This is a genomic window from Flavobacterium sp. FG68, assembly GCF_057808895.1.
This window is the reverse complement of the sequence record NZ_JBMDIY010000009.1, coordinates 1-57,671: the sequence shown is the minus strand read 5'-3', so window position 1 is coordinate 57,671 and position 57,671 is coordinate 1. Positions and strand designations below refer to the sequence as shown.

General features: G+C 35.6%; 32 protein-coding genes and 1 pseudogene (1 of these 33 running past the window's edge). 6 read left to right on the top strand and 27 right to left on the bottom strand.

Features of this window, described 5'->3' with window-relative positions; all coding sequences use genetic code 11:
• The 8 genes and pseudogenes from ACODSB_RS07780 to ACODSB_RS07745 form a co-directional block, all read right to left on the bottom strand.
• Positions 1–2,001, bottom strand: partial view of an RICIN domain-containing protein gene (locus ACODSB_RS07780; protein WP_488936618.1) — the 5' portion only. 123 nt of this gene lie to the left of the window's left edge; 2,001 of the gene's 2,124 nt are visible here — the first part of the coding sequence; its start codon is at positions 1,999–2,001; its stop codon lies beyond the left edge, outside the window.
• A gap of 170 nt (positions 2,002–2,171) precedes the next feature.
• On the bottom strand, positions 2,172–3,335 hold the full coding sequence (locus ACODSB_RS07775; protein ID WP_488936617.1) for a SusE domain-containing protein: 1,164 nt from the start codon (positions 3,333–3,335) through the stop codon (positions 2,172–2,174).
• 16 nt (positions 3,336–3,351) lie between these two features.
• A complete protein-coding gene (locus ACODSB_RS07770) occupies positions 3,352–5,244 on the bottom strand; it encodes a RagB/SusD family nutrient uptake outer membrane protein (protein WP_488936616.1) in 1,893 nt (630 codons plus the stop codon).
• A gap of 17 nt (positions 5,245–5,261) precedes the next feature.
• Positions 5,262–8,405: a SusC/RagA family TonB-linked outer membrane protein gene (locus tag ACODSB_RS07765; RefSeq protein WP_488936615.1), complete on the bottom strand. Its 3,144-nt coding sequence runs from the start codon at positions 8,403–8,405 to the stop codon at positions 5,262–5,264.
• Positions 8,406–8,972: 567 nt separating this feature from the next.
• Complete coding sequence (locus ACODSB_RS07760; protein ID WP_488936614.1) at positions 8,973–9,956, bottom strand: glycoside hydrolase family 43 protein; 984 nt, start codon at positions 9,954–9,956, stop codon at positions 8,973–8,975.
• A 51-nt stretch (positions 9,957–10,007) separates the two neighbouring features.
• Positions 10,008–12,362: pseudogene (locus tag ACODSB_RS07755) on the bottom strand (GH92 family glycosyl hydrolase).
• A gap of 47 nt (positions 12,363–12,409) precedes the next feature.
• A complete protein-coding gene (locus tag ACODSB_RS07750) occupies positions 12,410–14,575 on the bottom strand; it encodes a TIM-barrel domain-containing protein (protein ID WP_488936613.1) in 2,166 nt (721 codons plus the stop codon).
• Positions 14,576–14,762: 187 nt separating this feature from the next.
• A complete protein-coding gene (locus ACODSB_RS07745) occupies positions 14,763–15,812 on the bottom strand; it encodes a glycoside hydrolase family 43 protein (RefSeq protein ID WP_488936612.1) in 1,050 nt (349 codons plus the stop codon).
• A gap of 409 nt (positions 15,813–16,221) precedes the next feature.
• On the opposite strand from ACODSB_RS07745, the gene ACODSB_RS07740 reads away from it, so the two are divergent.
• Positions 16,222–20,172: a hybrid sensor histidine kinase/response regulator transcription factor gene (locus ACODSB_RS07740; protein WP_488936611.1), complete on the top strand. Its 3,951-nt coding sequence runs from the start codon at positions 16,222–16,224 to the stop codon at positions 20,170–20,172.
• A gap of 77 nt (positions 20,173–20,249) precedes the next feature.
• Here ACODSB_RS07740 and ACODSB_RS07735 read toward each other — a convergent pair whose 3' ends face one another.
• Positions 20,250–21,566: a sugar porter family MFS transporter gene (locus tag ACODSB_RS07735; RefSeq protein ID WP_488936610.1), complete on the bottom strand. Its 1,317-nt coding sequence runs from the start codon at positions 21,564–21,566 to the stop codon at positions 20,250–20,252.
• Between the two features lie 211 nt (positions 21,567–21,777).
• Here ACODSB_RS07735 and ACODSB_RS07730 point away from each other — a divergent pair, with 211 nt between their 5' ends.
• Positions 21,778–24,264, top strand: a complete 2,487-nt coding sequence (locus ACODSB_RS07730) for a beta-glucosidase (protein ID WP_488936609.1) — start codon at positions 21,778–21,780, stop codon at positions 24,262–24,264.
• 41 nt (positions 24,265–24,305) lie between these two features.
• Positions 24,306–27,500 (top strand): glycoside hydrolase family 2 TIM barrel-domain containing protein, encoded by a 3,195-nt coding sequence (locus ACODSB_RS07725; RefSeq protein WP_488936608.1) that lies wholly within the window; start codon positions 24,306–24,308, stop codon positions 27,498–27,500.
• Positions 27,501–27,584: 84 nt separating this feature from the next.
• Here ACODSB_RS07725 and ACODSB_RS07720 read toward each other — a convergent pair whose 3' ends face one another.
• The 12 genes from ACODSB_RS07720 to ACODSB_RS07665 form a co-directional block, all read right to left on the bottom strand.
• A complete protein-coding gene (locus tag ACODSB_RS07720) occupies positions 27,585–30,287 on the bottom strand; it encodes an alpha-L-rhamnosidase (protein WP_488936607.1) in 2,703 nt (900 codons plus the stop codon).
• Positions 30,288–30,566: 279 nt separating this feature from the next.
• Entirely contained in the window at positions 30,567–32,525 is a 1,959-nt protein-coding gene (locus tag ACODSB_RS07715; RefSeq protein ID WP_488936606.1) for a glycoside hydrolase family 97 protein, read from the bottom strand.
• A 67-nt stretch (positions 32,526–32,592) separates the two neighbouring features.
• Positions 32,593–34,773, bottom strand: coding sequence for a GH92 family glycosyl hydrolase (locus ACODSB_RS07710; RefSeq protein ID WP_488936605.1), 2,181 nt, complete (start codon positions 34,771–34,773; stop codon positions 32,593–32,595).
• A gap of 32 nt (positions 34,774–34,805) precedes the next feature.
• On the bottom strand, positions 34,806–36,236 hold the full coding sequence (locus tag ACODSB_RS07705) for a glycoside hydrolase family 125 protein (RefSeq protein WP_488936604.1): 1,431 nt from the start codon (positions 36,234–36,236) through the stop codon (positions 34,806–34,808).
• 40 nt (positions 36,237–36,276) lie between these two features.
• Positions 36,277–38,577 carry a GH92 family glycosyl hydrolase gene (locus ACODSB_RS07700; protein WP_488936603.1) on the bottom strand — a complete coding sequence of 767 codons (2,301 nt, stop codon included), beginning with the start codon at positions 38,575–38,577 and terminating at the stop codon, positions 36,277–36,279.
• A 3-nt stretch (positions 38,578–38,580) separates the two neighbouring features.
• Entirely contained in the window at positions 38,581–40,389 is a 1,809-nt protein-coding gene (locus tag ACODSB_RS07695) for a glycoside hydrolase family 2 protein (protein WP_488936602.1), read from the bottom strand.
• 127 nt (positions 40,390–40,516) lie between these two features.
• Positions 40,517–41,701: a glycoside hydrolase family 76 protein gene (locus tag ACODSB_RS07690; protein ID WP_488936601.1), complete on the bottom strand. Its 1,185-nt coding sequence runs from the start codon at positions 41,699–41,701 to the stop codon at positions 40,517–40,519.
• A gap of 62 nt (positions 41,702–41,763) precedes the next feature.
• Positions 41,764–42,885 (bottom strand): SusE domain-containing protein, encoded by a 1,122-nt coding sequence (locus ACODSB_RS07685; protein WP_180857795.1) that lies wholly within the window; start codon positions 42,883–42,885, stop codon positions 41,764–41,766.
• Between the two features lie 30 nt (positions 42,886–42,915).
• Entirely contained in the window at positions 42,916–44,541 is a 1,626-nt protein-coding gene (locus ACODSB_RS07680; protein WP_488936600.1) for a RagB/SusD family nutrient uptake outer membrane protein, read from the bottom strand.
• Positions 44,542–44,552: 11 nt separating this feature from the next.
• Entirely contained in the window at positions 44,553–47,621 is a 3,069-nt protein-coding gene (locus ACODSB_RS07675; protein ID WP_488936599.1) for a SusC/RagA family TonB-linked outer membrane protein, read from the bottom strand.
• Between the two features lie 517 nt (positions 47,622–48,138).
• The gene (locus tag ACODSB_RS07670; protein WP_488936598.1) at positions 48,139–49,164 is read right to left on the bottom strand and encodes a LacI family DNA-binding transcriptional regulator; all 1,026 of its coding nucleotides are present in this window, start codon (positions 49,162–49,164) and stop codon (positions 48,139–48,141) included.
• A gap of 161 nt (positions 49,165–49,325) precedes the next feature.
• Entirely contained in the window at positions 49,326–50,270 is a 945-nt protein-coding gene (locus ACODSB_RS07665) for an ROK family protein (RefSeq protein WP_488936597.1), read from the bottom strand.
• Positions 50,271–50,924: 654 nt separating this feature from the next.
• Between ACODSB_RS07665 and ACODSB_RS07660 the strand changes: the two genes are divergently transcribed.
• A complete protein-coding gene (locus ACODSB_RS07660) occupies positions 50,925–51,341 on the top strand; it encodes a DoxX family protein (protein WP_488936596.1) in 417 nt (138 codons plus the stop codon).
• A gap of 78 nt (positions 51,342–51,419) precedes the next feature.
• Here the strand turns inward: ACODSB_RS07660 and ACODSB_RS07655 are convergent, their stop codons facing one another.
• Positions 51,420–51,863: a carboxymuconolactone decarboxylase family protein gene (locus ACODSB_RS07655; protein ID WP_180857800.1), complete on the bottom strand. Its 444-nt coding sequence runs from the start codon at positions 51,861–51,863 to the stop codon at positions 51,420–51,422.
• 144 nt (positions 51,864–52,007) lie between these two features.
• Here ACODSB_RS07655 and ACODSB_RS07650 point away from each other — a divergent pair, with 144 nt between their 5' ends.
• Entirely contained in the window at positions 52,008–52,589 is a 582-nt protein-coding gene (locus ACODSB_RS07650; RefSeq protein WP_488936595.1) for a Crp/Fnr family transcriptional regulator, read from the top strand.
• Here the strand turns inward: ACODSB_RS07650 and ACODSB_RS07645 are convergent.
• From ACODSB_RS07645 to ACODSB_RS07630, 4 genes are all read right to left on the bottom strand, one after another.
• Positions 52,584–53,225 carry an FMN-dependent NADH-azoreductase gene (locus tag ACODSB_RS07645; protein ID WP_488936594.1) on the bottom strand — a complete coding sequence of 214 codons (642 nt, stop codon included), beginning with the start codon at positions 53,223–53,225 and terminating at the stop codon, positions 52,584–52,586. The two genes, ACODSB_RS07650 and ACODSB_RS07645, sit on opposite strands and share 6 nt — an antisense overlap.
• A 92-nt stretch (positions 53,226–53,317) precedes the next feature.
• Positions 53,318–53,752: a GNAT family N-acetyltransferase gene (locus ACODSB_RS07640; RefSeq protein ID WP_488936593.1), complete on the bottom strand. Its 435-nt coding sequence runs from the start codon at positions 53,750–53,752 to the stop codon at positions 53,318–53,320.
• A 119-nt stretch (positions 53,753–53,871) separates the two neighbouring features.
• Positions 53,872–55,344 carry an aminotransferase-like domain-containing protein gene (locus tag ACODSB_RS07635; RefSeq protein WP_488936592.1) on the bottom strand — a complete coding sequence of 491 codons (1,473 nt, stop codon included), beginning with the start codon at positions 55,342–55,344 and terminating at the stop codon, positions 53,872–53,874.
• Positions 55,345–55,458: 114 nt separating this feature from the next.
• A complete protein-coding gene (locus ACODSB_RS07630; protein ID WP_488936591.1) occupies positions 55,459–55,869 on the bottom strand; it encodes a hypothetical protein in 411 nt (136 codons plus the stop codon).
• 483 nt (positions 55,870–56,352) lie between these two features.
• On the opposite strand from ACODSB_RS07630, the gene ACODSB_RS07625 reads away from it, so the two are divergent.
• Positions 56,353–56,739, top strand: coding sequence for a T9SS type A sorting domain-containing protein (locus ACODSB_RS07625; RefSeq protein WP_488936590.1), 387 nt, complete (start codon positions 56,353–56,355; stop codon positions 56,737–56,739).
• A gap of 70 nt (positions 56,740–56,809) precedes the next feature.
• Here the strand turns inward: ACODSB_RS07625 and ACODSB_RS07620 are convergent, their stop codons facing one another.
• On the bottom strand, positions 56,810–57,001 hold the full coding sequence (locus ACODSB_RS07620) for a hypothetical protein (RefSeq protein WP_053470442.1): 192 nt from the start codon (positions 56,999–57,001) through the stop codon (positions 56,810–56,812).
• Between the last annotated feature and the right edge of the window lie 670 nt (positions 57,002–57,671).

Genomic DNA, 57,671 nt, shown 5'->3' with positions numbered 1-57,671 from the left:
ACTTCCGGTTTCTGAAAAAACCTGAACTTTTATTCCTGCCATTTCACCCGTAAAAAAGAGCGTGTTTTTTACCGGATTTGGATATACATTTAAAGTTTCCTCAGCATTTGGTGTAGGCTTCGAAATTTTGGCAGTTCCTAAAGTTGGCGTGAATTTTAGTAATTGCAGTTTCCAGCGTTGTGCATCGTTGTTGTTATCGGTCCACTGATGTACGTTTGTTCCCGGTTCTGCAAGGTTATTTACCACGTCCAGACACAAATTCGTATTTTTATGGGTGAGTTTAAAATAACCGTCACTCATTAATTCTATTTTCCAACGCTGTGCATCGGTTCCCAAATCTGACCATTGCTGTACATTGGCTCCGGGCTGACTGCTGTTGTTATCTACATCTAAAACCTGATTTGTACCTCGATGCGTTAATTTATAAAAACCATCTGATTCTTTTGTAATTACCCAACGCTGTGCATCGGTTTCATTACTGGTGTATTGCTGCACATTTGCTCCTTGTTGTGTACTGCCATCACTTACATCGAGGCTTTGGTTCGTTCCTTTATGAATCAGCCTGTAAACTCCGCCGGAAACAATTGGCACTTCAATTAAATCTAATTTCCATCTTTGGGCATCATTATTCGCGTTCAGGTTATCTGTCCATTGCTGTACATTCGCACCGGACTGACTGCTGTTGTTATCGACATCCAGACATTGATTGGTTCCTTTGTGGGTTAACTTTGCATAACCATCAGACATTATTTCAATTTTCCAGCGCTGTGCATTATTGTTGCTGTCCAGCCATTGCTGTACGTTTGCGCCTTGTAAATTGCTGTTATTAGCAACATCCAGACACTGATTTGTTCCTTTGTGGGTTAATTTATAAAATCCGTCTGCTTCGAGTGTTATCACCCAGCGTTGTGCATCATTACCATTGTCTGTACTTTGCTGCACGTTTGCTCCCGACTGACTGCTGTTATTAACAACATCCAGACATTGATTAGTCCCTTTGTGGGTTAATTTATAAATTCCTCCCGAAACGATACTTTGTGTTGGACAGGATTGATCCGGTATTCTTGGTGCCACACCATAATTGGTCATGTTTACGGGTTCAATCAAATCATTAGAATTGAAATACATTCTGTCAATCGCAATTTTTCGATCTCCCGATGTGCCATTTTCGTAACGATGGTAAACCATGTAGTATTCATCACAGTTTCCTATTTTGATCACACCATGATGACCCGGACCTTTGTCTTCTACATTAGAACTTAATACTTTTCCTCTATAAGTCCAGGGTCCCATTGGTGTATTTGAAGTAGAATACTGCACATTGTAAGTATCATTAAACCAGGATCCATTGGAATACATCATATAATAAATTCCTTTTCGTTTTACCATATAAGGACCTTCGGTATAATTTTGAGGTGTTATATCGGTTGGTCCTGTGGCTAATGAAACCATATCTGGATTTAATTTACGAACAACCATTCGACTTTTGCCTGATCCTCCGTAATAAATATAAGCCTGCCCGTCATCATCAACAAAAACATTGGCATCGATAATATCATCGGTGTATGGATCTGTGGCAATAAGCGGTGCGCCAATATCTGTAAAAGGGCCTATCGGAGTATTTCCTACTGCAAGACCTATTTTGGTTTCGGCAGTATAATAGAAATAATATTTGTTATTGCGAAAAACTACTGCCGGAGCCCAGCCGTTGTATTGCGCCCACGGACTATCCGGAAAGAGATCGAAAATAAGTCCTTCGTCATGCCAGTTGGTCAAATCAGTTGAGGAATAGGCGTGAAATTGTGTGCCGTAAATGGCTGTGGTATAGATGTAATATTTATTGTTGAAGTAATGAATTTCGGGATCGGCTCCTGTAAACAAGGGATTGCCGCTTGTTTGTGCCTGAACGATATTGGCTAAACTTATAAACATTAAAAATAATGTAAAACGCAGTCTTACGGAATCCATAAGACAGAAACTATTTATTTTAAATTGTATCATAACTTGTTTTTTTATAAGAATTACTACTAACTTTTTCGTTTTCCGTTTAACGGAAATCTATAAAGCATGCCTTATTTAGTTCTTGAAAAAAGTTAAAAAAAGAATTCAAAACTCTCCAGTCCAACCGGGACTGAAAAGTTTTGTCTTCTTCCACTTAACTACTTAATTTATTACAGTTTTTTCAATAGAATAGTCATTTTTGCCGGATTTATAGTAAGCTCATATTGTCCTGCGCTTTCAATAATCCATTTATTATCCGGTGATCCGTTTGGCATTAACATTACAGTTGGATTATCCGATGCTTCTCCTTTTATCACCGTTCCATTTGCTGGAGGCATCAAAAATCTGCCGCCCCAGTTTCCTAAATCTAAAGCAAGTTTAAATTCTCCGGCATCAAATTGTCCTTTATACGTAAATACTTCAGGGTTTTTAGGATCCCAATTCATTGGTTTTGCTTTTCCAATATCCCAGCCTATACCGGTTATGGCGTTTCCAACCATATAAACATTTTCATAAGGTACATATCCAAAAGCATAAGTTCCCTGATCAATATCCAGATAGAAAGAATGACGACCTGCCTGAGTTACTTTAAAGACATTATCATTGTTTCTTGGTTCGGTTTCGTTATACACAATTTTGTTTCCGGCAATAGGATCATAAGATGGTAATTCGCTGCCCGGTTTTTCAATAACTTTGAATGAACCTACTGAGAAATCTCCGATGAAATTGTAAATAGTTCTTTCTGTTTTTTCCGGTAAAATTTTACCTGCACTGTAATCCCAGCCGCCGCTTATGGCATCTCCAACCGTAAACAATGGTAATGGCCCCGGGCTGTAACTGGTTACGGCAAAACTTGAAGTAGATACTTCCGGAAGCTGATATTGTGCTGAATTATCTACTCTTGCAATAATCTGCACTTCAAGATTGGTAACAACACCTCCGGGACGTTTAAAGTTTTTGAGCAATAAACCATTTAACTGCCCTACGGTATAAGACTTGGTAAAAACGCCTGCCGGAATTTCTTCGGTAATTGTTGTACTTGTTCCGGGTGCTGCGCCTTCTCCAAAATTATTGCCAGCGATATCCATTCTGAAAAAATATGTCAGGCTGGTTCCGGCTCCTCTGTCATTTCCTTGTGTCCAGGTAAATGTTATAGCATTTGCCGCTTCATTCTCTTTAGTTAATACAATTTCTTTGCTCGAAAGTGTCATAGTCAAAGGATTGGCAAAATTAGGCTGCTTAAGCCAATCCTGATTTTCAAGTCCGCTGTCTTCACAGGAGACAAAAACCAAACTCATTATTATAAATGAGATAATATTTTTTATATTTTTCATTTGTTTTGATTTTTAGTTATTTGTCCCAGAAAGGTGCCTGGATTAAATTAGGGTTCTTTTCGATTTCTGCTAAATATATTGGGAGCCAATAGAAAGATTTTCTGTATACTCTTGTTTGATACGCCGTTCTTTTATAGAATTCATCAGCATTTTTACCGTTAAAGTTCATTCCGTAGAATTGCCCGTTCAAAACTGTTTCTGCCAGTTTCCATCTTCTTAAATCATCATAGCGAATTCCTTCAGTACAAAGCTCAACTCTGCGTTCCATTCTGATGATTTTTCTAGTACTTTCCTGATCGCTGTTTACATGAATATTATCAACGTCAGTTCCGCCAGTTGTATAGGTTCTTACTCCGGCTCTTGTTCTAATTTTATTTAAGTAAAGCAGGATTTCCGGATTTCCGGGATCAGATTCGTTAAGTGCTTCAGCATAATTTAAATAAGCTTCTCCTAAGCGATATAAAATTCCGTGACGAGGGGCAAAATAACCAATAGTAGGATTTCTTGTTGGGTCTGTTCTTTTTCTTGCTAAATATCCATTTTGTGGGGCATCATGAGTATTGTTATTGTCTTTTTTACCGTTAAAAAATTCCAGTTTTCTTCCTTTATCTTTTCCGGCATTATCACCATCTGTATACCATGCACCATCAAAATTTACAGCCAGATAAAATCTTGGTTCACGATTGCAATACATATTGTAAGTCCCTGCAAGTGTTACAAGTCCCGGACTTTTCACTTCATTAAATTTGGTTATTCCATTTGGCCAGTATCCGTCCTGAGAAGAGAAACCATTTTCAACATATCCTGAATTAGAATCGGTTATAGGTAAACCATTTGCTGTAAAGAAAGCATCAACCAAAGACTGAGTTACGCCATAACCTCCGGCTCCACCTGCTCCGCCCGGTGCGGTATGTCTGTCATATTCTTTAGATTCTACATTTACACGGGCAAAAAGTACTTCTCCATTTCCTTTACTTGCTTCTACAAGGTGCAAGTTTTGACAAGATAAAAACGGATCAATTTTTCCTGCAGCGTTTGTTTCTGTATATAACTTATGTCCAGCAGCTTCTGCACTCAGAATTAAATCTTTACTGGCATCTGCGGCAATTTTCCATTTGTTGGCATCATAAGTAGAGTTGAATAATGCTTTTCCATCTTTAGTAACATGGTTTGCATATTCTGAATTTCCATTAACAAGCGGACTTGCAGCAAAAAGCAGCATTCTGGCTCTTACGGCTTTACACATAATTGATGTAGCACGTCCAAATTTTCTTCCGTCTGAATAATTTGCGGGCAAAATTGTTTCAACCTCTTTCAGTTCTTTATTAATCCACGCTACAATGTCATCATACGGAGTTTGTCCAACTTGTAAATCTGAAAGGTTATAATTTACAGGTGTAATTTCATCCGGGCTAAAAGGAATTGGACCGTAGGTATTGATCAATAAAGAGTAATAATAGGCTTTTAAAAAACGACATTCTGCAATCATTAAACGAACTTCATCTTCATTTAAATTTTGTTCCGGTAATGGTTTTATGTTTTGTATTAGGAGATTACATTCTCTTATTCGCTGCGGAAGATTGTTCCAATATCCAGGGCTCCATTGTGAACCTACTGACCAGTCTCCTAAAATAAACGGGATAACCTGCCAGTCGTACTGACGCCATCTTTCTGACGGTGTCATATCATCGCCTAAAATTTCCCATCCCAAACTGCGTGCATATCCCCAGGTAGGGTCCGGAATTCTGGAATAACAGCCTGCAAGCCAATTTTCTGTTTTTGTTTTACTCTCAAAAACACCATCCAAAGTAAGTTCGGTATCGCTTTCTTTGTCCAGATAATCAGAACAAGATGACGATAATAATAATCCTAGAAAAAGGAAAATCGATCTAATGTATATATTTTTCATTTTAATTTCTTTTTAAATTATAGTCCGATTGATAATCCAAAAAGGACTGATTTTGTTGATGGATATTTTAAACCATTTCCTGTATCCAATTCCGGATCCCATAGTTTAAAATTAGAAGCGTACCATAAATTATTTCCGCTGATGTAAATTCTTAATCCTTGCAGATAGAATCTTTCAATTAGTTTTTTATCTAATGTATATCCAACTTCCATCGTTTTTAGACGGCCAAAACTCATGTCTTTTTTCCACCATGTTGAGGCAACTGAATTGTTTACGTTAGGGCCATAACTTAATCTTGGCCAAAACACATCCTGACTTGGATTTTCTTCTGTCCAGCGATCGTTGTAATTAGAATAAATATTTCCTAAAGTCCCTGTTCCGCTTCCCGGAATAAAATTTGCTCCGCCAATGATGCGCTCCGATTTGGCTACACCCTGAAAGAAAAAGCTAAAATCGAATTGTTTGTATTTTAAATTGTTTCCAAAACCATACACAATTTGAGGATCTGTTGTTCCGCCAATAAAACCTTCGTCTAAACCGCTGATGATTCCGTCGCCGTTTCTGTCTTCATATTTAATATCTCCCGGACGCAATGCTGTACCAAATGTTGGTATTGGCAGTCCCGGCGCTAAAACTCCCGGTGATGTAAAATCTTCATTGGTATATAATCCGGTTGCAGTATAACCGTATAAAGTATTGTTTTGAATGCCTGTTCCAGAACGGTAAGTTCCTTTTACGGCTTCGGCTTCATCTCTTTCTGTTACTTTGTTTTCAACAAAAGTGAAGTTCGCGCGCCAGCTCATAAAGAAATCCGGAGTTACCTGTTTATTGATATTAAGTCCAACCTCAATTCCTTTATTTTCCATTTTTCCGAAATTGGCCCAAGGCGCATTGATAAATCCTGCCTGAGTGGGAACTGTATTTCTTTCTACAAAAATGTCTTTCCTTTTTTCCTGAAATATATCTACGGTTAAGTCCATCATATTCAGTATTCCTAACTCGATACCGATATCAGCTTTAGCTACTTTTTCCCAAGTCAAATCGTTTACTCCAATCTGACCTTCTTCAATTCCTTCAAATTTTACTCCTTGTCCTGTACCAAACCAATAATCAGAATTGTTATTATCGCTGATTGTGGTTAAGTAAGCGAACCTTCTGTTGGCTCCAATATTATCATTACCAACTAATCCGTAAGAACCACGAAGTTTGATTTTATTAAAAATATCTTTCACAGGTTCCATAAATTTTTCTTCAGATGCAATCCATCCCAAAGCTACAGAAGGGAAAAATCCGTATCGGTTTCCTTTTGCAAAATTTTCAGATCCATTGTATCCAAAGTTAAATTCCCCAATATATTTTCTATCAAAAGTATACGAAGTTCTTCCTGCTAATCCCTGATGTTTAAAAGCTTGTGGCGCTGTTCCATCATTATAACTATCCTGATTGTATAATAAAAGTCCGCTTAAATCATGTTTTCCAAAAGTGCGGTTGTATGTTGTATTCGCTTCCAGGTAAACACGTCTGTTACCAAACTCAGCCGATCTTTCATATCCAAGATATTCCTGTCCATAGGCTTGAACTGTTCCGTGAATTAAACTTCCGTCAAGATCTCTTTGAGTTGCTACATTATAATAATCCGGTGATTTACCGCGTGTAATTCTGTTTTCTGAATAAGAGTCAAACGAATAAGTAAATTTTGCTTTTAATCCCGGTGTAATAATATCTTTGAAATCCTGCTCTAACGATACTAAACTTTCGATCTTACTTCCGCCTTGTCTGTAATATCCTTGCTGCGTGCTCATCGCCCACGGATTTTCACGGGCAAAAACTCTCGGAATAGTTCCGTCTGAGTAAATAGCAGGATGAACAAACGGAGTTGTTTCAAAAGCAGTGTTAAATAAAGCATCTGTACTGCTGTTTCCTTTTTGAAGGTTTTGCAGAAATCCTCCAATATTTACTCTTAATAAAGTTGTTTTAGATACGTTAACGTCGACATTGGTACGTACGTTTGCTCTGTTTAAATTTGTTTCAGAATCGTAGGTTTGTTTTGGATCTGCGGCAAGGATTCCCTTTTCGCTGTAATAAGAGGCAGTTAAGGCATATCTTAAAATTTCTGATCCTCCGGCAACGTTTAAATTGGATCTTGATGTAAAAGCATAATCTTTAGTTATGGCATCAACCCAATTTACATCTGGATATAAATCCGGATCGTATTTACTTTCTGTTTTTGAAATACGGTCTTCAGAAAACAAAACCGGTTTACCCTGCTCTACTGCCAGTTCATTTAAAAGTCTCATATAAGGACCTGCTTTAATGAACTCCGGTAATTTTGTAGGTTCCTGAATCGAATATTCTGTTCTTACCTGAATTCTTGGCGCACCGACAAAACCTCTTTTAGTATTAATCAAAATAACTCCGTTTGCTCCTCTCACTCCGTATACAGCACTTGCGGCCGCATCTTTTAAAACAGACAAAGATTCTATTTCTGAAGGATCAAGATCGTTAAGGTTTCGTTCGATTCCATCTACCAATACAAGCGGATTAGTTCCTCCTTTAAATGTAGAAATTCCACGAATCTTAATATCGGATTGATCATAGCCCGGTTCACCAGAACGCTGTACGGCCATAATTCCCGTAATCTGACCTGCAAGGTTGTTTCCTAATGTACGTGCTGTTCCGACTTGTAATAACGAAGGCTTTATAGTTCCAATCGCTCCTACAACCGAGGCTTTTTTCTGTGTACCGTAACCTACAACTACCACGGCCTGAAGGTCGCTGGTTTCGTCTACCATGGTTACGGTTATTGTTTTGGCATTATTTAAAGGTCTTTCAACCTCTTTCATTCCAATAAATCTAAATACAAGTATCGCTTGCGGAGATGATACTGTAATGGTAAAAGTTCCGTCAAAATCTGCCGTGACTGCATTCTTAGTACCTTTTTCAATCACGGTAGCACTGGGTAATGCTAATCCTTTTGAATCAATTACTTTTCCGGTAATTTTTACGGGGTTTTGAGAATTACCATTTTGTGCATAACTGGTCTCTGCAAAGAGCGCCAGGAACAATAAAAAAATCAATCCGGCACTCCTAAACTTTATTTTACCCGGGGTAAATAAGCTTAAAAGATTGGATGACATTTTCCAAGTCGTTTTAATTTCCATTTGGTTAATTTTTTTGGTTGGTTAAAAGTTAGTTTTATCGAATTAAAAATTCATTCCAAAGATTTTTTTGAAGTACCCTTTAAAAAAATAAGATTAATCTTGTAAATACAAATAATAGATTATACCCTCTTATTTTTTAATAGATGATAAAATATCACATACTTTTTTATTGATACTTCAATTTATCTCTTAAAAATTTCATTTTAATTTTTGACCAAATTAGCGCATTGGTAACATTATTTTAATCCCATTTCGTGTCATAATTGTGTTCAAATGATTCACGAGGCCTTGAAAACAGTGAAATTTAGAAATGTGAGACGAAATGGATTGTTAATTATAAAATGTAAATTGTGAATTGGTAATTTTGGGTTTGTGAGTTATAAATTATAAGTAGGTAATTACAGCTAAAAACTATAATTTGTGAATGTGATATTTGAGACGCAGAATGATTTCAGAATAAGTATTATTAAGGAATAAAGACTAACACAAATCATAACTCAAAACTTTCAAAGCAAAAAAATAACGCATCACTGCGTTATTTTTACGTTCTACAGCTATCACTAAAAATTATTTAATCACATTAGCTTTTACGCCTTCGTTGGTGATAACAACGGGTTTAATAAAACCATTTTCATCAAAATGCATTTCTTCAATGCAGGTTTCTCTGGAGTTTCCATCGGTTTCTGTGAGTGGTCTTCGGTGGTAAACTATAAAATACTGGTCAGAATCTGGTTTTTTAATAATGGAATTATGACCGGCACCATTGGCAATTTTAAAATCTTGTTCCAAAATTTTTCCAATTCTTTTAAACGGTCCCATTGGCGAATCGGCGATGGCGTAGGCTACGCAGTAATCAGGTCCTGTCCAGCCACCTTCTGACCACATAAAGTAATATTTGTTATTTCTGATAAACATAAACGGCCCTTCAACATAATTCTCTGGCGTAATTTCTTTAAAAACCGTTTTATCTTCAAAAGGAATAAAACCGGTAAAATCAGGTTTTAGTTTGGCAATATTACAATGTCTCCATCCGCCATAAATTAAATAATGCTGTCCGTCTTTATCCCTAAATACAAACTGATCAATTGGTTGCGCACCATTATAAAATTTATCTACGAGCGGTTTTCCTAAATAATCTTTAAAAGGACCTTCTGGTTTTGAGGCAACGGCAACACCAATTCCGCCAATTTCTTTGTCGCTCTGAATATCATTTGCTCCAAAAAACAAAAAATATTTATTTTTATTTTTTATGATGGATGGCGCCCACATTGCTTTTTTTACCCATTTTACTGCCGAAGTATCTATAATTCTGGGATGTTTTTTCCAATTGGTTAAATCTTTTGATGAAAAAGCATCCATAAAAACCTGATCTTCATAACGGGCAGAAAATGTGGGATAAACCCAATAGGTTTTATCAAAAATAATTCCCTCCGGATCTGCATACCAGCCTTTAAATATAGGATTATTGTTTTTTTTCTGATTTGAAACTGTTTCTTGTGCGATTGTTTTTGTGCACGAAATAAGCAGCAGAAAATATAATACTTGTTTCATAACATTTGGTTTGGTTTAAGGTTAGTTACAGCAATTTACGAAGTTTAACAATTAATTAGACCACGTATCTGCCGGATTTGCATCTACTTTCATATTTAAAGTTCCTCCTTTTTTAATGGATTCTAAGTCAATTGAAAGCTGCTTTAAGTCAATATTATTTAGTTTTACTTCTTGTAAATAAATATTCGTTTTAGAATTATTTTTTACCTCAATAACAAAATTAGTATTGCGCGTTTTTCCTAATTTCTTAATGGTGATTTTATCAAACAAAGGACTTCCAATTTGAAATGACGGGTTAATATCAGTTAATCCTTTCACATCAAATAATCCAATCGATGACATAACGTACCACGCTCCCAATTGTCCCTGATCTTCATCCTGACCGTAACCGTAACCATGAATTCCTTCGGTTCCGTAAAATTCATCGCAGATGGCGTGAACCCATTTTTGTGTGAGATAAGGTTTTCCGGAGAAATTAAAAAGCCACGAGATATGCAGATTAGGCTGATTTCCATGGTTGTAAAAACCAGATAATCCAGCAAATGCATCGATAGTCGTTCCGCCGCCAAAAACATTTTTTTGAGATTTTGTAAAAATAGTATTCAAACGTTCGTTGAAAGTATCTTTTCCTAAAACAGAAACCAATTCCGGAACATTATGCGGAACATAAAAAGTATACTGCCACGCATTTCCTTCCTGAAAACCTCTCCACGGCTGCGACGGATCAAAATCTTTTATAAATTCTCCGTTTGCATATTTAGGCCTGATAAATGTTGTTTCCTTATCGTAAATTAGTTTCCAGCCGTCAGCTAATTTTATAAGTTTTTCATAGTCCTGCGTTTTGCCCAAAGCTTTAGCAAATTGCGCCACGGCATAAGCACTATAAGAATATTCTAAAGTATGCGAAGCCGAAAATCCTGAACCTTGCGTATTCGTTTAATAATCCATATTATCCAAATACGGCGAATAACCAAGTTCTACAAACTGTTTCACATCCATTTTTCCTGCGCCTTCAATTCTGCCTTTCCATTCTAATTCATTTTTTAGAGCGGCTTCATAACCTTTTTCAACATCAAAATTTCGAATGCCTGAATTATAAGCCGAGGCTATTGCAAGTCCTGTAAAGTTTGTGCCTACTCCAGATACATATTTACTATTCGCGATTCCGTCACCAAGCCAGCCCGCATCTTTGTATACCAGAATTTGCCCCTGAACCCAGTCTGCATAATATTCAGGATATGCAAGTGCCCATAATTGCGTTAAATTCCAGAATCCTCCCCAAATAGCATCGGTATTATAATAATTGTGCTGCGGTTTTCCTTTTGCATCCAAAGGAATCTGACCTATTTTGCCATTGTTCATTGGATACGCGCCGTTGACATCGCTGCCCAGTCCGCGTCCTAATAAAGCGTGGTATAATCCTGTGTAGAATTTAATTTTATCATTTTCATTTTTACCTTCTACGGCTATCCTTCCTAAATAATCATTCCAAGTTGCAAGACTTTGTTTTTTCGCTGCTGCGAAATTTAAACTCTTGGCTTCCGTTTCAAGATTAAGTCTGGCATTAGCTACAGATGTATACGACAAACCTATTTTTACGGTAATCATTTCATTTTCTTTGGTATCAAAAGTGAGGTAAACTCCTGCACCTTCTCCGGCAATTTCTTTTATATTGGACTGAATTCCCTGTTTATTGAATGTGCCAAAAGCAGTTGGTTTTTTATCTAAAACTGCCGAGAAATACATTGATACCTCGGCTCCAGCCTGATATTTTTTCACATATTCTGGTATGGTAATTACATACCCTTCAATTCTTCCGTTTTCAGTAATCGTAACTTTTGATTCTTTAACAGCACCGCTTTCGCCTTGTCTGTTTCCAATATCAAAAATTATATTCGATTGTGAAGATTTTGGAAAGGTATATCGCTGAAAACCTACACGTTTTGTTGCTGTCAATTCGGCTTTAATTTTATAATCTTTCAACAAAACTGAATAATATCCTGATGTTGCATATTCATCTTTTCGGTCAAATCTCGATCTGTAACCTTCATCAGGGTTTTCAAGGCTTCCCGGTATTGTCTGAAGTTTACCAACAGACGGTGCGAGCACAATACCGCCAACCTGAAATTCGTGCAGACAAGCAAAACCTTCGATAGAAGTATCTCTGTCATCATAACCTGTAGCTTCCCAACCTTGTACATTTCCAAGATGCCCATTTGTAGAAGGTCCCAGTTTTGCAAGTCCAAACGGCATTGCGCCCGGCGTATAAAAAAAACAACGGCTGTGTGCAGTTCCTATATTCGGATTTACATAATCTGACCACTTTTTTGCCGACTGCCCAAAAGTTGTATTACTGACGAAAGAAAGTACAGTTATAATGCAGAGCTTTACCAGAATGTTTTTCATAATCTAAAATCTTATTATTCAATTTTGCTTTTTTATTTTAATGAAATCTACTTTAAAGTAATCGTAATTCCATCTTTAAGAGTTCCTTTTCCTGTATACGTTTTACCGTCAAGTAGTACATTTACAATGATATCTTTTACATCCTTGCTGCTATTTCTTTTCCCAATTTGATCAGAAACCTTAACCACAACAGAATTGTCCTTTCTTTGAGCACTAAAAGTTAACAAAGCGTAATCTTGTTTTTCAAACCCAAAACCGTCTCCTTCATCCAGATACAAATCTCCATTTGCTTTTCCATCTTTATCAAGGCATACAAAAAGACTCAACGGATCGAATGAATTTTCTCCAGCGTTTTGAATAATTTTTCCAGCCGGAATAATGCTTCCGCCTTTTATACTCAATTTAGCCTGATATTTATCTTGTTGGTCTCCTTCAACTAAACTTAATTTTTCCCAAATTCCTGAAGGAAGTATCGGATCTTTGGCGAAAGCCGGAACAACCAAAAGATTTTCACCTAATAAAAAGGCCTGTTCTTCGGCTCTTAGGCGTGAATCTTTAGCATCTGCAAAAAATACCGGAGCCATAACAGGTAATCCTGTTTGTGAAGATTCATAAAAAAGTGTGTACAAATACGGCAATAAACGGTAACGTCTTTCTAAAGCGATACGTGATGTTTTTTCGATTTCTGCGCCATAAGCCCAAGGTTCTTTATCGTTTGTTCCTGCACAGGCATGCCCGCGTGCAAAAGGCATAAAAGCTCCAAAACCAAGCCAGTTCGCCCATAAATCTCCATCTGTATTTCCAAGGAAACCTCCAATATCCGGTCCGTTAAACGGCTGTCCTGATAATCCCAAAGTAAGGGACATTGGAACCGATAATTTTAAATGATCCCAGCCCGCATAGTTATCTCCAGTCCAGGTTGCAGCATAACGCTGTCCTCCCAATAAATTAGAACGTGTAAGCAAGAAAGGACGTTTTGATGGATTTGTTTTTAAAATTCCGTTATAAGATGCTTCTACCATTAAACGTCCGTAAGCGTTGTGATACAACAAGTGAGAACCCTGCGGTAAATTTCCGCCTCCTTTATGCGGTGTATCATAAGGCATTGTTCCCAAACGTTTGTCTTCGGGAAAATCATTATCATTTACGGCGGGTTCGTTCATATCATTCCAAACGCCGTCAATTCCTGTCGCTAAGAAATCTTTGTAAAGTCCGCCCCACCAATTTCTTGTTTTCGGACTTGTAAAATCAGGAAAAGCACAATCTCCCGGCCATACTTTACCGTGATATTCTTCTCCGTTGTTTTGCTTCACCCAAACATCACTTTGTGTTCCCGAATTATAAACAGCATAATCTTTATCTACTTTTACCCCAGGATCGATCATATAAACAGCACGGAAGCCTTTTTTATGCAAATTATCATTTAAAACTTTAGGATTTTTGAATCGAATACTGTCAAAAGTAAAAACCCTGTAACCCTGCATATAATCAATATCCATCCAGATTACGTCACACGGAATCTTCTTTTCCCTAAAAGTATCGGCAATTTCCATAACACGTTTTTCGCTGTCATATGAAAATCTGCATTGGTGATATCCTAATGCCCAGCGAGGAGGTAATTTGATTGTTCCCGTTAATTCTGAAAGTCCTTTAATAACTTCCTGAGGGGATTTTCTATCAATAATATAAACTCTGAATAAAGCACCTTCAGAATTATAAATAATCTGATTTGAGTTTGTAATTAATTCCGCTTTCCAGGTACTGTCAAAGATAATTCCGAAAGCAGAACCGTCTGCACGTACACCCATAACCCACGGATGCGTTTGATACAATCTTTTTCCGCCTTCAACGCTGTAAGCTCCGGTATCTGTATTCCATAATTTTATCGATTGTCCGTTGCGCAACAACGGGCCTGTAACTTCTCCTCCGCCATAAAGACTTACATCGCCTTTAAGATTAAGAACGGCACTTGCTTTTTCATTTTTGAAAGTAAATTCAGGAATCAGCGACCAGTCTGATGGCAGTTTTCCTTTTGCTTTTGGTTCAGAAGCAAGAATTAACGATGGCGTTTTGTTTTTATCAAATCCTTTAGGAATAAATTCTGCAATTCTGTTCCCGACTAATGAAGATTTTAATACTGAAATTTCCTGAGCAGTTGTTGTGGTTATTCCTGCTGCAATTAAAAAGGAAAAAAAGATAGGTTTTAAATTCATGTTAGAAAGTTAAATGTTATAAACGGCTATGAATCAACATATGCGAATATACTAAAACGTTTTAGTATATTTATAAAAATATTGACAAATTTTGTGTTTTTCAATTATAAGCTATGAACTGTCTTTTGTCCCGTCAATAAAATGACAAGCCAAAAGACAGTTTTATTTTGTTTAAAAAATAATACTCTTACATAGCCGGAATAGCCAATACGGCTTCTTCCGACATTGGATCTCCAATTACCGGATTTCCGCTTTTATCCCATTTGATCTGCTGCATTCTTGGCGATCTTTTTTCGCCGCAGCCTTCTCCCGGATTAGAATTAGCATGGTACAAAATCCAGTCTTCTTTACCGTTTGGCGATTTAAAAAACGAATTATGTCCCGGCGCATAAACTTTATTTTTATTGGATTGTACCAAAATAGGCTGATCTGATTTTACCCAAGCCGAAGCATCCAGTAAATTATCTTTTCCTGTAAAGGTTAAAAGTCCTAAACTATAATTGTCTGTCCAGCATCCGCTTGCAGAAAAAACTATAAAAACTTTATTTTTATGAGATAAAAATTGAGGGCCTTCATTTACATTGACCTGCGGCGGATTTACATCGTCATGCAATGCACCAAATAATTCCCAAGGATTTGACGGACTTGAAATTCGCACTCTGTCTCCATCAATTTGCGTTGGAGATTTCATTTTAGCGATGTAAATATTCTGCTGTCCGTTGGTGTCTCCTTCCCATCCTGACCAAATCATGTACAATTGTTTTTTGTAGGTGAACACATTTCCGTCAATTGCCCATTTATCAGTTTCGGCTGCAATTTTTCCTTTAAAAACCCATTCTCCTTCGATCGGATTTTTCGAATCATTTTCTAAAACATACATTCGGTGTGTATTATTAGAACCATTGTCCGCAGCAAAATACACGTACCATTTGTTGTTGATGAAATGAAATTCCGGCGCCCAGATTTCAGCAGAATAATCGGTGTTTTTAGGCGCAATCCAAATGGTTTTCTTTTCGGCATTTTTTAAATCCGCCAGATTTTTAGATTTTAAAAGCACCAAACGATCCTGCATGGTGTGCGTGTAGTAATAATAGCCATCATGATAAGTGCTGTACGGATCTGGTCCATAATCCAGAATAGGATTCGAAAAGGTTTGCTGCGCCGATGCAATATTGCCTGCGATACCAAACAGCATTAACAACAGTGTTTGTTTTAGTATGGATTTTTTTCTTTTCATAAATAACTTTTGGTGTTTTTTTGATCCATTGCTGGTCGTTTTTGGTTTTGGTTTTTAAGTTAGTTTATTCGATATGATTTTAAAAAATAACTTTTAAGAATTTCATTTGTATTATTAAAAATATAAGTAATATTGCAATCGCTCTATTGCTGTTTATTTTGAGTCCTTTCAAAATATTTTGCTTATTTTTCAACAATTCCATAATTTATATATTAAAAAAATATCAATTTAATTTTTGACCAAAGTAGCACACAGCTCACTTTATTTTTATCTCATTTTGTTTCACAATTGTGTTCAAATGGTTCAAATACCCTTTAAAAACAAGGCAAAAGCGAGATAAAAATCAAAATGAATGCTTGTGACACAAAAGGGGAAACTATTTTTATAAAAAATTAATAAAGACATATACATGCAGCGTTTTTTAAAACTTGGGACATTAACTTACTTTTTCTTTTTGTCTACTACCATTTTTAGTCAGGAATATTATTTTAAACACTATAAGGTCGAAAACGGAATGTCTAACAATACCGTTTTGGCTTCTATTCAGGACAAAGACGGATTTTTGTGGTTTGGTACCAAAGATGGTTTGAACCGTTTTGATGGTTATCATTTTAAAACCTTCCGAAGCGGCGCAGATCCTAAAACTTCCTTAGGCATAAACTACATTCAGTCACTGCATGAATTCAAAAATTATATTTGGGTAGGAACTGATAAAGGTTTGTATTCCTATGATAAAAAACTGGAAAAATTTACCTTTATAAACGAAGCGATCAACAATCGTATTAATGATATTGATAATGATTTAAAAAATAATTTGTGGTTTATTTCTATTGGAACATTAATCAAATATAATGTTGACACCAAAGAAACCAGAATGTTTGACGGCAGAAATTCCTTTTATGCCACTTCTATAACCTGCGATAAAAATGGTGTGATCTGGGTTTCATCTTACGATGATTTATACCGATATTCTGAAGCGACGCAGAGTTTTGATAAGATTAAGGTGCAAATGCCCAACAGTACTTTTTCAATCTCTGTTATTTATGCTTTAGATGCCAATTCTATTTTAATAGGAACCCGCGATCACGGAATTTACAAATATGATGTCGCAACCGGAAAAACAGCGCCTTTTATTAACGATGTCGAAAAACCGGTTTTTGTGCGTCAGTTTAAAAGAAATAAAAATGAATTGTGGATTGCCAGCGAATCTGGTGTTTATATTTATAATTTAAAAGATAAAACAACCCGAAATCTACGCAAAAGTCCGAGCGATCCTTACGCCATTTCAGACAATGCAGCGTATTGTATTACGATTGATAAAGAAAACGGTGTCTGGATCGGAACTTATTTTGGCGGTGTCAATTATCATCAAAAACAATACGATCAGTTTAAAAAATATTTCCCTCGAAAAAGTGAAAATGCCATTGTTGGAAGTGCCGTTCGGGAAATTCACAAAGACGATCAGGGGAATGTCTGGATTGGTACGGAAGATGCCGGAATCAACAAGTTTAATTTGCAGACTAAGAAATTTGTAAATTTTAAACCCGACGGAACAAAATCGGGACTTTCATTTTATAATATACACGGCGTTTTAACCCGAGGAAATAAAATCTGGATTGGAACTTTTGAGCACGGACTGGACGTTATGGACGCTGCAACCGGAAGGGTTATCAAACATTATGACCATACAACAAGCAGTTTTAAAAGTGATTTTATTGTTACGTTTTATGAAACTCCCGATAAGAAATTATACGTAGTAACGTCTGTTGGAATTTATTTGTATGATGAGAAAAATGACAGTTTTAAAATCTGTGATTATTTTTCAGAAAGCACACATTTTACCTGTATGTTTAACGACAAAGACGGGAATTTATGGGCGGGATCTTATCGCGACGGATTGTTTTATTACAATCCAAAAACGAAAGAAAAAGCAGTTTACAGACACGATTTTAAAGAGGATAAAAGTATCAGCAATGACTTTATTACTTCGATTTTTCAGGACAAGCAAAACAACCTTTGGATTGCAACCGAAAATGGTTTGAATTTATTTGATTTTAAAACGAAAGCATTCAAAAAATTCACGACTAAAGATGGTTTTTCGAGCAACGTAATCTATTCTATTTTACAAGATGAAAACCAGAATTTATGCATAACTACATCAAAAGGATTAGTCAAATTTAATTATAAAACAAAAGCGGTTAAAATCTTTACGACGGCAAACGGTTTATTGAGCGATCAGTTTAATTACAGCTCTGCTTTTAGGGATTCTAATGGCGATATGTATTTTGGGAACCTGAACGGGATGATTAGTTTTAATCCTAAAAATTTCAGCACTTACAAATACAATCCTCCTATTTTCATCACGGGACTTCAAATTAATAATCAGGATGTAATTGTAAATGATAAAGATTCTCCGCTTGACGAATCTGTTTCGTATATCAAGAAAATTACTTTAAAAAGTGACCAGTCCAATTTTAATATCGATTTTGCCTCGCTGAGTTATACCGCGCCTGAACTTACGCAATACTGGTATAAACTGGACGGAATCAGCGATGACTGGGTTTATCTGAATAAAAACAATAAAGTGTTTTTTACTGAACTTCCGTCTGGCAGTTATAAATTCAGGGTAAAATCGTTAAGCGCTGGCGGAATCTGGAGTAAAGAAGCTGTGGTAGAAATTACTATTTTACCGCCATTTTGGGCAAGCGGTTATGCTTTTTTCTTTTATTTTTTAATTATTGCGGGATGTCTTTACTGGCTTTTGCGTCGTTATCATCACATGAATATCAAGGAAAATAACCAGAAAATTGCAAACCTCAATAACGAGAAAGAGAAAGAAATTTATCATGCAAAGATTGAATTTTTTACTAATGTCGCACATGAAATACGAACGCCTTTAACACTGATTAAAAGTCCGTTAGAAAGCTTACTAAAAAGAACATACGAATCTCCGGAAATTATCCCGAATTTATCCATAATGGAGAAAAATACTTCTCGTTTATTGAATTTGGTGAATGAACTTCTGGACTTTAGAAAGACCGAAATGGAAGGTTTGGGATTGACTTTTGTGGAAACAAATATTTCATTATTAGTCAAACAATTACATTCGCAGTTTTCGCCTCTAATTGAAGAAAGAAATATTCATCTGGAATTAGAACTGGGAGAAAAAAACATCTACGCTTTTGTTGATGAAGAAGCGATTCGAAAAATCCTGACCAATTTAATCAGCAATGCCATTAAATATGCTAAAAAAGAAGTGATTATTACTTTGTTCAGAGATGAAGATTCACTGGAATTTATCGTTAAAAATGATGGTAATTTAATTCCGAAAAGTCTTAAAAGTAAAATTTTCGAACCTTTCTTTAGAATTTTAGGTTCTGAAACACAAACCGGAACCGGAATTGGATTATCTCTCGCCCACTCTTTGACAGAACTGCATAACGGAACTTTAAAACTGCAGTTTGTAGACGATTCGATGAATACGTTTGTTTTGCGACTGCCGCTGCGTCAGCAAAGCGAATTTCATTTGTATAAAGATTCAGCTGATACGGTAAAAGATAATGATGAAGAATTTGAAAATGAGATCACGGCTAAAAATGTAAAAACCCAAATCCTGATTGTGGAAGATAATCTGGAACTGCTCAATTTTATGAGTAAAGAATTGGGCAAAGAATATAAAATCTATAAAGCTGCAAACGGTGAAGAAGCCTTAAAGATTATTCACAATCAATCGATTCATATTGTGATCAGTGATATTACAATGCCAATAATGGACGGAATTGAATTGTGCAGCCGTATTAAATCTAATATTGAAACCAGTCATATTCCGGTGATTTTACTGACTGCTTTAAGTGCTATCCAAACTCGTATTAAAGGCCTCGAATCTGGAGCTGATGCTTATATTCCGAAACCATTTTCAATGGATTTTATATTGGCGCAAATCGATAATTTATTGTCAAACAGACGTCACGTTATGGAGTATTATGCGAGTTCTCCGTTATCACATTTAAAATCTATTGCCCATAATACCATCGACGAAGAATTTATTAAAAAACTGGATGATATTATCGATCAAAATATGGCCGACACGAACTTAAGTGTTGAATCTCTTGCCGATATTCTGCACATGAGCCGTTCGACTTTATACCGAAAAATTAAAGATATTTCCAACCTAAGTCCGAACGAACTGATTAATAACGCCCGCTTGAAAAAAGCCGCAGAATTATTGCTTTCCGGCAAATACAAAGTCTATGAAATCGCCGAAATAGTGGGCTATAATTCGCAGTCAAGCTTCAGCAGAAATTTCCAAAAAAGCTTCTCGATGTCGCCATCGGAGTTTATTAATGCAAACGAAAATTAATTGTTAATGGTTAATTATTAATGGTTAGTTGTTTTTTCATAATTAACAATTAACAATTAACCATTAACAATTAATAATTACTTCAAAATTGTTTCCTGAAGTTCTTCCAGCGTTTTTCCTTTGGTTTCCGGCATCATGAAAATGACAAAAAACAACTGGAAAACCATCATAATGGCGAAAATCAAAAACACGGCGGCTGCTCCAATCGTTGAGAATAAAAACGGAATCATCGATGGAATAATAGCAGCCAAAACCCAATGCGTGGAGGAACCAAATGCCTGACCGCTGGCTCTTAAATGGTTTGGAAATATTTCTGAAATAAAAACCCAAATCACCGCGCCCTGTCCTATTGCGTGTGAAGCTATAAATAAAAACAGAAAAATTGGAACCTGCAGACCTTCCCACTTAAAGAAAAATGCCGCTGCAACCAATCCTAAGGAAATTATATAGCCTATTGATCCTATGTACATCAAAATTTTTCTTCCTAAAACATCAATTAAAAAAACACCGAAAAGTGTAAATATTAAATTGGTTATTCCGATGCCTACGCTGCTCATTAAAGCGGCACTTTCGCCCAAACCTGCTTCTGCAAAAATTCTTGGAGCGTAATATAAAAAAGCATTTATACCCGAAAATTGATTGAATAAAGCGATCAAAAATGCTAATAGCAGCGGAAATCGGTATTTCTTTAGAAATATGGTTTCGCCTTTTTTATCGTCACTGTCGTTTCCCAAATGCATTTCGTGCAGTAAATCTTCAATTTTGGCTGTAGGATCTATTTTTTCTAAAACTGCTTTTGCTTCAGTAATTTTTGATTTTGATAACAGCCATCTTGGACTTTCAGGAATTGTAAATACCACAATCGTATAAAAAAATGCCGGAAAAGCCATTATTCCAATCATCCATCTCCAGGCATTTTCGCCTGCATCACGCAATAAATAATTAGATAAAAACGCCATTAAAATCCCAAAAACAATATTAAACTGATACAGCGAAACCAAACGTCCTCTGTCTTTTGCCGGAGCAATTTTAGAAACATAAGCCGGAGCCGCAATAGTTGATGCACCAATTCCCAATCCACCTAAAAATCTAAAGAAAGCAAAAGTCCACGGATCATTTGCCAATAAAGAACCTATCGCCGAAACGAGGAATAAAATACCAATCCAGATCAGCGTTTTTTTACGTCCTAATTTGTTCGTGGGAATTCCGCCAAAAACAGCACCCACAACCGTTCCCCAAAGTGCCATTGCCATGACAACAGAACCATGAAAAACATCAGATGTATGCCATAATTCCTGCAGTTTAGTATCTGCTCCAGAAATCACAACGGTATCAAAACCAAATAAAAAACCGGCCAATGCGGCGGTAACAGACCATAATAGTATTTTATTCATAATAAGTATTTGTTAGTATCATCCATATAAAAACTCACAAAAAACTATAGTAACTAAAAAAAATCACATAATTTTTTATCAAATGTATAAAAAATATTTTCAAATACTAAAACGTTTTAGTATTTTTATTGAATTATTAAATGTTTAATTTTTCAAAACCAAAAAATTGCTATTCAACAAAACTTAAAACTACTACCGCAAAATAAACCACATGAAAAAAACAATTATCATAGGCTTGTTAACCACAACATTTGCCTTGAATGCACAAGTCTACAAAGACCCCAAAGCGCCCGTTGAAGAACGGGTCAAAGATTTACTGGGACGCATGACGCTGGAGGAAAAAGTAAATTACATAAACGGTACCAACTGGATGTATACCAAAGAAATCAAACGGTTAGGAATTCCACAATTTAAAATGAGTGACGGGCCTGTAGGAACCAAATCGTACGGAAAAAGCACTGCCTACCCTGCCAGCGTAATGAATGCCGCTACATGGAATACCAGTTTGGTTTACGATCTGGGCGTTGCATTAGGAAGAGATTCACGTTCCAGAGGTATCAATTTTCTTTTGGGTCCCGGCGTAAATATCGCACGCGCGCCTATGACGGGACGTAACTTTGAATATTTGGGAGAAGATCCGTTTCTCTCAGCAGCGTTAGCCGTTAATTATATAAAAGGAGTTCAAAGTCAGCGTGTGGTGGCAACTGTAAAACATTTTGCTGCCAACAATCAGGAATACGATCGAAATTTTGTTTCTTCGGATATTGATGAACGAACCCTTCACGAAATTTATCTGCCTGCTTTTAAAGCCGCGGTACAAAAAGCAAAAGTCGGCGCGGTTATGAACAGTTATAACTTGTTAAACGGCGAACATACTTCGCAAAATGCACATTTGAATTTAGATATTCTAAAAAAAGACTGGAAATTCGACGGCATTTTAATGTCTGACTGGGGCGGCGTTCATGACGGAATTGCAGCATTTAAAAACGGAACAGACCTCGAAATGCCGGGCGATGAACATATGCTTCCAACATTACTTCTGCCCGCTTTAAAAAGTGGTGAACTTCAGGAAACAACTTTAAATGATAAGGTTTCACGAATTTTAAGAGTTTGTTTCAGCTACGGTTTTTTTGACCGAAAACAAACTGATGAAAGTATTCCGAAAGATGATCCTAAAAGTGCCAAAGCTGCTTTAAAAATAGCTCAGGAAGGAATTATTCTTCTAAAAAATGAGAATAACATTCTTCTTATCAATTTGGCAAAAACTAAAAAGATTGCTTTTATCGGACCAAACGCCAATTCATTTAATGCAGGCGGCGGAAGTTCTCAAACAGAACCTTTTCATTTTAGCTCCTATTATAACGGATTTAAAACTGCTGCAAAAAACAGCACTGTAACGTATGCAATGGGGATTCCGAGTTTGAATGCCTTGTCTGAACAATCTGTATTTTATTTAGAACCGGGTTCTCAAACTGTTGGTTTGAAAGCAGAATATTTCAATAATAAAGATTTATCAGGAATTCCGTTGGAAGTTAGAAATGATAAAATTGTCGATTTCTCATGGGTTCAGACTCCAAATGTTATCGGAATGGGTCAGGATAATTTTTCCGTAAGATGGACAGGCGTTATCAAACCAACAAAAACTGCTGTTTATAAATTTGCTGTTCGAGGCGATGACGGCTACAGACTGTTTATCAACGACAAAATTGTGCTGGATTATTGGAGCGATCACGGCCCTATTGAAAAAAATGCTGAACTTACTTTAAATGCTGATACAGAATACAAAGTAAGACTTGAATATTATGAAAATAGCGGAGACGCTTCCATAACATTTGCCTGGTTTGAACCAAAAGAAGAAAATTTCAACGAGGCCATAAAACTAGCTTCCGAAGCCGATATTGCTATTCTTTGCGTAGGTTTTAACCAGCAGATTGAACATGAAGGAGACGAAAGACCTTTTGAACTTCCGGAAGCTCAGGAAGAACTGATAAAAGTAGTTACAAAAGCAAATCCTAATACTATTGTGGTTTTAAATGCCGGAGGAAATGTGTATATGCAAAACTGGCTTCCAAGCATTAAAGGTCTGGTTCATACTTTTTATGCCGGGCAGGAAGGCGGTACAGCATTGGCTGAAATTTTACTGGGAAAAGTAAATCCGAGTGGAAAACTTCCGGTAAGTTTCGAAAAAAGCTGGAAAGACAATGCCACTTACAACAATTATTATGATACCGATAATGATAAAAGAGTGCAATATAAAGAAGGTATATTTGTAGGTTACAGGCATTATGATAAAAATAATATTGAACCGCAGTTTGCTTTTGGTTTTGGATTATCTTACACGAGTTTTCAATACAGCGATCTTAAAGTTTCCATACAGCAAAACGAGGGTAAAATATCTGCTAATGTTACTTTTAAGGTAAAAAGCACAGGGAATGCAGATGGCGCAGAAGCGGCACAATTATATGTTCGCGATATCATTTCTCCAGTCGAAAGACCTGTGAAAGAATTAAAAGGATTTAGCAAAATGTTTTTGAAAAAAGGGCAAACCAAAGAGTTCAAAATAACGCTGGACGAAAGTGCTTTTTCGTATTACAAAACAGCTCTAAAAGATTTTGGTTATGATGCAGGAGAGTTTGAAATTTTAATTGGTGCTTCATCAAAAGACATTCGATTAAAAGAAACTATTTCTTTAAATTAATAAACAGCATAATGATAACTAATGACCGAAATTTTAAATTTATGATGCCACCATTATTAAAAAATCAAGCTTCCAAAATTTTATTATTTTTAATTGTGATCCTGAACCAAAATTCAATTTTTGCCTTTCAAAAATTAGAACAAAACCTTTCTGCTCAGGATACTGCCAAAGTTCCGAAAGAAATTGAAGATCCGGAAAACATTGGCATAAATAAAGAAGCTGCTCATACAACCTTAATGCCTTATGCTTCACTTAAAGAAGCACTTGCAGCTAACCGATATGCTTCTACTTATAGTAAAAGTTTAAACGGAATGTGGAAATTCAACTGGGTCGACTGGCCGCAAAAACGTCCGGTAAACTTTTATAAAACAGATTATGATGTATCGAAATGGAAGGAAATAAAAGTCCCTTCAAACTGGCAGATTGAAGGTTACGGAACGCCTTATTACAGCAATTACAATTATATTTTTCAGAAAGACTTTCCAAAAGTTATGAGTACGCCGCCCGAAAAATTTACGGCGTTTCACGAAAGAAATCCTGTGGGAAGTTACCGCCGTGATTTTACTGTTCCCGAAAACTGGAAAGGAAGACGCATTTTAATCACTTTTGATGGTGTTGATGCCGGTTTCTTTATTTGGGCAAATGGTAAAAAAGTAGGTTATGGCGTAAACAGCCGTAATGCTGCAGAATTTGACTTAACGAAATATCTTGTTGCCGGAAAAAATACTCTTGCTGTTGAAGTATACCGTTTTACAACCGGAAGTTATTTAGAAGATCAGGATATGTGGCGATTGAGCGGAATTTTTAGAAATGTAACGCTTTGGAGTACACCGCAGCAGCATATTAGAGATTATTTCATCAAAACAAATCTGGATAAAAATTATAAAGATGCCGAAGTTATTGTTACTTCTAAGATTAAAAACTACGGAAATACAGCAACAAAACCCCGCTTAATTGAAGCTGTTCTTTACGATGGAGAAAATCCTGTGAGTAAAGCTGTTGGGAAGAAAAATATCCCGACTTTAAAACCGGGTCAGGAAATTACGGTTGATGTCGCTTTTCATGTCAGCAATCCTAAAAAATGGACTGCAGAAACGCCTTCTCTTTACACAACCGTCATCAATTTAAAAGAAGGAAAAAATACAATCGAAACCTTATCATCAAAAACAGGTTTTAGAAAAATTGAAATTAAAGGCAGATTGTTTACTGTAAATGGCACAGCAATAAAATTAAAAGGCGTTAATCGCCATGAAAACTGGCCGGACGACGGACACGCCGTTACAGAAGAGCAAATGATAAAAGATATTCTTTTAATCAAACAAGCCAACTGTAACCATGTGAGAACGAGCCATTATTCTAATGATCCGCGATGGTATGAATTATGCGATCAATATGGTCTTTATCTTGTTGCCGAAGCTAATGTTGAATGTCATGGCGCCATGAATGAATTTAATGATGAACCGCGAATGAAAGCGGCAATTGTTGATCGAAATGTGGCGAATACGGAAAATTTTAAAAATCATCCTTCAGTATTGATCTGGTCTTTGGGGAATGAAAACGGAACGGGCGGAGTAAACTTTAGAACGGCTTTAAGAACGATTAAAGAAATAGATCCAACCAGACCTACGCATTATGAAGGCTTTGGTATTGCGTTGAATAATCCGGCAGATATTGACAGCCAAATGTATACGGATGTTTTTAATTTAGAAAAACATGCTAATGATGCTTCTTTATCTAAACCATTTTATTTATGCGAATATGCGCATGCGATGTTTAATTCGATGGGATCTGTAGATATCTACAATGATTTATTTGATAAATATCCGGCTTTACTTGGCGGTGCTATCTGGGAATGGCAGGATCAGGGAATTTACAACAATCGTGATCCTAAACATCCTATAACGGCTTTTGGTGGTGGTTTTGGCGAATACCCAAACGATCAGTATTTTATTCATAAAGGCGTTGTTTTTTCCGATAGATCAATAAAACCCCATTATCCGGAATTAAAACATGCATATCAATGGATTTCGATTGTAGATAAAGACAGTAAAAATGGACTTTTCACGATTAAAAACCGTTACGAAACCAAGAACTTAAACAGTCTTACTGCTACATGGGAATTAACGCAAGACGGCAATTTAAGAGCTTCAGGGGATTTAAAAACGGGTTCTATTAATCCTGGTGAAGAAAAAGAGATCAAAATCCCTTTAGATATTTTGTATAAACCGGGTTCAGAATATTTTTTACGCATTTCATTTGCTCTTGCAGAAGATGAATTATGGGCAAATAAAGGTTATGAAGTAGCTTCACAGCAATTCGAACTTCCGGTTTATGTTCCGTCAATTTTACAACATATTGCAGAAGCAGATTTATCTGTAAAAAACAGTAAAAACTTTATTCAGCTTATTGGAAGTAATTTTAAAATTGAGTTTGATAAAAACAAAGGAACGTTTTCTAAAATTGAAAAAAACGGTAAAAATCTTTTGCAGGAAAATGGAGGGCCACTTTTGCATTTATGGCGCGCACCACACAGAAAAGACGATATGTGGGCTTATGAAAATTGGGATAAATATGGTTTACAAAAAATCAAATGGACAGCAACCAACATAAAAACACAAAAAATATCGAGCGGCAGTTTTGAAATCAAAGCGACTTTAACCGGAACGGGCAAAGAAAACTTTAAAGTAATACACAACGTTTTTTATACGATTAGCGGAAACGGTTCTATTAAAGTCACGAATGATGTGAGTTTTAATGATCCCAATTTGATTTTAGGCCGAATTGGTGTTCGTTTATTTTTAGATAAAGATTTAAACCAATTTGATTATTTAGGACGCGGGCCAATGGAAAATTATCCTGACCGCAAAAGCGGTTTTGATATTGGTCATTATTCCAGTTCTGTAAACGAACAATTAACGCCTTATGAAAAACCTATGGAAGCCGGAAATCATGAAGATGTACGCTGGGCAAATGTAAAATCTCAAAATGGCTTAGGCTTAACAATCAAACAAGGTGATGATTTACTGCAGGTTGCTGCGCTGCCCTACAGCGATGAAGAAATGGAAAATGTAGAATACAAAATAGATTTACCAAAAAGTAAAGGAACTGTTTTGTGTATTTCACATAAAACCTTGGGCGTTGGTTCGTGGGGATGCGGACCAAAACCTTTAGAACAATATTTGGTGTATGCCAAAGCAACTTCGTTTAATTATGAAATTGATTTGAATTCGAAATAAGAATTTAAATTCGTTAACCAGAAATAAAAAAAAAGCATTAGTAATCGTTACTAATGCTTTTTGTTTTAATAGAATCTAAAGTTTTTATTCTTCGGTAATTTTAAAAGAATAAGAACCGGATTTAAGTTGAATCACTTTATATATTCCTTCATTTGTAACATTGATATCTTTTGAATTACAAGTAAAAGTGCTGTTCTTATCTAAATAAAAACTCGCATTGGAGTTTGGTGGAACAATGACTTTGTACAGGATATTTTTATTTTCCCGTTTCCAGTTCGATACAATTTTGCCGTAAGGAGATGTATGTTCTGATTCAAAATATTCAAGTCCGTTGACAAAATTTGGTTTTAGTATAATATGCTTAAAACCCGGTGCATTTTCATCTGGAAAAATTCCGCCCAATCCTTTGTACATCCACGCTCCTATTTCTCCAAACATAATATGATTTAAAGATGCGTCGTTTTTTTCAACATGCAGCGGCCAGTTTTCATACAAAGTTGTAGCCCCGTTTTTTATCCAATAACCCCAAGACGGAAAATCTTCCTGAGAAGCAATTTTATACGCCGCATCGGCATAACCGTTTTCGCTTAACGCATTCAGTAAAGACTTCGTTCCTAATAAACCAACATCCAGATGAAAATTAGTTTCCTGTACTTTTTTATAAAGATTATCGGCTACTTTTTGTTTGAATTCATCAGGAACTAATCCCCAATAAAGCGGACCGGATAATTCGGTTTGTGTTCCGCTCGCATATAAGTTTGTTGACGGATTAAAAAACTGCTGATTGAATGCCGTTTTAATTTTTGCTGCTAATCTAAAATAGTGTTCGGCATCACTTGCTTTCCCTAAGAGTTTAGCCGTTTTGGCTAAAATCAAAGCATCTGCATAATAATACATTGTCGAAGTCAGCGGTTTAGAACTTTGGCTTTTAACGGGAACCCAATCGCCTAATCCCCAATCTGTAATACCTGTTGGATATTTTTTATCAATTAAATCTACATATTTTTTGATGTTGGGATACATTTTAGTCAGCAAACTGGAATCTCCGTAAAACTCATATATTTTCCACGGAATAATCGCAATCGAACTCGTCCAGTCCGGACCCGTTGCAAATTCATATCCAAAAGCTCCAGGATTTGGAACAATATTAGAAATTCCGCCGTCTGGCTGCTGCTCGTCCTGATGATCGGCGAGCCATTTTTCGTAAATCGTAATGCCGTCAAAATTATATAATCCGGTTTCTACATTGGTTTGTGCATCTCCTGTCCATCCGTTTTTTTCGCGCTGCGGACAATCGGTTGGATAACCAAATAAATTAGCGAGATAACTGCTGTTTGTAGCTTCCCAAATTTTATTAAACACTTTATTTGAAGTTTTTATTTTTCCGACAGAAGGAACGTCACTGTGCATTTCCAGAGCCAAAAGAGAATCATCATTTAATTTAAAAGGTTTATTTGAGGTAACTTCTACAAATTGAAATCCTTTGTAATTGAATTTTGGAGAAAAACTTTCATTAGAATTTCCTTTTGCAATATAAATATCCGTTTGAAAAGGATCTGAATTGTCTGTAGGACGATAATGTAAATCGATATTAGAAAGATCAACCATTCCGTTTTGATACAAACGTTCTGCATGTTTTATTCTGAAAATAGTTCCCGAAGCTGCATTTTTTATCGAAAAACGAACGGTTCCTGCAATATTTCTCGGAAATGAAAATACGGTTAAAGTATCATTTACCCGATTAATTTTTGTTGGTTTCAACTCAGCAGTAACCCGGATAGGATGCAATTGCTGAGAAACCAAATTTGTTGACGGTGCTTTTACAACTATTGCTTTATTCCAATTGCTGTCGTCAAAATCAGGTTTGTTCCAATTGCTGATTTCTTTACGGGCATCATAATGTTCGCCTGTGTAAATGCTGTTGAAAATTACTGGGCTGTCTGTTGTTTTCCATGTTTCATCGGTAACAATAGTTTCCGTTGTATTATCAGAATAGGTAATTCTGATGTTTACCAGACAACGTGGACGATTTCTCCAAATTGTTTTGTCAAAATGCCAAACGGCGGTCGATTGATGGTTGTACCAGCCATTTCCTAACAAAATTCCAAAAGCATTTTTTCCTTTTTGTAAATGTGATGTAATGTCTAAAGTGGCATATAAATTTCGGCTGTCAAATTTTGTAAACATTGGGTCGAGCATTCGGTTTCCAACTTTTTTTCCGTTTACATAAAACTCATATAATCCGGCTGTGGCAACATACGCACGTGCTGATTTTATGGTTTTTGCTGTAGAAATTTCTTTTCTGAAATATGGAGCGGGCTTGTAATTTATATCATGAGAATCTGAAATCCAGCTTCCTTTCCAATCATTAGGCTGAAGCATCGCAGTTTCAAAACGCTGAATTTTTGAAATTTGCGTTTTGTTATTCTGATCCCAAATTTTTACTCTCCAGAAATAAGTGGTAAAAGATTTTAGGGATTCTCCTTTATAAGAGATTAAAATATCTGATGAAATTACTTTTCCTGTATTCCAAATGATTGCTTTTCCTTTGCTTAAAGCGATTGAATCTGTGGTTATTTCTATTTGATATGCAGTTTGATAAACATTATTCTTGTTACCGCTTAACTGCCAGGAAAATCTTGGTTCCTGAACATCAATTCCTAATGGATTTACCAAATGTTCGCATTTGAGATTTACAGGCGTTTGTGAATGGCCTGCGAAACTCATTAACAAAAAAAGGAAAAACAGATATAGCGTTTTATTGATTTTTTTATTCTGTATTATCATTAGGTTTTATTTTTTAATACGTTTTAAAGGTGTAGTCCCTAACGGAACAAAATAATTGCGGTAATTGATGTTTGCTACCGATATAAAATCCCTACGGGATAGAACACAATCGATTGAAATGTTTGCAAAAAATTATGCAACATTTTGTTGTTTTATCCCGTAGGGATTTTATATCGGTAGCAATAAGGGCAAACAGGTAGATTGTCCCGTTAGGGACTAAACAAATATCACAACGCAAATACAATTAAATTGGTTATATCCTTAAAAATTTACTTTGTTTTAAATCTCTTCCAAAACTGCAGCCCAGCCTCCATTTCTAACCATTTTGATTTTCAGGACATCATTTTTGCTGACTTCGGTACTTTTTTTCCTGTAATCCATTGCTTGATATCCGGCATTAATTCCGTCTTCAAATGAGGTTAATTTGTATTTTTTTGAAGTTAAAAAATCTAATTTTATTTCAAAAGAACGCTCTTTTTCAGTACTGTTTGTGATTCCGCCAATGAACCATTTTGTTCCTTTTCTTTTGGCTACAATGGCGTATTGTCCGGCGTTGGCTTCTAATGTTTTGGTTTCATCCCAGGTTGTTGGGACAGAAGTGATAAAATCGGTACATTCTTTTTCGCGATAATAAAGAGTTGGATTATCTGCCAGCATTTGCAAACCACTTTCAAACACTACAAATAAAGCCAGCTGATACGCTCTTGTTCCAATACTAGCAGAATTTGGTCTTTCAGATCGGTATACTTCCGGCTGCATGCTGATCATGGCGCCCGGCGTATAATCCATTGGGCCGACAGCATTTCGCATAAAAGGAAAATACAAACTGTTGTCTGGTTTACAACCGTCCATTTGCTCCATTCCTCTTACGCCCTCGTAAGAGATTAAATTTGGGTATTTATATTCTAAACCAGATGGTTTAAACGCGCCGTGAAAGTCTACAAAAATTTGATATTTAGCGGCTTCTTTTACTACTTTTTCATAATAATTCACCATTACTTGGTCGCTGCGATCCATAAAGTCAATTTTTACTCCGGCAATTCCCCATTCTTTAAAAGTTTTAAAAAGCTCCATGTTTTTTTCAACGGTAAGCCACGTAAGCCATAAAACTATACCTACTTTCTTTTCTTTTCCGTAGCGAATAAGTTCCTGAACATTTACGTTTGGATTTGGCGAATAGGGATCTTCTGTGCTATTTGCCCAGCCTTCATCCATAATGATATATTTTATACCAAATTTTGAGGCAAAATCAATGTAATACTTATACGTATCTAAATTATATCCTGAAACAAAATTAACATCCGGGCCATACGGAGTTGCGCCATTCCACCATTCCCAGCTGGCTTGTCCGGGTTTTATCCATGAAACGTCTTTTAGTTCGCTTTTTGGAGCGAGTTTCAAGGTCATTGTATTTTCTATCAGTTGTTTGTCATTTTTTGTAATTACAAAATAACGCCACGGCAAATTTCTTGTTCCTTGTGTTTTGGCTATGTAATTGGCTTCTTTTAAAACTTTAAGGCTTCGGTCGCCGTCTGGGCCAAATTCTAAAGGTGTTTTTGGGAAAGTCGATACAACGCCACTTCCTGTGCCTTTTAAAAACATTCCTGCATAATCAGAAAGATCAGATTCGCTTATTAGGATTTTGTATTGTTTTTTGGTATCAACTAAAATGGGAAGCGTTGACATTTTATCTGAAGGTTTCCAATCTTTAACTGTCGTTTGTGAATAGGCTTCTTCATAAGAAGTTTTAAAATTTCCTGTCTGCTGTAAATGCAGTACATAATCGTCTGGGAAATTAACTGCAAAATCCTCATTTACTACTTCAATTTCGCCTTTTTTCGCGGTTATAAACCGATAAGCAATTCCTTCATCAAAAGCCCTGAATTCTACGGAATAGTTTCCTTTAAAATTCAGCAATAAGTAATTATAATTATCAGAAACAGATGAAAATTTCAGCGGAACTACGGGTTTAATTTCTTCTTTTATTTTTCCTGTTTTGCTTCCGCTTAATTTTGGATTTGTACCTAAAGTTTCATCTTTGAGAATTAAAGCCAAATGATTTTTTGAGGTTAAAACTTCTTTTCCTGCTGCAATTGAATAATAAATTTTATCACTCAAATTAATCGAAACTTTTAGTTCGCCATTTGGCGACGCAACTTCAAAATTAGTTTGCTGCGAATGCACATTTGAAATTCCCAAAAGCAATAATAAGCATGTAAATAATTTTATATTTTTCATAAAAAACGTTTTTATATGAATAACGTCCCACAAAAATGGGACGTTATCTCTTATTTATAAAATGCTGTTATTTTGTTGTAAGTTGTATTTCACCACCATTTTTAAACAAATCGTGAGAGATAAAATAGCCGTCTATTTTATATCCGTTTACTTTTATCGTTTCCAGATTTCTTTTTCCATTCGGATTTTTAATGGTTACTTTTTTGCCTGCCGGCGTTGTCCACGAAACTTCTTTAAAAATAGGAACAGTTACAATATATTCAGGATCGGCAGGAGATAACGGGTAAAGTCCCAGTGCTCCAAACACATACCACGAAGACATTTCGCCCGCATCATCCATACCGCTCATGGCCAGTTTTTCAGGGCCAATTCCGTACATTGTTTCTAATATTTCGTCTATTCGTTGCTGTGATTTTTCTGGCTTGTTTACAAAATAATAGGAAAATGGAGCTTCGTGATCCGGCTGATTTCCGTGACAATACTGTCCGATAAAACCAGAAATGTTCCAGGCGATATAATTTGGGTTCCAGGGTTTTGTAAACAATTCGTCGAGTTTTGCTTCAAAAGGTTTTGCGCCTCCGTAAAGCTTTACTAATCCCGGCATATCATGTGGCGTAAAAAAGGAAACCTGCCATGCATTTGCTTCTCTGTACATGTATTCATAATATGGAAACTCCGGATTAAATGGTGTAACCCATGAACCATCTGCCAGTTTTCCTCTCATAAAAGTAGTCGATTTATCGAATACGTTTGCATAATTTTTAGAACGTTTTACCAGATCATTGTAATGTTCTGTATCGTTTAGTTCTTTGGCTAATAAGGAAAGCGCGTGATCGTCGTAAGCATATTCTAACGTTTTTGTAACGCCGGCATTTGCTACGGTTTCTATCTTTGGATCTTTAATATCTTGTTCCGGCACATATCCTTTGGCAATATATTCTGCAATATGAGGTCTTATTCCGCCTTCTTTATAAGCGTTATTCAGCAATAATTCGTATGCTTTTTTAACATCGTAATTTCTGATTCCTCTCATGTACGAACCTGCAATAAAAGATGCGGCGTGATCTCCGTGAAAAAATGTTGGAATAAATCCTTTAATTTCTCCTTCGTTGATAATTGAACTGATTACATCGCTGGTAACTTCCGGAGAAAAAATACTTAATAAAACGAGTTTATTTCTGTAATCGTCCCATAATGAAGGAAGTGTGTAATAATGGTAATTTTCTTTTCTTACTTTTCCTGCTTCGTCGATAAATTGTCCGTTTACGTCGCTTCTTAAGGCAGGCCATAAAAAGGATCTGTACAACATGCTGTAAAACATTACATTTTGCTGCTCTGTTCCGCCTTTTACCTGAATTTTAGAAAGCAGGTTTTCCCATTGTGTGCTTCCTTCTTCAAAAATTTTGGTCAGGGTTTTATCTCCAACTTCAGCTTTTAAATTTTCTTTTGCATTTTCTACGCTCACAAATGATAAAGCTATTTTTACTGTTACGGGTTTTGTGTCACCGTCTTTAATGTTTACCAATGCATAACCGTTGCTTTTAGCGATATCTTTGATATCTACTTTATCAATTGGGCTGCTTAAAGTGGCGTAGAAATATATTTTTTCGCCTCCGGTTCTTTGAAAACCGTTTACGGCATTTGATCCTTCTTGTTTAATCTGCCAGTCGTCTACGTGATTATTGGCTCTTCCTAAATCAAAAAGTACTTTTCGTCCTTTGTTGTTTTTAAAAGTATATTCGTGAATACCACAGCGCAATGTTGAAGTTAATTTTACCTGTACATTATAGTCTTTTAAATAGACTTCATAATACGCAGGACTTCCTTTTTCCTGATCGTGGCTAAACGATGATTTGTATGGAAATGACGCTCCTTCTGAAACAGGCAAAAGCGGAATATGGCATAAATTCCAATGTCCTTTATTGGTATGTGTAAATCCTAAAATTTCGGTGTCTTCGTATTCATATCCTGCACCCGATCTGTATTTTGTCATTGGACTTAACTGAACCATTGCATTGGGAACTGATGAACCCGGAAAAACCAATCCTGCCCATACGCGCATATCTGCAGGCGGAGTGTAGCCAATTATTTTGGTATCTAATAAAGGTGCAGTTCCTATAAACGGATTTACCAAAGCTGTATATTTTCCTTTTGCAAGTCCGCCGCCCGGTTTTTGTGCCGCCGCATTATAGCCAAAAAATGATATGGAAAGGGCTGCAAGAACGATATTCTTGTTGAATTTTATCATTTTATATAAAATTAAAACGTTTTACAAATAAGTTATAGCTCCAGTAATTTTGGATTTTTTTGATACGTATCCCATAATAATTCACCAAATAAGGTATTTGTCCAGGCAAACCATGATCTGGTGAAATTTTTAGCGTCGTCTTTATGAAAAGATTCGTGCATAAAACCAGTATCTCCGTGTGATGCTTTTAACTTTTTGATACATTCTTTGATTTCATTTTGGTCTGATGTTGTGTAAGCTCTCATAACCAATGACATTGGCCAGATCATATCCATACCTACGTGCGGACCTCCTATTCCTTCGGCTACTTTTCCTTTAAAGAAAAACGGATTGTCTTCTGAAAGGACAAATTTTCTTGTGTTTTGATAAATTGGATCGTTTACATCAATGGCGTCTAAATACGGAAGGCTTAATAAACTTGGCACATTGGAATCATCCATCAATAAATGACCGCCAAAACCGTCTACTTCAAATGCAAAAATATCGCCGTATTTTGGGTGTTTTACAACTCCGTATTCTTTAATTGCTTTGTCTACTTCCTGAGCTAATGCTCTTAATTCCTGTGCAGTTGCTGTATCTTTTTTAATGGATTCCAACATTTCTGCAGCTTGTTTCATACTGGCTACAATAAAAAAGTTTGAAGGAATCAGAAAAGAAAAAACGGTTGCATCGTCACTTGGTCTAAATGCCGAACACACTAAACCAACTGGTTTCACCGGATATCCGTAACCTTTTAATGGTCTCGTATCTGTTGCAAATTGTGTAGTTCTTTGAAACGTGTATGGATTTTTTCCGTCTTTTTGCTGTTGCTCTTTAAATACTTTTAGTGTTGTTTTAATGGCTTTTACCCAATTTTCATCAAATGGTGATGTGTCTCCGGTATTTTTCCAATAATTATAAGCCAATCTAATTGGGTAGCAAAGTGAATCTATTTCATACTTTCTTTCGTGAACTCCGGGTTTCATATCAGTGTGATCTGTTGTCCACTCCCCTTTTTTGTTGGGATCGTTATAAAATGCATTCGCATACGGATCTTTCAGGATATATTCAGTTTGTCTGTTTATGACACCTGCAATCAGGTTTTTCAGTTTTGTATCTTTTCCTGCAAAAGCCATATAAGGCCATACTTGCGCAGAACTATCTCTAAGCCACATAGCATCTATATCTCCGGTAATTACATAGGTATCTGGCCTTCCGTTTTTTTGAGAAAATGTTACTGTGGTGTCAAGTGTATTTGGGAAACAGTTATTAAATAACCAGCCTAGTTCTTTGTCTTTTACATTCTTTTGAAATTCTGCGATTGTTTTTTCTATAAAATCACTTTCAAAATTCCTTTTACCTTTTGCAACCCTCACAATAGGGAAATCTTTGACCATTTTAGTTCCTGCAATAATTTCCATTGGATCGATAAGGGCTAAACTGCCAAATAATGCCGCGTTTTGGATAAATTTTCTTCTTTGCATTTGTTGTATATTTTAAAATTATAAAGGTCAAAACCTTTTATTATTCGTTTGTTAATGAGTATGGAACGTCTTCTTTACTGGTTCCTCTGTTTAAATTTGGCGATGTGGACATGTCAAAATCTAGTGTTGCCCCATTCATTAATTCAGAATGGCTTAACCAGTTTTTTGTGTATGATTTTCCATTGAATTTCATGTCTTTAATGTATCTGTTTTGATCGCTGTTTTCCGGTGCATTGATTTCTATTTTCTTTCCGTTCTCCAATTCAATAGTTACTTTTTTGAACAATGGCGCTCCAACAACATATTGATCTGAAGCGGGAGTAACGGGATAAAAACCTAAAGAAGAAAATACATACCAGGCCGAAGTTTGTCCGTTATCTTCGTCTCCGCAATAGCCATCTGGCGCTGCGTGGTACATTCTGTTCATGGTTTCTCTTACCCAATATTGTGCTTTCCAAGGTTCTGATGCATAATTGTACAGATAAATCATGTGCTGAATAGGCTGATTTCCATGTGCATATTGTCCCATATTTACAATCTGCATTTCTCGCATTTCATGAATTACTCCGCCTGTAAAATTTGACGTTGCAAAAACAGGAGGCGCAGAAAATACTTTGTCTAATTGTGAAACAAATACCTGATTTCCGCCCATTAAATTAATTAAACCTTGTACGTCGTGAAAAACAGACCATGAATAATGCCAGCTGTTTCCTTCTGTAAATCCGTTAAACCATTGAAAAGGATCAAAAGGCTCCATGAATTTTCCGTCGCTGTTTTTTGGATGCATTAAATTGTATTTTGGATCAAAAAGGTTTTTATAATTTAAACTTCTCTTTTTATACAAATCAATTTCTGACTGCGGTTTGTTCAGGGCTTTCGCCAATTGATAAATCGCAAAATCATCGTATGCATATTCTAATGTTCTGGCGGCACTTTCGTTTACAACATCCTGCGGTACATAACCTAAAGTATTATAAGAATCTACTCCTGCACGTCCAACTGCTCGCAGCGGTCCGGCATTATTAGCGCCATGAATTACGGCTTTGTATAAATTTTCGATGTCGTATTTATTTCCTTTTCCGCTTTTTAAATAAGCTTCAGATACGATTGATGCGGAGTTGTTTCCCACCATAATGTCTCGTAATCCGGGACTTGACCATTCCGGCAGCCATCCGCTTTCGTTGTATGCGTTTGAAAGTCCTTCCTGCATTTGTCCATTTAATTCTGGATACATTAAATTTAAGAAAGGATATAAGGCTCTAAAAGTATCCCAGAAACCGGTATCGACAAACATATAACCGGGCAAAACTTTTCCGTTGTAAGGGCTGTAATGCACTGGTTTTTTGTTTTTATCAAATTCGAAAAATTTTCTTGGAAAATGAAGCGATCTGTACAAACAAGAATAAAAAGTTCCCATTTGGTCTTGTGTTCCGCCTTCTACTTTTATTCGGCTTAATTCTTTGTTCCAGGTTTGTTTTCCTTTTTCTTTAAGTTCGTCAAAATCGTCTTTTCCAATTTCTTTCAGGTTTCGTTCTGCTTGTTCGTAACTTATAAATGACGAGGCTACCTGCGCGTTTACTTTTTCTCCGGCTTTTGTTTTAAAACCAATTACAGCTCCGGCATGATCGGCCTGCATTTCGAGTGCATTTCCTAAAATATCACCGTTGAATGTAGAATTCAGTTCAAAATCTTTATCAAAAATGATAACAAAATAGTTCTTGAAATTTAACGGAACTCCGCCGCTATTTTTAGTGGTGAAACCGATAATTTTTCTTTCTGACGGAATTATTTTTACATACGATCCTTTATCAAAAGCATCAATAATAACATACGATTTATCTGTTTCGGGAAATGTAAACCTAAATCTGGCTGCTCTTTCGGTTGGCGTGATTTCAGTTGTAACATTATGATCTGCCAAATAAACGCTGTAATAATACGGCGTTACGATTTCTGCTTTATGCGAAAACCAGCTTTGTCTTTCTTCTTCTTTAAATTTCAGTGCTCCGGTTACGGGCATTATCGAAAACTGACCGTAATCATTCATCCACGGCGAAGGCTGATGGGTTTGTTTGAAACCTTTTATTCTGCTTGATTTATAGGTATACGCCCATCCATCGCCCATTCCGGCAGTTTGTGGTGTCCAGAAATTCATTCCCCACGGCATTGCAATGGCAGGATACGTATTTCCGTTTGAAACTCCGTAATCAGAATCTGTTCCTATTAATGGATTTACCCAATCTACAGGAGGTTTAGATTCGCATACTGTTACATTTTGCGCATTGATTTGAGTAAAAACAAGTAACGCAAATAAGCTAAAAAGTTTATATCTGTCTTTTATCAAAACTTAATTATTAATAGCGTTAATGACTTCTTTGTTTATTTTGCTTACTTCAGAAAAATTCATTTTATCGACTTTACGATCGTAGGTCATGAAACCGTTTACTTCGCCTTCAACATCTGTTGTCTGGGTGTAAACTGCTGCCGAAAAACCAACTTTTGCTAATATTTTTAATTGTTCTGCGTATTCTCTGTATTTGGCTGTTGTTTCGTCATTATTTTTAAACTGAGTATATCCCCAGTTTTTATCTGTCTGCCATAAATGTCCGGTAACGGGAAGACCAATTCCGCCATATTCTCCTAAAACTGTAATTCTGCGTGCGTCATACAATTTCAAATTTGGTTCAGGATAATGGTGAATGTCTAACATATCTCCGGTTTGGAAATGGTTTCCGCCGCTTGATGAGTTTACTAATCTGCTTGAATCATGATTTTTTGTCCATTCTGTAATTTCAACGGTTTTAAATTGTCCCCACGCTTCGTTAAACGGAACCCAGACTACAATACTTGGATAAGAATACAAATGATCCATTATTTCTCGCCATTCTTTTTTATATGTTTCTTCAGATTGTGCTGTTCTTTTTAGTTCTGTTCCTTCAAAATATTTATGCATTTGCCAGATTGGGCCGTCATCACCGTTTGGCATATCCTGCCATACTAAAAATCCCATTCTGTCGCAATGTGTGTACCATCTTGCCGGTTCTACTTTTACGTGTTTGCGGATCATGTTAAAACCTAATTCTTTTGTTCTGACAAGATCGTATTTTAAAGCTTCGTCTGTTGGTGCGGTATATAATCCGTCAGGCCACCATCCCTGATCCAGAGGGCCAAACTGAAAACAGTCTTTGTTGTTCAGCTGGATTCTCACGATACCTTTATCATCTCTTTTTGAAGAAATTTTACGCATTGCAAAATAGCTTTTCACTTCGTCGGTTACTTTGCTTCCGCTGAATAGTTTTACTTTTATATCATATAAAAATGGAGAATCCGGTGACCATAATTTTGGGTTGTTCACTACAATATCTAGCGGCTGACCTGCAACTGCTTTTTCTGTGGCAATTGTTTTTGTTCCGTCTAATACTGTAATTTCAACAACATCGCCTGCTGAAGTTCCTTCTACTTCCGCATTGATATTGATGGTATTGCGGTCAATATCTGGTGTTGTTCTTAAATTGGTAATGTGTTTTTTGCTAACGGGTTCCAACCAAACGGTCTGCCAAATTCCGGTTACAGGCGTGTACCAGATACTTTCGGGATTTTTAACTTGTTTTCCTCTTGGCTGTGTTCCGTCGCTTGTTGGGTCCCAAACTTTTACAACCAGTTTTTGAGATTTTCCATTTAGGAATGGTGTTATATTAAAACTAAAAGGAACATATCCGCCGGTATGCGTTCCAATTTTTACGTTGTTAATCCAAACTTCTGTTTTCCAGTCTACGGCTCCAAAATGCAGTAAAATGTCTTTACTTTTCCAGTTGCTGTCTATTGTAAAATTAGTTTCGTACCATAATTCGTTTTCTGATCCTACCTTTTTCATTACGCCCGAAAGGCTTGATTCAACAGCAAAAGGAACGAGTATTTTTCCTTCGTAGCCTTTTGGCGCTGTTTGTCCTGCGGGTTGTATGGTGTAGTTCCATAAACCATTAAGGTTTTTCCATTGGTTCCTTTCCATTATCGGACGGGGATATTCAGGAAGCGGATTGTTTGGGTCTACCTGCTCTGCCCATTTTGTTTTGATTTTATCTCCTTGTGGTTTCCATTGTGCAAAGGATGCAAGGTTTACCAAAAGAAAACATATAATTGTGATTTTATTCTTCATTATAATATTTTATTTTTTTGAAATTGCAGAACTGCTTTTCTGTTAAATGGCTAAATAGTATAAAACCTGAAGGCTGTTTATTTCCTTCAGGTGTTACAAAAATTACTAACAAATACTAACTTACTAATTAATCAAAAAAGCCATCTTTATCCAGCTTGGCAGCTGCTTCTATTAACATTACACCGCTCAGCTGAGTCGTTAAATCAACGCTTCCTCCTGCTGATGGTGCTACTTTCCAGTTGTTTCCGGAAAGCATTGTAGGTCTTAAAATTCCTTTTTTATAGAATGTCTCTGCATTAAATTTCAGAAATGAGGCAAATTTTTCTGTATCTGTAGAGTTGATGGTTGACTGTTCTATAAGTTCTGTAAAATAGCGTACTAAAATACCTTTAAACAATCCTCCGTCGCCTTGTCCTTCGTCTCTCAAAAGTCCTTCTGAAAGTAATTTTGGATTGGTTAAAACATTTCTTCCGGATTTTACGGCATCGTCAAGATAAGTCTGCTCATTTGTGGCTTTGTACAATCTTAAACCTGCTCCAATCCATGTTCCCATGTTATAGGTAAAAACCCAGTCTTTGTTGGTTACAACTGCTCCGTTTACTTCTGAAATATTATCCCAAACTGCTCCCGAAACCGGATCAACTAAATTGCTTTTCTGCCATGCATAAATTTTCTTTGCCCAAACTAAATCATCCGGATCATTATCTATTTCATATAATCTTAGGGCAAGAATTACGGCCGGACCATTTGATACGGCATTCTTTTGTTTTGGTGTATCTTGTTTCCAGGTAATTCCTCCTCCAAAAACATCACTCCAGCTTAGTTTTATTCTTTCCCATAAAAAGTCTGCTACGTCTTTGTATTCCTGATCATTTGTTGCATTGTAAGCACGAACGCAGGCATTAGCAAGCCAAAGCATATCATCATTAAAAACATTATTGTAGGTATTATTTCCGTTTTTAATTTTGATTCCTTGTACCAAAGCTTTCATTTTGGTTTTATAATTGTCATTCCCGGTTCTTAAATAACCGTCTACCAAAACATCCAGAACGTGTGCATTTGGCCAATAATTGAATGTACTGTTTCCGGCATTGTTTTGTACAAATGTCCCGTTTGATCCCAGGTAATTATTGTAAGTTGAAAGCTGTAAAGAATCGGCTGTCTGAGCCCATGTATATTTAAATTCAGGGCCTGTTTGTCCGTTTGGGTCACGCAGCGGAATTGCTTCATCATCACAAGAGACAGACAATAACCCAAATCCTACTACGCAAAGCAATAAGACCGTATAACGTGTTGAAAATAATTTTTTCATGATATATTTCATTTGATAAAAACGTCTCTTAAAAACATCTTTTTAAGAGACGTTTGGGTTATTTATAGAATTGTGAAACTGTGTGTGTATGCTGGTGAAGCTGCACTGAAATTAATTTCTGCATTTACATTAGCATTGTCTACTGCTGAAGCAAATTTGAAACAGTTGTTCCAGAAATCACTTGTTACCGGAACCATGTACCAGAATGATGCTGCTGTATTTGCATCAGGTCTGTTGTTGTCCCCGTTTATACTTCCGTACCATTCTTCGGTTGTAGCAGCACCGTTTACCACTGTAAATTTGAATTTGTAACGCTCATCTCTACCCCAGGATTCTTGTTTGAAAGAAATGTGTTTGTTAGCTGCTTTCCAGATTCCGCCGCCTGCGTAAGTATATTCAAAAAGATATTGGCTAAGTGGAGGGAACCATAATTCGATTTTCTTAATCTCTGTCATCGTTGTTACTCCTGTACTAAAGTCAAGTACAATTTTATACACTTTTGCATCTCCAGTAACAGTGGTTTCACCATTTTCTTTTAATTTTCCGTTATCAACATAGTAAACTACCGGAGTACCATTTTTTGTTGTAATGAATTTGTAAGTACCTGCACTTAACTTCGTGTAAATTTCAAATTTTGTTGTTCCTACTTTTTTGAAAGCCTGAGCATTTGCAACTGTTGTTCCGTTTTCAGAACCTGTTCCTGTAATAAACAACTGATCTGGAGTTGGGAATCCGCTTGCTGTAAGTACTTCGAAAATACCAGATGCTGCTGATTTTTGAACATTAATTCCTTTAGACGAATGAACTGTCCATTTTAATTTCCCGACAGCTTCAGTTGGAATACCTGCTAATCCTGCAATTTTATTCAAATCTGAAAAAGAAAGCGTTAGTGTTTTTTGAAATCCGTTACCATCAGATGGCATTGTGTAAACTGGTTTAGAGAAATCTCCGTTTTCTTTATCAAAAACCACATCATAAAGTACAACTCCGTTGTCTTCTGCTTTAGCCGCTTCCCATTCAAAAACGGCAGAACTTTGTGCGTTAAGATCAAAGAACTTATTATTTGCTGGTGAATAAAGAGTATTTACTGCGCTTACATTGGTATGACTCATTTCGTCATTATCGCAGCTTACAAGAAATACTGTACACAGTATTAATACTAATTTTGAATATATATTTTTCATGTTTTTTATTTTAGGTTGTTAGTTAGTTTTTTACCAGTTTGGATTTTGAGATAAATTGGTGTTAATCAAACGTTCGTCTCTTGGTATTGGCCATAAATAATGTTTTCCGGGATCAAAAGTTCTTAAGTTCACTCTTAAGTAACCATTGTCTACAGATGACACACCAAATTTGGCTCCGTGTGCATATCCGTTTAAAACATTTTCGGCAATTTTCCATCTTCTGATATCAAAGATTCTTAAGCCTTCCATTCCAAATTCTGTACGACGCTCGTTTCTTATTACTTCTTTAAGTCCGGCTTGTCCTAATGTACCATTATAATTTAAAGCTGCTGCATCTGTAAAACCTGCACGAGATCGAATTGGTTTAATAGTCTGATCCCAAACTGTGCTGGTCATTTGGCTTAACTCATTTTTAGCTTCTGCATACATCAATAAAACATCTGCATATCTAAACAACATTAAATTTATTCCTGATTTTAAATCAGTTCCATGTTGTACATCGTAATATTTACGTGTAAAATAACCTGTTGGTGTTGAAGATGATCCTTGTGCAAATTCATCCGGATGCTCATTTGTTGGAGAAGATCCCGGTTTGATGTAAATAATGTGTGAACTTCCATCAGCTTCTTTCCAGTTGTATTGATCGTAAACTACTGTATAAGTAAGTCTTGGATCTCTGTTTACATAAGGATTATTTTCATTGTATCCTGAACCTGTTTCGTTGATTTTTTTTCCGTTAAGCATTAAATAACTGTCTACTAATTCCTGTGTTGGAGCAAGGGCATTTAATCTTGAACCTGCAGAAATTGGTGCCATATCAAAAAATTCACCCCACGTTCTGTCTATTGGTACATATTGTAAACTCAAAATATCTTCGCTGTTGTACTCATTTTGCTGTTGAAAAAGACCTTCATAAGAAGGGAACAAACTGTATGTTCCGTAAGTATTTGTTAAAAACGGCTCTAATGTCTGCACTACTTCCTGCCATTTTCCTTCGTATAAAAGTACTCTTGCTTTTAAGGCTACAGCAGCTCCCATTGTGATTTTTCCTCTGTCTGCAGTGGCAAGCTGTGTGTTTTTTGGCAATGCCGGAATGACAGCATTCAATTCATCTAATACAAACTGAATCACTTCTGCATGCGACGTTCTCGAAATTGTAGTTGCTTCTGTAAGAGACGGATCTTTTTGTAAAAGAGGAATATCTCCAAACCAGGTTGTTAATTGAAAATGCTGAAACGCTCTTATAAAACGAGCTTCTGCTTTCATTCTTGTAATTACTCCCGGATCTGCATTTGGTACTCTGTCAATATTTTCTAATAAAAGATTACAGGATTTAATTCCGCCGTATCTGTCGTTCCATTCTTCTTTTATTCTTCCTAAAGATGGATCGTAAAGTCCTGCTCCAATAGATGCTGCACCTGCATTATCACCTCTTCCGTTGTAGGCATTATCAGAAAGTGCTTCGTTATAAAAGAAATACTGGCTTTTTTGCATTTGCGAATAAGCTGTATTCAACATCAATTGTGCTTTTTCTACGCTTGTCCAGTAATTAGAATCTGTAAATCGATCTTCTGGTGCAAGATCAAGATCTTCGCAGCTTACCAGTAGTAAGAATACTAATGGTATGAATTTTATGTGTTTAAATATATTTTTCATTTTGATTTTTTTTAAAAACTGATATCAATACCCATTCCGTAATACACCTGCGTTGGATAAGCTCTTCCGCTGTTAGCTCCTGAAGTCGACATGCTGTTGTTGAATTCTGAAAGTTCAGGATCAACAAATTTTACTTTAGATAAGGTAAGCAGGTTTTGTCCTGAAATGTAAACACGGAATGCACTCATTCCTAAACTGCTTGCAACGTCATTTGATAATGAATATCCTATCTGTACATTTTTCAGCCTTGCATAGGCACCGTCATACAAATACATATCAGAACCTCTTCTGAAATTGTTTGTATTAGACTGTGTACCGTTGTTTGCCAGTCTTGGATATCTTGCATCAGGATTTTGCGGAGTCCAGTAATCTAATTGGTGTGTGTACATTGTCATACCATAATTGTAGTGAAATGGCTCTACAAGCTCACCTCTAATCATCATGGTTCTTTTTCCAACTCCTTGTATAAAAATGCTTAAATCAAAATTCTTGTAATCTATATTGTATGTAGCTCCGTATGTGTATCTTGGAAAAGGATTACCAAAGATAAATTTATCATTGTCATCGATTTTTCCGTCTTTGTTTAAATCTACATAACGATTGTCTCCTGGATGTACTGTAATTCCGGCCGGAACTGCTGCTCCCTGAATTTCTTCAACATTTTGGAAATAGCCGTCTCTTTTTAAACCAACGTATGAATTGAAAGGAAGTCCTTCACGAAGAATAACCTGAAGTTCCTCAACTCCTGTTAGTTTTTCTTGTCCGTTGTTGTAATCCAGAACTTTGTTTTTAGAGTCTCCAATATTTACAGTCAAACTTTGGTTTACTTGTTTTCCTTTATGTCTGTAAGTAGCGCTAAATTCCCATCCTCGGTTTCCTACTTTGGCAGCGTTAAAGTCTGGAAGTGATGTTCCGTAAACTCCTGGTACCTGCGGCGGAACAAGAATATCTGATGTTACTTTATCAAAGAAATCGAATGAAACGGATAATGCTCCTTTAAAGAAATCTGCATCAAGTCCGGCATTAAACGTTGCTGCTTTTTCCCATTGAAGATCAGCGTTTGCAAAGTTAAATCCTGCACCGCTTACAGGTTTGTTGTCAAATCCGTAACCGTTTTGGAAAGAAAAATACGTTGTTTGATATTGGTAATTGTTTACGTTTTGATTTCCTACAAGTCCATAAGAAGATCTCAATTTAATATTACCAACTTTATTGCTGTAGTTTTCCATGAAACCTTCTTTAGTTAAAGCATAACCAATTGTGGCAGATGGAAAGAATCCCCAGCGAATTTCTTTTCTAAATTTTGATGAACCATCATATCTAAAACTGAATTCAGCAAAATATTTATCGTTGTAATCGTAAGAAGCACGTCCGAAAAGAGAATTAAGGCTGTTTTTAGGAGAAGCCGGATTCTTGTTTGGGTCACTTCCGTTTGAGTTATAAGAATCCTGTCCAATAACAGTTTCACTCGTTGGCGTTCCTAAATCAGGATCTGTAAATTTCTTGTAAATACCAATTCGTCTTTCTGAATGATTTTCGTTTGAAACCCCAATTAAAGCAGCTACATTATGATTTCCAAACGCTTTGTTGTACTCTACCATAAACTGCGTATTCAGGTCAAGCGCTTTTGTAGTTTCATCTCTGGTATCACGATCTGCACCATAAACTCCCTGCGGAGAAAACTGCACTTTTTTCACTCGGCTGAACATACTTCCGTTCCATAAACGTCCTCCGAAAACTCCTTTAATTTTGAACGATTTTGTTAACTTAAGTTCAGCATTTAAAGCTCCGAAAAGATCATCATTATCGTATTTTCTAAAACCTCCCTGCTCTAAAATACCTAATGAGTTAAACTGTTGTAAAACGTCGTTTGTTAAGTAATTTCCATTTGCATCTTTTTGAGTATAATATAAAGGAACCCTGAAGGCATCAACCATTAAGGTACTTGTGTTTGATGAATGGTCATTAATTAATTGTTTTGAATAGGCCAAAGTAGACGTTAATTTAAATTTACCATACTCATTAGTAAGGTTCATTCTAAAATTATAACGTTCCATACCTTTCGTAGGCCCAACAAAGTTGCTTCCCTGATTTAAATATCCTAAGGAAACTAAATAAGTTGAGTTTTCACTTCCGCCTGAGATCGAAAGACTTTGGTTTAACTGCGCTGCCGGTTTTACAATTTCTTCTGCAAACCATTCTGTGTCGCCTTTTGCTTTTAAATCTGCAATTTGGGCAGCAGTAAATACGGCAGTTGTTTCACCAGAGTTAAATGCGGCTTCGTTTCTAAGCATTGCATTTTCATATCCGTGAACCGGTTTAGTAAAGAATTTTGGTGTATTAAATCCGGTTAAACTGTTGTACTGAATTGACATAGGTTTGCTTTTACTTCCTTTTTTGGTCGTAATTAAAACAACACCATTACTTGCTCTTGATCCGTAGATAGCCGCGCTACCCGCATCTTTTAATACTGATACACTTTCGATATCGGCAGGGTTCAGCGAATTAATATCGCCTCCTACTATACCGTCAATAACAATCAGCGGACTATTGTTCCCTAATGTACTAATACCACGAATGTTTAGGTTTATACCCGCACCCGGCTCAGAATTAGTCTGCTGAATAGTTAAACTAGGCGCTTTACCCTGTAAGGCCAATGTTGCATTTACATTTGGTCGCCCATTAAATGCATCTTTATTTACCTGATCAATGGCGCTGACCACTTTTCTCTTTTTCTGCGTTCCGTAACCTACTACTACAACTTCATCTAAAGCTGATACATCTAAGTCCATCTCTACATTTATAACACTTCTGTTATTTACTTTTACTTCTACTGGTTTGTAACCAATCATTGTAAAGCGCAAAGAACCAGTTCCGTTTTTTAATGATATAGTATAATGTCCGTCAAAATCTGCATTAACAGCATTTCTTGGATCACTTACATCACTAATTGAAACTCCCGGAAGAGACAAGTGATCTGAAAGAGAAGTAACAACTCCCGTAACTTGAGTTTTTTGGGTCTGGGCAGCAAGATTATTAAGGCCCCCACAAATGAGAATAATTGTGAGAAAAAAATGCATACAGAGCATCTTTTTCTTTCTGCAATTTGATTGTTTCATCATGTAAAAAATTTGGTTAGTTAGTTTTTATCGAATTAATCCCGAAGTTTAAAAAGGCTTCTCTCACCAGCCTGATTATTTAAAAAAAATCAACGTAGAAAAATCTTTGCGCATCGATTAAAAGTCCGGTAATTTTTAATCGTTAAATTTTATCTAGTTAGATTAACATATTAATTCTTTAACAAACATACTAAAACGTTTTAGTATAAAAAAATATTTTTTGTTAAATATAATTTTAATGTTAATTTTATAAGATATGTGTTTATTTCAGACTATTCATTGAGTATTATTCAATAAAAATCTACGAAAACGTTATAAACGAATAGTAAAAAGAAGAATCTTAAAATTTTCAAAAAATGGATATTTGCAGAAAATTAAAATTTAAGTAAGAAATGACATAAAAAAAATCTGACTATCAATTGAAGTATTGATAATCAGATTTATTAAGTGTTTTTTTAGGAAGATGTTTAGTAATTAACTACTTCTGTAATGACGATTCCCGAATTATTAATTCTGTTTTTAAAATCACTTTATGACTTGTTTCGGTTACATCTTTTTTCTTTAAAAGAGGCAGCATCACTTCCATTAATTTTGTACTTATTTCAACTAAAGGCTGGGAAACTGATGTAATGGCGGGATCGTAAATCTTGAACATATCATTATCATCAAAAGCAATAATCCCTAAATCCTTAATTAATCTTGGATTGTTTTCTTTCAAAACCTCAAGTCCGCTTTGTGCAAGATAATTGGTGGCAAAAAACATAGCGTCTAAATCAGCATGCTGGTCTATAAACTCCTTAATATACTCCTTCCCTTTTCCTTTGATAATTTCATTAAACGGAATTTGAAGTGTATTGGGTTTTAAACCGTTTTCTTGTGTTGCTCTTTCATATCCAACCAAACGTCCGTGCATCTGGCTTTGATCTGAAGCTGTAGTAACAAATCCGATATTTTTAAATTTATTCTGAATCAAATGCTGCGTTGCATCAAAAGAAGCCTGCTCATTATCAATAACCACACTATTACAATCTAATCCTTCAAAAAATCTGTCCAGTAAAATCACCGGAATATTGTCTTTTATTAAATTTTCGATTGTGTCTTTTATTCCCGGAGACGGTACAATAATGAATCCGTCAACCTGACGAAAATTGAATAATGTGATTAATTCATTTGATTTTTCATCATCATTTTCGTTACTGCAAAAAATAACTTTATATCCTTTTTCGTAAGCGATGTCTTCAAAAATTCGGGCCAGTTTTGAGAAGAAGTTATTCGAAATATCTTCGACCATAAAAACAAGCAGTTTCGACTTTCCTGTTCTAAGGCTTTGTGCAATTTGATTAGGTCTGTAATTTATAAGTTTTGCATAATCTAAAACCTTTTTTGTAAGCTCCTTAGAGATGTGCTTTTCTTTTGCTTTTCCATTTAGCACAAAAGATACAGTTGTAACAGATATTTTCAGCTCTTCTGCGATATTCCTAATAGAAACAGGTTTTTTTTTCATGTGTGAATTATTTTTACTTTAAAACCTATAATTTTTCGTCAAATATAGTAAAGTTTATTGTTTCCTAAATAGCAGAAACTTAAATTAGTGTGATACAAATACTTATAAAAAACAGAACTTTCAAAATACATTTTCAGACTTCTCAATTGCTTACTGCCAGATTAAAAAAGCGGAAGTTCTTCTTTTATTTTTTCCCAAAACGACTCATTAAAAAGATAACTCGAACCCAAAATACTCGTCTGCTCCGTATTATCAACAATGCTGACCGCTAATTTTATATTTCGGTTTTTTAGGTTTTCTTCAAAAGGAGCTAAAAACAAACGATGTGATTTTGCAATATTTCCTCCAATAACCAGTAATCCGGCATTAAAGTCAATAATATAAGGTGCTAAAAATTCGGCCAAATTAAAAGCAAAATTCCTGAAGATTTTTACTGCGTGTTCATTTTCAATATCTGCTATTTCCTTCACTCCGTCTGTTAGCTTTTCGCCTGTAATTTGTTCATATTGATTTAAAAACCATCTGGTTGAAAAACAATTGTCTGCAAGATCTCCATTATACTTTTTATCCCAAAGACAACCATTATCAGGCACATTATCGCCTTGTGTTATGGGCAGTTTATTATCTAAAAAAGCGGCCCCAAAACCTGTTCCTAAAGTTATAGCGATAACCTTTTTATTTTCTGGTTCCTGTTCTTGTTTCAAAACTCCTCCAACTCCAAAACAGCTGGCATCATTGAGAAATCTAAAACTTACATTTTGCGTTTTTAAATACTTTAAAAGTTCGTCCGGCACAGAAACATTATATAATGACTCATACTTATCATTTCCTTCAAACATCGCAATTCCCGTTTGATACTGAAAAGGGCCAGGCATAGAAAAAGCTATTCCTATTTTTTCATCAGCATTAAATCCCGGGGTATTGTGAACTACATTGATGGTATGATTAATTATTTCTGCCCATTTTTCTAAAATAACTTCTTTGGAAGCTTTGCTGTTTACCGCTCCGCTGAAATAAGTTCCGTCAATTATTGTAAAAACATTGCTTTGTATTGCTGCACTGCTTATATGACTTCCTCCAATATCTACTCCTATTATTATTGACATTTATTCATTATTTTTTAGTAGTTATTTTTAATACTAATTAGACTTGTTAACTAAAGTTTTTTTGTACTGATGTAAGGTTCAAACCTAAAAGGAAAGAATTACAAAATCCAATACTTTATTATCAAAAAGCAATACTATTTACCTCGTACATCGGAATTTTATCTCACAGCTATTCCGAAATATATACTTTGGGTTAAAACATTAAAAAGTGATTATACGCATTTTGTCACCGGACAGAAAAAACAACATACTCCACTCTCATTACACTAAAGCAGTAATATTTTAACTATAAAAACTAGTTATCATTAAACAAATAACATTATAACTAGTTTCTAAATAAATAAGTTAACAGTTGAGGCAAATATACTAAAACGTTTTAGTATACAAAACAATTCTTCTTTTATTTTACTTTTTGCGGCAATCATTACAAAAAAAATCTTTTGATCTATATATGAGCCTCCAAATTGACAGCAAACTGAAATGCATTCTCAGAAGTCAGACAAAGTTTAACACTGGACTACTTAACAAACCAAAACTGGTCCAAAATGCTCCCTTTGTGCCTTCTTAATTTTGATGTGCCAAAATAAAAAAGCATAAAAATTTCCTAACTATTTTAAAAATCAATAAATGAAAAATTCAAACGGAATACCATAATTGTTTCTTCGTATCGCATTAGGATTAGGTTTTATTTTACCAGTCATGGACAGAATTGGATTAATGGGACTGCCCGGCTCAGGAAAAGTAGCCTGGGGTGACTGGGATCATTTTATAGATTATACTAACACTCTTATTCCTTTTGCCAGCAGATCTGTTGCTAATATATTTGGACTTACGGATACTATTGCAGAGGTTATTATAGGAATCTGCCTCATTGCAGGACTTAAGATAAAACTGGCCGCTATTGGTGCAGCGCTTATAACAGCAACTTTTGCTGTATTTATGATTTTCGCATCAGGAATTGGTGCTCCGTTTCAATATCCGGTATTTGTTTTTACAGGAGGTGCATTATTGCTTTCAACATTAGATAATTTTAAATGGAGTCTTGATACTTATATAAATAAACCAAATTAATTAATGAGTTTTCAGTCGCAGTTTTCAGTCACAGTAAATACTGAAAACTGAAAACCGCGACTGCGAACTAATAAAAAACTATTTATCTAAAACCGGCTGTTGATGCGTTGTAATAGCGATTCTGTTCCAGGCATTTATGGTAATTATGGCCATAATTGTTTGAGAAAGCGTAACCTCATCCATGAGTTTAGCTATAGTATTATAAGTCTGTTCAGAAACGCCTTTGTTGATAAAAGTCATTTCTTCGGCAAGTGCTAATACTGCTTTTTCAAGCTCAGTAAAAAAAGAAGTTTCTCTCCATGCGTTTAAAGCATAAATCCTCTGTTCTGTCTCTCCCATTTTTCTGGCGTCTTTTGTATGCATATTGATACAAAACGCACAACCGTTAATCTGCGATACTCTAATTTTAATCAGCTCTTTTAATGAAGCATCCAGATTTGATTTTTCAAGATATTTTTCAAACCCAAACATTACTTCATAAGCCTGAGGCTGCACTTCACTAATAACTACTCTTTTACTCATTTTTTTATGTATTTAAATTATTAATGATGCAAAATTGGTTATAGCAGCGTTCTAAAAAATTAAAGTACTTTAAGAAATAAGTTTTAGACAAAAAATACCTTTGTCGAGGAAATATCTTAAGCCAAACAAATAACATTCAGCATTATGAATCCGCACGAATTACTATTCAATCATATTAAAAGATTTACAGCTTTAAGTCCAGATCAGGAACAGTTATTACTTTCGAAATTAAAATACCGCAAAGTAAACCGTAAAGATTTTTTGCTAAAAGAATATGAAGTCTGTTCGTGTTATTATTTTGTAACCAAAGGATGTCTGCGTTTTTATCGAAATACAGAGAATGGATTTGAGCAGATATTACAGTTCGCTATTCCAGGTTGGTGGCTAAGCGATTTCCAGAGTTTTGAAACTCAAAAGCCATCAGAATATTTTATACAAGCAGTTCAAAATACAGAAATGCTGATTCTGCAGCGATCCGATTATCAGGAATTGTTTAGTGAAGTTCCTGAACTGAATACTTATTTTAGATTAATGATGCAGAAAGCATATACTGCGTCCTTAAAGAAAATGGAACTCATTCTTTGTGAATCTGCAGAAGAAAGATATTTACAGTTTATAAACTCTTTTCCTGATTTTGTACAGATTGTTCCACAATATATGCTTGCATCATTTTTAGGTTTTACACCGCAGTTTATGAGTATGCTGCGGGCAAAAAAAGAATTATGACAAATGTCTTTTTATAAGCGTTTTTATTCTTGCATTTGAATTGTTTTTTGCCAATTCAAATGCTTCTGTACCAAAAGCTTCACCGTCAACACTTACTTCCTGAATATCGGTTATGCCAATGATATTAAATACCGTTCTCAAATAATCCGACTGGAAGTTCATGTGCTCATTATAACCTCCTTTTTCATATCCCTGCGCACCTCTTGAAAGAAGCAGAAACAAAGATTTATTTTTTAATAGTCCGATGTATGGATTACGCTGGTCTTCATGATTGACTTCCCAAGTTTCATTTACCCTTAAAACCTGATCTATATAGGCTTTTAATGAACTCGGAACAGACCAGTTGTACATTGGCGAACCTAAAACAATAACATCAGCATCTTTCAATTCCTTTATAAGTTCTGCACTGAATTTTAGTGTTTCAATTTCTTCAGGCGTTCTTGCAGATTCGTGCTTGAAGGCTCCAGCGATCCATTTTTCGTTTACATGCGGAATATTACTTTTGCCTAAATCCCTGAATTGTATAATTGATTCCGGTTTATGCTCTTTGTAATATTCAATAAAAACATCCGTAAGCCTTCTGCTGTGGGATCTTTCCTCACGCGGGCTTGCGTTAATTACTAGTATTTTTTTCATATGATAATTTTAATACAAATCTAGCCTTGTGGGCCATTTTAAAAGTTAATCTAGTTGAAGAAGCGACTAAACATTTCTTCGATTTAATTTGATTATTCTTTCATCATTTTGGCAAAGTGGTGGCATGCCAAAAAGTATCCTTTACTTAGATAAAGTCTGTGAGCGGGATGCAGCGCGAAACCGCTGTCTAAGTGTACAGATTTTATGCCTCTTTGCACCGCAAGCAGATCTACATAATCTAAAAGTTTTCCAGCATAACCGCGTCCACGATATTCAGGAAGTGTAAAAAGATCATCAATATAAATCATCTTTCCAGTTCTTAGCATATTTATAACTCTAAAACCTACAAAGGCTGCGGCTTTAGTTCCGTCGTCTGATGGAATGCAGGCCAATTCAAAACCTCCGCTGGTAATCATTTCAGTAACCTGCTCTACCACATTTTCTGATTCTAAATTGGTTCTAAATTCTAAAATTGCCTCTTTAGCAAATTCTATTTCTGCTGTTGTCTGAACATTTAGTATATCCATAATTTCATTTTATTTATTAATGACACAAAATTAGATGCCATAGAAACGCCTTACAGAGACCAGATTATAATAATAAGCTAGTCCAAGACGAAAATAAAACAGAATTATAAAATTTAGAATTACAGGCTTTGAGCAACTGTTTTGATAATATGAACTGCTTCGGTAAGTTCCTGCTCATTTAAGGAAGCAAAACCAAACCTGAAAGCATTAAAATGCGCATCTTTTCCAATACAATAGGTACTGCCTTTTATGGTAAGACCTTTGAGATCGGCCTTTTTAATAATTTTTGATAAATCATATTGAGGTTTTACTCTCAGCCATAAAGCCATTCCGCCTGTGGGTTTTGTAAAATCAATCATATCGCCCATTTCTGAACTTACCAAATCAGATAGAAAATCACATCTTTGCGAATAAAGCTTATTTGTTTTTTGAATATGTCGCGCCAAATCGCCATTTGCAATCATTCCCGAAATCGTTTCTTCCATTATAAAATCACCTCTCAAATCAATAAGAGTTCTTAATCTTGCAGCAGCCTGTAAAAAATCAGAAGTTGCAATCATATAACCCAGACGAAAAGGTGAGCCCAGAACTTTGGTAAGCGAACCTATATAAATTATTCTGCCGCCATGATCTCCGCTGGCTAAAGGCAGATAAGGATCATATTTAAACTGAAAGTCATAATCGTAATCATCTTCAATAACCGCAAAGTTATAAGCGGTAATAAGCTTCATCAAATGATTCCTTCTTTCCACACTCATCGTAACCGTTGTTGGATGATGGTGATGCGGAATGATGTAAAGCATTTTTATGACATTTTTTTTCAGAATATCTTCCAGTTTTTCTGTACACATTCCGTCTCCGTCCATTGGCACACGGATAAGTTCGGCACCCAGTTTCTCAAAAAGCGCCTCTGCTATAAAATAAGTCGGTTCGCTGACTACAACTTTGTCACCGGGTTTTATAATAAGCGATGCTGCGATATAAATAGCCATTTGAGCCCCGCGTGTTGTAAATAAGTTCTCTTCTCCCATATCAATTCCGCGCGTCTGATTAAGAAACGAACGCAGTGAAGTCTTGAAATTTGAAGAACCGCCGTCTAAATTTACTCCTGAGCGTTTGCTTAATGCAGAAGATTCTAAAGTCTTCTTAAACTGCCTTGATATTGCCTGAACAGGAAGCAGCGAAATATCCGGAAAACCGTCATTAATCTCTAAGCGATGGTTATTTAAGGAACGAGATAAAGGCATTACAAGTTCAAAATGATCAAAATCAAAAGTTCCTGCTTCTGCAAATGGGCTTACTCTTTTACTGTTGTAAGATCTCGGCCTAACCATTGGCAGATCTGGCGATACTGTGTAGCTTTTTCGGGGTAAATTATCAATCCAGTTTTCAGACACAAGGGTTTCGTAAGCCGCCACAATCGTTTTTCTGTGAAGCTGCAAATCAAAAGCAAGCGTTCTGGTACTTGGAAGTACAGCGCCGGGAGGAAGTTTTCCTTCCTGAATTAAGGAAATAAGCTGTAATGAAATCTGTCTGTAAACCGGCAGACTGTCTTTTTTATCAATAATTATCAGGTTTTTATAAGGAAGCATAGGAAAGTTTTGAAGTCTGTTTATTACTCAATTACAGCCATTCAAATATAACAAAACTGGACTACTAATGAAACATTTTCTGGTCTATGATTCAAATTTTAATGACATCCTATTTTATTCTGTTTTGGGGAATTTTGCAGCCATAACTTTCGGGATAACCACTACAAAATCAAATCCATTTATAATTCTTGACAGCGTAACATCACTTACTATTATTTCTTTATTTTCTAATGCATTTCTTAAAGGCAGCATATCAACACAATACCATTGATTACCTTCAACAGCACTAAATATTGGTTTTAAAACTTTTGAATTATTACTGTTTTCATTTATGGGTTGTTCTGGAAATCCTTTAAATGGTGAACCCTGCGCTCCTGATTTACCAACAACTAAAATGTGTAACGAATTTTTAAATTGGCTATCAGCAATATTACTAACTAAACTACCTATGTCATAAATTTTCAAATAGCTTTCACCTTTTAGTAAATGTCCGGTCACAGGAAGTGCAGCGGAACCTGCTGACACTTATTTAGTTGAGAATCGATTAAATATTAATACCGAAATTATACTAAATCAGGGAAGCTTTTTAGGAAGACCCAGTAAAATGAAAATAATAGTAAAAGGAACTAATGTTGAAGAAAGTGAAATTTATGTGGAAGGCGATGTTTGCAAAATAGCAGTTGGAGAATTGTTTCAATTTGAGATATAATTTACTGAACCTGAGGATCAACTGATCAGATTTTAAATCTTAGAAAAGTCAACAATAGGATATTTTCTTATTTATTGCATCTTTAAAAAAAATTAATAAACTGATAATCAGCCGATTTTTTTTTAAGATATACAAAAAGAACATTGAAGGGTTGCATTTTTAACACATATTTTAGCAAAAACACTAAAACATCTGTAATTCAGCAATTTACACAATAAAAAATAAGTTTTTTTTGAATAAAACTGAATTTCTTTTCTAATTTTGCGCCACAATAATCTTTGACAATCAAGCAATTAAAAATGACAAAATTTAGTAAAACAGTTTTAACTGATACCTTATTACTATCATCACTTTACACTTATGCTGATGAAGAAAAAGGAGACTACATTTTGATGATCGATACCGGAAACGGAAAAGTGGAAAGCTTTATTCTAGATGGTGCTGAAAACGCATCTTTTACTATATGTGATGAAAATCACAATTTAATTTACTCCGGAGAACCTGAAATAAACAAGTTTGAAATATCAAAAACAATTAGTTTACAAGGTTATCCATCCGGAATTTATTTCTTAGAGATAATAGAAAATGGAAAAGTTACAAAACATCAGATTAAAGCTACAGCTAAAAAAGAGAAAACACTACAATTAGACGAAAGTCTATATCAAATTCCTGCTTTTAGCCTATAAATTCCCTTTTTTGTCCCAACAAAATCTTCTAAACAGCTTTCTGAGCTGTTTTTTTGTTTTTGTACAATTCTTAATTACTCCTTTCGGCTTTGCTGATCATTTCTAAAACAATATCAATAACTAAAAGGGCTTTTAGTCTGGTTCCGCAGCTCAGATAAATCCAAGTTCCTAAAGATTCATCTGCTGTAAACATGCAGGTAATTTGCGAAATATTAACGGTGTACTGGGTTAAATCATCGGTTCTGAATTGGATTGTTTTCATTTGTAGATAATGTTTAGAAACATTAAAGTTATCTGATGTAATTCGTTTATCTTCAAAATTTCAATTATAATATTATTATAATTGTTTCAACGAATTATTAATAACTACGAGGAAAAAACTTATCAGTGCAGGTTATTAACACCTTAATTATGAAGGAAATGTAAATTTATTTCTACTTGTAGGATTTAGATTCATTTTATAGTATTTAAAATAGTATTAAATAAAAAAAGCAACCCGAAGGCTGCTTTAATTTTGGTTATGATAATACTGTCAATAATTGATTTTATGGGGATGCAATAGCACAAAATCAGTTGTTAATACATTAATAAATATGTAAACTTTTTTAGGACAAGACACTCTATCACCACCTACAGGTTCAAAATAAAGTGCTCCTTTTTGTACTTATACATATAATTTTTATGGAATTAAATTTAAGCCGTTTAAATTAGGAGTATTATATAAATCATCAATAAAGTTTTCAGGTTCTATTGATATATCAACATTATACACTGTATAAGTTTTAAGAGGAGTTCCTAAACTTATCCCACTAAAAACAGAATACAATTCAAAAGAGTATGTTTTACCAACCTCTATCTCTTTGTGATTATCTTTAAATTTGGATGTGCTAACTTAGCATGGAGTTCTAGTTAAGAACTAAATCTTAACTTTA

What these genes read in the sequence shown, in the direction of transcription:
- ACODSB_RS07740 (WP_488936611.1), top strand. Translation starts at nt 16,222, where the DNA reads ATGCAGCGTTTTTTAAAACTTGGGACATTAACTTACTTTTTCTTTTTG.
- ACODSB_RS07735 (WP_488936610.1), bottom strand. Translation starts at nt 21,566, where the DNA reads ATGAATAAAATACTATTATGGTCTGTTACCGCCGCATTGGCCGGTTTT.
- ACODSB_RS07715 (WP_488936606.1), bottom strand. Translation starts at nt 32,525, where the DNA reads ATGAAAAATATAAAATTATTTACATGCTTATTATTGCTTTTGGGAATT.
- ACODSB_RS07775 (WP_488936617.1), bottom strand. Translation starts at nt 3,335, where the DNA reads ATGAAAAATATAAAAAATATTATCTCATTTATAATAATGAGTTTGGTT.
- ACODSB_RS07620 (WP_053470442.1), bottom strand. Translation starts at nt 57,001, where the DNA reads ATGAAAACAATCCAATTCAGAACCGATGATTTAACCCAGTACACCGTT.
- ACODSB_RS07720 (WP_488936607.1), bottom strand. Translation starts at nt 30,287, where the DNA reads ATGATAATACAGAATAAAAAAATCAATAAAACGCTATATCTGTTTTTC.
- ACODSB_RS07765 (WP_488936615.1), bottom strand. Translation starts at nt 8,405, where the DNA reads ATGGAAATTAAAACGACTTGGAAAATGTCATCCAATCTTTTAAGCTTA.
- ACODSB_RS07645 (WP_488936594.1), bottom strand. Translation starts at nt 53,225, where the DNA reads ATGAAAAAAATACTAGTAATTAACGCAAGCCCGCGTGAGGAAAGATCC.
- ACODSB_RS07690 (WP_488936601.1), bottom strand. Translation starts at nt 41,701, where the DNA reads ATGAAAAAATTATTTTCAACACGTTATACGGTCTTATTGCTTTGCGTA.
- ACODSB_RS07725 (WP_488936608.1), top strand. Translation starts at nt 24,306, where the DNA reads ATGATGCCACCATTATTAAAAAATCAAGCTTCCAAAATTTTATTATTT.
- ACODSB_RS07655 (WP_180857800.1), bottom strand. Translation starts at nt 51,863, where the DNA reads ATGAGTAAAAGAGTAGTTATTAGTGAAGTGCAGCCTCAGGCTTATGAA.
- ACODSB_RS07745 (WP_488936612.1), bottom strand. Translation starts at nt 15,812, where the DNA reads ATGAAAAGAAAAAAATCCATACTAAAACAAACACTGTTGTTAATGCTG.
- ACODSB_RS07680 (WP_488936600.1), bottom strand. Translation starts at nt 44,541, where the DNA reads ATGAAAAATATATTTAAACACATAAAATTCATACCATTAGTATTCTTA.
- ACODSB_RS07675 (WP_488936599.1), bottom strand. Translation starts at nt 47,621, where the DNA reads ATGCATTTTTTTCTCACAATTATTCTCATTTGTGGGGGCCTTAATAAT.
- ACODSB_RS07730 (WP_488936609.1), top strand. Translation starts at nt 21,778, where the DNA reads ATGAAAAAAACAATTATCATAGGCTTGTTAACCACAACATTTGCCTTG.
- ACODSB_RS07705 (WP_488936604.1), bottom strand. Translation starts at nt 36,236, where the DNA reads ATGCAAAGAAGAAAATTTATCCAAAACGCGGCATTATTTGGCAGTTTA.
- ACODSB_RS07650 (WP_488936595.1), top strand. Translation starts at nt 52,008, where the DNA reads ATGAATCCGCACGAATTACTATTCAATCATATTAAAAGATTTACAGCT.
- ACODSB_RS07635 (WP_488936592.1), bottom strand. Translation starts at nt 55,344, where the DNA reads ATGCTTCCTTATAAAAACCTGATAATTATTGATAAAAAAGACAGTCTG.
- ACODSB_RS07770 (WP_488936616.1), bottom strand. Translation starts at nt 5,244, where the DNA reads ATGAAAAATATATACATTAGATCGATTTTCCTTTTTCTAGGATTATTA.
- ACODSB_RS07760 (WP_488936614.1), bottom strand. Translation starts at nt 9,956, where the DNA reads ATGAAACAAGTATTATATTTTCTGCTGCTTATTTCGTGCACAAAAACA.
- ACODSB_RS07685 (WP_180857795.1), bottom strand. Translation starts at nt 42,885, where the DNA reads ATGAAAAATATATATTCAAAATTAGTATTAATACTGTGTACAGTATTT.
- ACODSB_RS07640 (WP_488936593.1), bottom strand. Translation starts at nt 53,752, where the DNA reads ATGGATATACTAAATGTTCAGACAACAGCAGAAATAGAATTTGCTAAA.
- ACODSB_RS07625 (WP_488936590.1), top strand. Translation starts at nt 56,353, where the DNA reads ATGACAAAATTTAGTAAAACAGTTTTAACTGATACCTTATTACTATCA.
- ACODSB_RS07750 (WP_488936613.1), bottom strand. Translation starts at nt 14,575, where the DNA reads ATGAATTTAAAACCTATCTTTTTTTCCTTTTTAATTGCAGCAGGAATA.
- ACODSB_RS07670 (WP_488936598.1), bottom strand. Translation starts at nt 49,164, where the DNA reads ATGAAAAAAAAACCTGTTTCTATTAGGAATATCGCAGAAGAGCTGAAA.
- ACODSB_RS07695 (WP_488936602.1), bottom strand. Translation starts at nt 40,389, where the DNA reads ATGAAGAATAAAATCACAATTATATGTTTTCTTTTGGTAAACCTTGCA.
- ACODSB_RS07665 (WP_488936597.1), bottom strand. Translation starts at nt 50,270, where the DNA reads ATGTCAATAATAATAGGAGTAGATATTGGAGGAAGTCATATAAGCAGT.
- ACODSB_RS07710 (WP_488936605.1), bottom strand. Translation starts at nt 34,773, where the DNA reads ATGATAAAATTCAACAAGAATATCGTTCTTGCAGCCCTTTCCATATCA.